62 protein-coding genes, 4 tRNA genes and 1 pseudogene (1 of these 67 cut by a window edge) are annotated in these 56,380 nt (G+C 54.5%); 10 read left to right on the top strand and 57 right to left on the bottom strand.

The window, feature by feature from the left end; genetic code table 11:
- The 5 genes in view from PMI32_RS10975 to PMI32_RS10995 are tightly spaced (at most 8 nt apart) and all read right to left on the bottom strand, a layout consistent with a single transcriptional unit that may run on beyond the window.
- A protein-coding gene (locus PMI32_RS10975; RefSeq protein WP_008030933.1) for an acetyltransferase crosses the window boundary here: on the bottom strand, positions 1-358 show its 5' portion. The gene continues 320 nt to the left of window position 1, outside the view; the window shows 358 of its 678 coding nt (coding positions 1-358); it begins with the start codon at positions 356-358; its stop codon lies off the left edge, out of view.
- On the bottom strand, positions 355-1,440 hold the full coding sequence (gene neuB, locus PMI32_RS10980; RefSeq protein ID WP_008030932.1) for an N-acetylneuraminate synthase: 1,086 nt from the start codon (positions 1,438-1,440) through the stop codon (positions 355-357). The genes PMI32_RS10975 and neuB overlap by 4 nt, the downstream gene beginning before the upstream one ends.
- A 3-nt stretch (positions 1,441-1,443) precedes the next feature.
- Entirely contained in the window at positions 1,444-2,598 is a 1,155-nt protein-coding gene (gene neuC / locus PMI32_RS10985) for a UDP-N-acetylglucosamine 2-epimerase (RefSeq protein WP_008030930.1), read from the bottom strand.
- Positions 2,595-3,746, bottom strand: coding sequence for a LegC family aminotransferase (locus PMI32_RS10990; RefSeq protein ID WP_008030929.1), 1,152 nt, complete (start codon positions 3,744-3,746; stop codon positions 2,595-2,597). Before PMI32_RS10990 ends, neuC begins: the two co-directional genes overlap by 4 nt.
- Before the next feature lie 8 nt (positions 3,747-3,754).
- Positions 3,755-4,735, bottom strand: a complete 981-nt coding sequence (locus PMI32_RS10995) for an NAD-dependent 4,6-dehydratase LegB (RefSeq protein WP_008030926.1) — start codon at positions 4,733-4,735, stop codon at positions 3,755-3,757.
- Positions 4,736-5,451: 716 nt separating this feature from the next.
- Here PMI32_RS10995 and PMI32_RS11000 point away from each other — a divergent pair.
- The 8 genes and pseudogenes from PMI32_RS11000 (at position 5,452) to PMI32_RS29395 (ending at position 14,367) form a co-directional block, all read left to right on the top strand.
- Positions 5,452-6,561, top strand: coding sequence for a nucleotidyltransferase family protein (locus tag PMI32_RS11000; protein WP_008030924.1), 1,110 nt, complete (start codon positions 5,452-5,454; stop codon positions 6,559-6,561).
- Entirely contained in the window at positions 6,515-7,003 is a 489-nt protein-coding gene (locus PMI32_RS11005; RefSeq protein WP_008030922.1) for a hypothetical protein, read from the top strand. Before PMI32_RS11000 ends, PMI32_RS11005 begins: the two co-directional genes overlap by 47 nt.
- Before the next feature lie 230 nt (positions 7,004-7,233).
- Entirely contained in the window at positions 7,234-8,787 is a 1,554-nt protein-coding gene (locus PMI32_RS11010) for a CDP-glycerol glycerophosphotransferase family protein (protein WP_008030920.1), read from the top strand.
- 5 nt (positions 8,788-8,792) lie between these two features.
- On the top strand, positions 8,793-9,644 hold the full coding sequence (locus PMI32_RS11015; protein ID WP_008030918.1) for an ABC transporter permease: 852 nt from the start codon (positions 8,793-8,795) through the stop codon (positions 9,642-9,644).
- Entirely contained in the window at positions 9,641-11,041 is a 1,401-nt protein-coding gene (locus PMI32_RS11020; RefSeq protein ID WP_008030915.1) for an ABC transporter ATP-binding protein, read from the top strand. The genes PMI32_RS11015 and PMI32_RS11020 overlap by 4 nt, the downstream gene beginning before the upstream one ends.
- A 3-nt stretch (positions 11,042-11,044) precedes the next feature.
- Positions 11,045-12,247 (top strand): hypothetical protein, encoded by a 1,203-nt coding sequence (locus tag PMI32_RS0128950; RefSeq protein WP_157214371.1) that lies wholly within the window; start codon positions 11,045-11,047, stop codon positions 12,245-12,247.
- Positions 12,248-12,364: 117 nt separating this feature from the next.
- Positions 12,365-12,558 (top strand): annotated as a pseudogene (locus PMI32_RS30680) (IS3 family transposase); the annotation flags it as partial.
- Between the two features lie 153 nt (positions 12,559-12,711).
- Positions 12,712-14,367, top strand: coding sequence for a calcium-binding protein (locus PMI32_RS29395; protein WP_157214370.1), 1,656 nt, complete (start codon positions 12,712-12,714; stop codon positions 14,365-14,367).
- Positions 14,368-14,421: 54 nt separating this feature from the next.
- Here the strand turns inward: PMI32_RS29395 and PMI32_RS11025 are convergent, their stop codons facing one another.
- From PMI32_RS11025 to PMI32_RS11035, 3 genes are all read right to left on the bottom strand, one after another.
- Positions 14,422-15,408, bottom strand: coding sequence for a glycosyltransferase family 2 protein (locus PMI32_RS11025; protein ID WP_008030909.1), 987 nt, complete (start codon positions 15,406-15,408; stop codon positions 14,422-14,424).
- A 381-nt stretch (positions 15,409-15,789) separates the two neighbouring features.
- Positions 15,790-16,329, bottom strand: a complete 540-nt coding sequence (locus tag PMI32_RS11030; RefSeq protein ID WP_008030908.1) for a single-stranded DNA-binding protein — start codon at positions 16,327-16,329, stop codon at positions 15,790-15,792.
- A 9-nt stretch (positions 16,330-16,338) separates the two neighbouring features.
- Positions 16,339-17,736: an MFS transporter gene (locus PMI32_RS11035; protein WP_008030907.1), complete on the bottom strand. Its 1,398-nt coding sequence runs from the start codon at positions 17,734-17,736 to the stop codon at positions 16,339-16,341.
- Positions 17,737-17,927: 191 nt separating this feature from the next.
- Between PMI32_RS11035 and uvrA the strand changes: the two genes are divergently transcribed.
- Positions 17,928-20,762 carry an excinuclease ABC subunit UvrA gene (uvrA, locus tag PMI32_RS11040; RefSeq protein ID WP_008030906.1) on the top strand — a complete coding sequence of 945 codons (2,835 nt, stop codon included), beginning with the start codon at positions 17,928-17,930 and terminating at the stop codon, positions 20,760-20,762.
- 136 nt (positions 20,763-20,898) lie between these two features.
- On the opposite strand, the gene bfr is transcribed toward uvrA, so the two are convergent.
- The 43 genes from bfr to PMI32_RS11245 all read right to left on the bottom strand — a co-directional run bounded on the left by bfr (position 20,899) and on the right by PMI32_RS11245 (position 53,529).
- On the bottom strand, positions 20,899-21,363 hold the full coding sequence (bfr, locus tag PMI32_RS11045) for a bacterioferritin (RefSeq protein WP_008030905.1): 465 nt from the start codon (positions 21,361-21,363) through the stop codon (positions 20,899-20,901).
- A gap of 149 nt (positions 21,364-21,512) precedes the next feature.
- Entirely contained in the window at positions 21,513-22,967 is a 1,455-nt protein-coding gene (locus tag PMI32_RS11050; protein WP_008030904.1) for a catalase, read from the bottom strand.
- Between the two features lie 189 nt (positions 22,968-23,156).
- Positions 23,157-23,543: a 50S ribosomal protein L17 gene (gene rplQ, locus PMI32_RS11055; RefSeq protein ID WP_007943777.1), complete on the bottom strand. Its 387-nt coding sequence runs from the start codon at positions 23,541-23,543 to the stop codon at positions 23,157-23,159.
- Positions 23,544-23,585: 42 nt separating this feature from the next.
- Positions 23,586-24,587, bottom strand: a complete 1,002-nt coding sequence (locus tag PMI32_RS11060) for a DNA-directed RNA polymerase subunit alpha (RefSeq protein ID WP_003186012.1) — start codon at positions 24,585-24,587, stop codon at positions 23,586-23,588.
- A 22-nt stretch (positions 24,588-24,609) separates the two neighbouring features.
- Positions 24,610-25,230: a 30S ribosomal protein S4 gene (gene rpsD, locus PMI32_RS11065; protein ID WP_003210056.1), complete on the bottom strand. Its 621-nt coding sequence runs from the start codon at positions 25,228-25,230 to the stop codon at positions 24,610-24,612.
- A gap of 18 nt (positions 25,231-25,248) precedes the next feature.
- Positions 25,249-25,638 (bottom strand): 30S ribosomal protein S11, encoded by a 390-nt coding sequence (rpsK, locus tag PMI32_RS11070; protein ID WP_002555466.1) that lies wholly within the window; start codon positions 25,636-25,638, stop codon positions 25,249-25,251.
- Between the two features lie 30 nt (positions 25,639-25,668).
- Positions 25,669-26,025 (bottom strand): 30S ribosomal protein S13, encoded by a 357-nt coding sequence (gene rpsM / locus PMI32_RS0128940; RefSeq protein WP_003186020.1) that lies wholly within the window; start codon positions 26,023-26,025, stop codon positions 25,669-25,671.
- Between the two features lie 130 nt (positions 26,026-26,155).
- Entirely contained in the window at positions 26,156-26,272 is a 117-nt protein-coding gene (rpmJ, locus tag PMI32_RS0128935; RefSeq protein WP_002555468.1) for a 50S ribosomal protein L36, read from the bottom strand.
- Between the two features lie 27 nt (positions 26,273-26,299).
- Positions 26,300-27,628 (bottom strand): preprotein translocase subunit SecY, encoded by a 1,329-nt coding sequence (gene secY, locus PMI32_RS11075; protein ID WP_003228718.1) that lies wholly within the window; start codon positions 27,626-27,628, stop codon positions 26,300-26,302.
- Positions 27,629-28,066 (bottom strand): 50S ribosomal protein L15, encoded by a 438-nt coding sequence (rplO, locus tag PMI32_RS11080; protein WP_007896782.1) that lies wholly within the window; start codon positions 28,064-28,066, stop codon positions 27,629-27,631.
- A gap of 3 nt (positions 28,067-28,069) precedes the next feature.
- Positions 28,070-28,246, bottom strand: coding sequence for a 50S ribosomal protein L30 (gene rpmD, locus PMI32_RS11085; RefSeq protein ID WP_003186033.1), 177 nt, complete (start codon positions 28,244-28,246; stop codon positions 28,070-28,072).
- Positions 28,247-28,248: 2 nt separating this feature from the next.
- Positions 28,249-28,749, bottom strand: coding sequence for a 30S ribosomal protein S5 (gene rpsE, locus PMI32_RS11090; RefSeq protein ID WP_007943782.1), 501 nt, complete (start codon positions 28,747-28,749; stop codon positions 28,249-28,251).
- 3 nt (positions 28,750-28,752) lie between these two features.
- Positions 28,753-29,103 (bottom strand): 50S ribosomal protein L18, encoded by a 351-nt coding sequence (rplR, locus tag PMI32_RS11095; RefSeq protein WP_003186037.1) that lies wholly within the window; start codon positions 29,101-29,103, stop codon positions 28,753-28,755.
- 10 nt (positions 29,104-29,113) lie between these two features.
- Positions 29,114-29,647: a 50S ribosomal protein L6 gene (gene rplF / locus PMI32_RS11100; RefSeq protein WP_003176412.1), complete on the bottom strand. Its 534-nt coding sequence runs from the start codon at positions 29,645-29,647 to the stop codon at positions 29,114-29,116.
- A 12-nt stretch (positions 29,648-29,659) separates the two neighbouring features.
- On the bottom strand, positions 29,660-30,052 hold the full coding sequence (gene rpsH, locus PMI32_RS11105; RefSeq protein WP_003186040.1) for a 30S ribosomal protein S8: 393 nt from the start codon (positions 30,050-30,052) through the stop codon (positions 29,660-29,662).
- A gap of 210 nt (positions 30,053-30,262) precedes the next feature.
- Positions 30,263-30,568 carry a 30S ribosomal protein S14 gene (gene rpsN / locus PMI32_RS11110; RefSeq protein WP_003176414.1) on the bottom strand — a complete coding sequence of 102 codons (306 nt, stop codon included), beginning with the start codon at positions 30,566-30,568 and terminating at the stop codon, positions 30,263-30,265.
- A 13-nt stretch (positions 30,569-30,581) separates the two neighbouring features.
- Positions 30,582-31,121: a 50S ribosomal protein L5 gene (gene rplE / locus PMI32_RS11115; protein WP_003176415.1), complete on the bottom strand. Its 540-nt coding sequence runs from the start codon at positions 31,119-31,121 to the stop codon at positions 30,582-30,584.
- A gap of 22 nt (positions 31,122-31,143) precedes the next feature.
- Entirely contained in the window at positions 31,144-31,458 is a 315-nt protein-coding gene (rplX, locus tag PMI32_RS11120; protein ID WP_003176416.1) for a 50S ribosomal protein L24, read from the bottom strand.
- 11 nt (positions 31,459-31,469) lie between these two features.
- Positions 31,470-31,838 (bottom strand): 50S ribosomal protein L14, encoded by a 369-nt coding sequence (gene rplN, locus PMI32_RS11125; RefSeq protein ID WP_002555479.1) that lies wholly within the window; start codon positions 31,836-31,838, stop codon positions 31,470-31,472.
- A gap of 23 nt (positions 31,839-31,861) precedes the next feature.
- On the bottom strand, positions 31,862-32,128 hold the full coding sequence (gene rpsQ, locus PMI32_RS11130) for a 30S ribosomal protein S17 (RefSeq protein WP_003176419.1): 267 nt from the start codon (positions 32,126-32,128) through the stop codon (positions 31,862-31,864).
- Between the two features lie 2 nt (positions 32,129-32,130).
- The gene (gene rpmC / locus PMI32_RS11135) at positions 32,131-32,322 is read right to left on the bottom strand and encodes a 50S ribosomal protein L29 (protein WP_008030901.1); all 192 of its coding nucleotides are present in this window, start codon (positions 32,320-32,322) and stop codon (positions 32,131-32,133) included.
- On the bottom strand, positions 32,322-32,735 hold the full coding sequence (rplP, locus tag PMI32_RS11140; RefSeq protein ID WP_008030899.1) for a 50S ribosomal protein L16: 414 nt from the start codon (positions 32,733-32,735) through the stop codon (positions 32,322-32,324). Before rplP ends, rpmC begins: the two co-directional genes overlap by 1 nt.
- A 12-nt stretch (positions 32,736-32,747) precedes the next feature.
- The gene (gene rpsC / locus PMI32_RS11145; RefSeq protein WP_003176422.1) at positions 32,748-33,434 is read right to left on the bottom strand and encodes a 30S ribosomal protein S3; all 687 of its coding nucleotides are present in this window, start codon (positions 33,432-33,434) and stop codon (positions 32,748-32,750) included.
- A 13-nt stretch (positions 33,435-33,447) separates the two neighbouring features.
- A complete protein-coding gene (rplV, locus tag PMI32_RS11150; protein ID WP_003103908.1) occupies positions 33,448-33,780 on the bottom strand; it encodes a 50S ribosomal protein L22 in 333 nt (110 codons plus the stop codon).
- Positions 33,781-33,791: 11 nt separating this feature from the next.
- Positions 33,792-34,067: a 30S ribosomal protein S19 gene (gene rpsS / locus PMI32_RS11155; RefSeq protein WP_002555486.1), complete on the bottom strand. Its 276-nt coding sequence runs from the start codon at positions 34,065-34,067 to the stop codon at positions 33,792-33,794.
- A gap of 16 nt (positions 34,068-34,083) precedes the next feature.
- Positions 34,084-34,908 (bottom strand): 50S ribosomal protein L2, encoded by an 825-nt coding sequence (gene rplB / locus PMI32_RS11160; protein WP_008030897.1) that lies wholly within the window; start codon positions 34,906-34,908, stop codon positions 34,084-34,086.
- Positions 34,909-34,922: 14 nt separating this feature from the next.
- Entirely contained in the window at positions 34,923-35,222 is a 300-nt protein-coding gene (gene rplW / locus PMI32_RS11165) for a 50S ribosomal protein L23 (protein ID WP_002555488.1), read from the bottom strand.
- Positions 35,219-35,821, bottom strand: coding sequence for a 50S ribosomal protein L4 (rplD, locus tag PMI32_RS11170; RefSeq protein ID WP_003228735.1), 603 nt, complete (start codon positions 35,819-35,821; stop codon positions 35,219-35,221). The genes rplW and rplD overlap by 4 nt, the downstream gene beginning before the upstream one ends.
- A gap of 12 nt (positions 35,822-35,833) precedes the next feature.
- Entirely contained in the window at positions 35,834-36,469 is a 636-nt protein-coding gene (rplC, locus tag PMI32_RS11175) for a 50S ribosomal protein L3 (RefSeq protein WP_003186059.1), read from the bottom strand.
- Between the two features lie 80 nt (positions 36,470-36,549).
- Positions 36,550-36,861, bottom strand: coding sequence for a 30S ribosomal protein S10 (gene rpsJ, locus PMI32_RS11180; protein ID WP_003186070.1), 312 nt, complete (start codon positions 36,859-36,861; stop codon positions 36,550-36,552).
- 156 nt (positions 36,862-37,017) lie between these two features.
- Positions 37,018-38,211, bottom strand: coding sequence for an elongation factor Tu (tuf, locus tag PMI32_RS11185; protein ID WP_008030895.1), 1,194 nt, complete (start codon positions 38,209-38,211; stop codon positions 37,018-37,020).
- A 30-nt stretch (positions 38,212-38,241) separates the two neighbouring features.
- Positions 38,242-40,347, bottom strand: a complete 2,106-nt coding sequence (gene fusA, locus PMI32_RS11190) for an elongation factor G (protein ID WP_008030893.1) — start codon at positions 40,345-40,347, stop codon at positions 38,242-38,244.
- Between the two features lie 30 nt (positions 40,348-40,377).
- Positions 40,378-40,848, bottom strand: a complete 471-nt coding sequence (rpsG, locus tag PMI32_RS11195) for a 30S ribosomal protein S7 (protein ID WP_002555493.1) — start codon at positions 40,846-40,848, stop codon at positions 40,378-40,380.
- A 119-nt stretch (positions 40,849-40,967) separates the two neighbouring features.
- Positions 40,968-41,339 carry a 30S ribosomal protein S12 gene (gene rpsL, locus PMI32_RS11200; RefSeq protein ID WP_002555494.1) on the bottom strand — a complete coding sequence of 124 codons (372 nt, stop codon included), beginning with the start codon at positions 41,337-41,339 and terminating at the stop codon, positions 40,968-40,970.
- Between the two features lie 215 nt (positions 41,340-41,554).
- Positions 41,555-45,754, bottom strand: coding sequence for a DNA-directed RNA polymerase subunit beta' (gene rpoC / locus PMI32_RS11205; RefSeq protein ID WP_008030891.1), 4,200 nt, complete (start codon positions 45,752-45,754; stop codon positions 41,555-41,557).
- Between the two features lie 64 nt (positions 45,755-45,818).
- Positions 45,819-49,892, bottom strand: a complete 4,074-nt coding sequence (rpoB, locus tag PMI32_RS11210; protein ID WP_008030889.1) for a DNA-directed RNA polymerase subunit beta — start codon at positions 49,890-49,892, stop codon at positions 45,819-45,821.
- A gap of 220 nt (positions 49,893-50,112) precedes the next feature.
- Complete coding sequence (gene rplL, locus PMI32_RS11215; RefSeq protein ID WP_008030886.1) at positions 50,113-50,478, bottom strand: 50S ribosomal protein L7/L12; 366 nt, start codon at positions 50,476-50,478, stop codon at positions 50,113-50,115.
- Positions 50,479-50,553: 75 nt separating this feature from the next.
- Positions 50,554-51,054, bottom strand: coding sequence for a 50S ribosomal protein L10 (gene rplJ / locus PMI32_RS11220; RefSeq protein ID WP_008030884.1), 501 nt, complete (start codon positions 51,052-51,054; stop codon positions 50,554-50,556).
- A gap of 198 nt (positions 51,055-51,252) precedes the next feature.
- Positions 51,253-51,948, bottom strand: coding sequence for a 50S ribosomal protein L1 (rplA, locus tag PMI32_RS11225; RefSeq protein WP_008030883.1), 696 nt, complete (start codon positions 51,946-51,948; stop codon positions 51,253-51,255).
- Positions 51,948-52,379 (bottom strand): 50S ribosomal protein L11, encoded by a 432-nt coding sequence (gene rplK, locus PMI32_RS11230; RefSeq protein ID WP_008030880.1) that lies wholly within the window; start codon positions 52,377-52,379, stop codon positions 51,948-51,950. The genes rplA and rplK overlap by 1 nt, the downstream gene beginning before the upstream one ends.
- Positions 52,380-52,496: 117 nt before the next feature.
- Entirely contained in the window at positions 52,497-53,030 is a 534-nt protein-coding gene (gene nusG / locus PMI32_RS11235; RefSeq protein ID WP_007896622.1) for a transcription termination/antitermination protein NusG, read from the bottom strand.
- A 9-nt stretch (positions 53,031-53,039) separates the two neighbouring features.
- On the bottom strand, positions 53,040-53,408 hold the full coding sequence (gene secE / locus PMI32_RS11240; protein WP_007896620.1) for a preprotein translocase subunit SecE: 369 nt from the start codon (positions 53,406-53,408) through the stop codon (positions 53,040-53,042).
- Positions 53,409-53,453: 45 nt separating this feature from the next.
- A tRNA-Trp gene (locus PMI32_RS11245) sits at positions 53,454-53,529 on the bottom strand.
- Between the two features lie 23 nt (positions 53,530-53,552).
- On the opposite strand from PMI32_RS11245, the gene PMI32_RS30310 reads away from it, so the two are divergent.
- The gene (locus tag PMI32_RS30310; RefSeq protein ID WP_157214369.1) at positions 53,553-53,726 is read left to right on the top strand and encodes a hypothetical protein; all 174 of its coding nucleotides are present in this window, start codon (positions 53,553-53,555) and stop codon (positions 53,724-53,726) included.
- Here PMI32_RS30310 and PMI32_RS11250 read toward each other — a convergent pair.
- The 6 genes from PMI32_RS11250 to birA form a co-directional block, all read right to left on the bottom strand.
- A tRNA-Thr gene (locus PMI32_RS11250) sits at positions 53,705-53,780 on the bottom strand. The genes PMI32_RS30310 and PMI32_RS11250 overlap by 22 nt on opposite strands.
- A gap of 26 nt (positions 53,781-53,806) precedes the next feature.
- Positions 53,807-53,880 (bottom strand) — tRNA-Gly (locus PMI32_RS11255).
- Positions 53,881-53,904: 24 nt separating this feature from the next.
- Positions 53,905-53,989: transfer RNA gene (locus tag PMI32_RS11260), tRNA-Tyr, on the bottom strand.
- Positions 53,990-54,131: 142 nt separating this feature from the next.
- A complete protein-coding gene (locus PMI32_RS11265) occupies positions 54,132-54,572 on the bottom strand; it encodes a hypothetical protein (protein WP_008030877.1) in 441 nt (146 codons plus the stop codon).
- A gap of 7 nt (positions 54,573-54,579) precedes the next feature.
- A complete protein-coding gene (locus PMI32_RS11270; protein ID WP_008030876.1) occupies positions 54,580-55,329 on the bottom strand; it encodes a pantothenate kinase in 750 nt (249 codons plus the stop codon).
- Complete coding sequence (gene birA, locus PMI32_RS11275; protein WP_008030874.1) at positions 55,319-56,278, bottom strand: bifunctional biotin--[acetyl-CoA-carboxylase] ligase/biotin operon repressor BirA; 960 nt, start codon at positions 56,276-56,278, stop codon at positions 55,319-55,321. Before birA ends, PMI32_RS11270 begins: the two co-directional genes overlap by 11 nt.
- Positions 56,279-56,380: the final 102 nt, after the last annotated feature.

Below are 56,380 nucleotides of genomic sequence, written 5' to 3'. Positions count from 1 at the left end.
CGGCCTCCAGCAGCACACTGGAGTCAACCCATGCAGCCGAGTGCAGAAGCGGCGGGAATAGGAACCCTTTGGCTGTCAGCTCCAGAAATACCTGTTTCCTGCGATTACTACCGACAACCTGCCCCAGGCCATTGACCAATGCCACCTGAGCCGGGTCCAACCCATCAAGCACTTCGTCCCCACCCAGCACCCTGACCCCGCGCCATGACTGGACGGAACTCTGCGCCAATCCAGGATCGCAAACCCCTTTCACATCTGCATCAATAGACTGAAGGAGGGAGAGCAACACCTTTGCATGCCCTCCTGCCCCAAGAATGACGAACGGACGTGAGCAGAAGCTGCGACCTGACAACGTCATTCTATGATCTCACCGGCTCGATAGCCGCGAGAAGCTATCACTCCAACTCGCTGCCACAAAGCTGTAGCGGGCAAGCCACCACCACACCGAGCTGTTGTAAGGTCTGCCCGGGAAATGCGCTCGCCTGCGGCGATTTCACGTGCCGCGACAACCTGCTGGCGGGCAGCCTTACGGGTATCCCACTCACTCGGTTGCGGCGATTTACCTGGTTTGCCGAGGGCCTTTTCAAGCGCCCGGATCTGCAAGACCATTTCCGCCAGCTCAGCAGGCTCCAACGATGCTTTGTGATCCGGCCCCGGCATCGAGCGATCCAGCGTGAAGTGTTTCTCAATCACCGTAGCACCACGGGCAACCGCTGCGACAGGCACCAACAACCCTTCGGTGTGGTCTGAATACCCCACATCAAGTCCGAATGCCTGTTGCAAGGTGTCCATCGCCCGAAGATTAACTTCCGCCATAGGCGTAGGGTATTGTGAAGTGCAGTGCAGTAGCGTGACGTGGCCTGTCAATCGGCTCCTGGCCTCTTCATCACTCCAACACCGCCAGACCTGATCCATGTCCGCTGGCTCGCGTTCATTGGACAACGCGTGCGCGACTATCGCTAGACCCTGCTCGACTTCACTCAGTGTTGCCATGCCCGTCGAAAGGATGAGCGGCTTCCCGGTCCTGGCGAATTGCCAAAGCAATGGCCCGTTGGTCAACTCACCGGACGGAACCTTAAAGAATGGGATATCCAGCGAACACAGAAAATCCAGGCTGTCGCTATCAAAAGCAGTGCTGATGAACTCAATGCCACGGGCTTTGGCATGGCTTTGCAAATCAGCATGCCAGGCACGAGGCAGCTCAAGCTTCTGCAACATCGCCAACTGGCTTTCAGCCGCGTCGGTGGTTTCTTGCTGATACAAGGCCTTGGGGGCACTTGCGGAAGCCAACTTTCGGGCGTCGAAAGTCTGGAACTTCACCGCATCCGCCCCTGCGCTCGCCGCCAGGTCAACCAGTTCGAACGCGAGCTCACGCTCACCGTTATGGTTCACACCTGCTTCAGCAATAACGTACACAGCATCTTTATTGGGTAGTTTCATACGTCAACTCAAATCATGAAATGACTTGTGACTCGACACATCACAGGTTTCAAGAACGGCCACGACAGCCTCGGCGACATCGCCCTGCCCATAAGGGTTGGTTGTGTCCCTGCAAGACTGTGCGAATGGCGCACTGAGTGCCAACGCAAGTGCCGCCGCGATGGACTCTTTATCGGGTTGGCAGTGCAATACAGAATCGGCGCACAACCGGCCGGCCTGACGCATCCCTATATTGATGGTCGGCACGCCAAAAGACGGCACTTCGATGATCCCGCTAGAGGAGTTGCCGACAACAGCGGCAGAACGTGCGACAACACTGAGGTAGCGTCGAAAACCCAATGAAGGGATTGCCAACACCCGATCAGCGTGGCGGGCTGCAAAATCCTCCAGCAACGGAATGATCGCGCGACCTCCGTTATCGGCGTTGGGGTAAGTCAGGATCACGCGATACTCCGCGAACTCCTCCAAAGCCAGCAATAAGGCACTAAAGCTCTCTACCGGGTCCTCTTCCAGCGCCGTGACCGGGTGATAAGTCACCAGCAAGAGCGGTGAATCCACAGCAAACTGGAGGCTATCGCGCAGTTCTTGCGCCGACATGAGTGGCGTGCGCTTGATGTGGTCAAGCCCCACGGCCCCTACGTTGAAAACCCGTTCAGGACTTTCGCCCATCTGAATGACACGTTGTCGATAGGGCTCGGCCGCCACGAAATGCAGATAGGCCATTTTAGTGATGGCATGGCGAATCGCGTCGTCGTACGCGCCCTCAGTCAATTCGCCGCCATGTAAATGAACGACGGGAATACGCATGACCAACGCAGCCTGAACAATACTCAGCGCCTCGAATCGATCGCCCAGCACGACCAGCATCTCTGGACGCAACCGGTCCAAAGCATCGGCAAACCCCAGCGTTCCCAAGCCCATCGACTTGGCCACACCGACATCGGTATCAGAAGACAGAAGCATCTCGACCTTGGAGTCGATTACAAAACCATCGCGCTCGATTTGCCGCCAGGTCTCTCCAAACTCAGGAGAAAGGTGCATGCAACTGACGATGGTTTGCAGCTCCAGAGTCTCGCTGGCCTGAATGCCTTTCATCAACCAATAGAGCAAGCCATATTCTGCCCGGGTACCGGTAAATACGGCGATGCGACGTGTCATGAGCGCTCCGCCGGCGGCACGCTGCTTGGCAAGTTGACGATACGCGCCTCCAACCATTGCGCGTTGCTGAGGTCACCCTTCAAGCAATGCTCATAAGCCGGCAAGTGGTTCATCAATTTCCAGATTGGCCGAGTCATGACGCCGCTATCGTTGGTTGCTTTCAAGAGCGCGTCACGTTGCGCGAGATCATGGCAAACAACTGCGTTCAACCAGTAATTGGAGCTGCCATGCGCGGGCTCGGTAAAGAACTGCAAGTCGGTTTGCGCCAATTCATGCTTGTAATTCATTGCCAATTTTCGCTTGGCCGCCAGGAATGTATCCAACTGTTCTAGCTGTGCACATCCCAGCGCCGCATTAAGGTTCGGCAAGCGGTAGTTGTAACCGACCTCATCATGTACATATTCATAGGGATGAGGCTGCTTGGCAGTGGTCGTCAGATGCTTGGCCTTGGCCCCCAGCAACTCGTTGGTGAGCAGCATGCCGCCCCCCCCGGTGGTAATGACCTTGTTGCCATTGAAACTGAGTGTGCCAACCAGGCCGAATGTACCGGTATGACGCCCTTTGTAAGTACTGCCCAGCGACTCGGCAGCGTCCTCCACCAGCGCCAGCCCCCAACGCGCACAGACTTCCATGAGCGCGTCGAGCGCTACAGGATGGCCAAATGTATGCATGGGCAAACAGGCTCTGAGCACACGATCATCGCTACGCAGGCGGCACACGCCGTCTGCGTCGATGAACGCTTCGGACTCGAGCCAGGCATCCAGAGCGGAAGGCGAAAGCCCCAGCGTCTCGCGATCGACATCAACGAAAACCGGTTGAGCGCCGCAATAGGCAATGGCATTGCATGTCGCGACAAATGTCAGGGACTGAGTGATGACCAAATCACCCGGTTTCACACCTGCCAACAACAGTGCGATGTGTAATGCAGCAGTGCCATTTACCGTGGCAACCGCTCGCGCACTGCCGGTGTACGCCTGCATGTCCTGCTCGAAACGGTCTACAAAGGCGCCGACACTGGAGACGAAGGTCGACTCAATCGTTTCGGCTACATACGTTTTCTCGTTACCGGAGAACACTGGGGCATGCAACGGAATAAATTCATTTGTTCCGTATTGATCGCGTACAAACCTGACTAGAGCGTCAAACATTTCGAGCCTCAAACGTTATAAATATTGGCTTTATATTTGGCGAGATTTTGAGGCTGGGAGAACCATTCAACAGTCTTTTCCAGGCCCTGACGAATCGAATAATCAGGCTCGAATCCGGTTAGCCCGTGGATTTTCGAATTATCACACCACAACCGGAAAACCTCGGACTTCTCGGGACGCAGACGCTGGTCATCCGTCAGGAACTCGACATCGCTATTCATCAACTCGCGAATAAGATTGAGGGTGTCACCTACCGAAATTTCGAAGTTCGAACCAATGTTCACCGTCTCGCCGATCGCTTGCTCACAACGAGCCAGCTCGAGAAAACCACGGCAGGTATCCGCGACATAGTTGAAGTCTCGAGTAGGCGTTACATCGCCCAACTTGATTTGCTTCTGGCCAGCGGCGATCTGGCTGATGATGGTCGGGATAACCGCCCGGGCAGACTGGCGAGGACCGTAGGTATTAAATGGCCGGGCAATCGTCAACGGCAGATCGAATGCATTGAAAAAGCTCATTGCCATTGCATCGGCACCAATTTTCGAAGCGCTATACGGCGATTGCGCTTGAAGAGGGTGCTTTTCGTCGATAGGCACATACTGGGCAGTACCATATACCTCACTGGTCGACGTATGGATGACGCGTTTAACGCCATTCTCCAACGCCGCCTGGCAGATGTTCAACGTACCTTTGACGTTGGTATCTACGTAGCTGTCTGGCGCAACGTACGAATAAGGAATGGCAATCAGTGCCGCCAGGTGAAAAACGATGTCGACATCTTTGGTGATGTGCTTGCAATAGTGCGGGTCACGCACATCACCATTGAGCACCTCGATTTGAGAAAGACAATCGACGTCCTCGAGCCACCCCCAATAATTGAAGGAGTTGTACTGAGACAGCGCCTTGACCTTGTAGCCTTCACGCACGAGCAGTTCGGTCAAATGCGAGCCAATGAACCCATCCGCGCCGGTTACTAAAACTGTAGACATCGTTCAACCCTTAACGTACCTGCCCCGAAGCACCAGAGCTCAAGACACAAAAAACCAATAAGCAAGAGCCCAACACACGGATCTTGCTTCAAAAAAATTGCGGCCCGCGCCGAAAGACACACGTCCGTGACTGCGCCGAGCTGCCAAGAGCTCGCCTGGTTGGCGACGCGCCAGGCAAGGGCACCAGTCGGCATATCTTGCAGGGCGCCGCCCTACTTGCGCCATCAGCATGCCCCACACGAAACAAGGGAAAACGATGACACAACGTCGCACGCCATGCAGTGAAACCAGGAATTTTGTAAAAAATTAAATCAGGAGGGAGATGCACGCCTTGATTTACGCCAAAGGTGCTTCGTCAGAATCAATCGCAAAACGCCTGAGCAGCGCCTGACAAGAAATCGATGAGAATGCATCCCTGCACTAGTACAAGCCGTACAACTAACCACATCACCAGAAAAAAACAATTGTTTTCAATTAATCGGCGGATCATACCAGCTCACACGGCACCGAAAAACACCTTGGCGACACTCTCTTCTCGCAAAAATTGAACATGCATAGATACCTTTTTCCCCTTTACAAGATCCACCCCCCCTGCCCCCCCTTATTGACTTGCGAGACCTCTAGTGTAGGCTTGCCGCGCTCTGGCTCAATAGCCGGAGTTTCGCAACAACTCGGCGCGCTATAGATTCCGAGCAATATAAACAGAGTAGGCAGGGATGCTGTACTTCCTCCAGCCAGATATGGAATCGAAAAAAGTGAAGGATTGGAGAGATACTGTAGTCTCGCCGGACACCCCGCTCCGTAAGGCGATTGTTCGCATCGATACTTGCGGAATGCAAATGGCGCTGGTGCTGGATGACAACGAAAAGCTTGTCGGTCTACTCAGCGACGGAGATGTTCGCCGAGCGATTCTCAGGGACGTCCACCTGGAAACGCCTGTTGCCGAAGTCATGAACAAGGCACCAGAGACTGCCCACGCTACATCCTCCAGCAACGAACAATTGAACCTGATGCGTCGAAAGGTTCTACACCACCTGCCACTGGTCGATGACCAGCAGCGTGTCGTGGGCCTTGCCACTCTTGATGCCCTGACTGGAATACTTGAGCGCCCCAACTGGGTGGTCCTGATGGCTGGCGGCTTGGGACAGCGACTACGCCCCCTAACAGAAAACTGCCCAAAACCGATGCTGATGATTGCCGGAAAGCCCATATTGGAGTGCATTCTGGAGAGTTTCATCGAGCAAGGGTTTCGCAACTTTTTTCTCTCCGTCAACTATCTCGCTGAAGTGGTACGCAACCACTTTGGGGACGGCAGCAAATGGGGGGTGCGAATTCGCTATCTGGAAGAAAACAAACGGCTCGGTACAGCAGGCGCCTTGTCGCTACTGTCCAAACGTCCAGAACATCCCATTCTAGTCATGAATGGTGATCTCTTGACCCACGCACGTTTCGACAATTTGCTGCAGTTTCATGAAGATCACAACGCCGAAGCGACGATGACGGTACGCGAGTACGACTTTCAAGTGCCCTACGGGGTGGTGAAGGTCGATGGCCCAGCTATTGTCGGCATCGATGAAAAACCGATACACAGCTTTTATGTCAACGCGGGAATTTACGTTATTTCACCATCAGTGCTCGATCAAATTCCCGCCGGCACTTTTTACGACATGCCCACGATGTTCGAGGATTTGATCGCGTCGAACAGAGCCACTGCGGCATTTCCTCTACGTGAGTACTGGCTCGACATTGGTCGCATTGAAGAGTTCGAACGAGCACAACATGAATGGGCTGCGCAAAAAAACCACATCGGCAGCCAGCAAAACTAACGCCAAACAGCAAAGTGAATATCTCATGAAAAAAATGCTTCTGCTCCTTACTGTTTTGACCATCACTGTGGGCAGCATTGCTGGCTGCGATCAAAGATCTGACAAGCAAGCGGAAGCTCTTGGCAGGCCCGCCAAAGCTGCCGTTGTAGAAACCATTGAAAATCAGGCCCTCCAACTTGCACTGTCCTCCCCCGAAGGCGCTGCACAGCTGGCCGCAAAGTCCCCGGAATCTGTCGCCATTGCTGCGATGGAAGCATCTGAAAAGGCGCTAACTGAACTTAACTCCTCGCCAGAGTCGGCAATGCTAAGGCTTGACGCCTACGTACAACTTGCAGCCGCCGCCTCTGCAGCAGCCCCGAAGTCGCAAGTCGCCAAAGATGCAGCCCAAAAGGCTAAAAGCGCTAAATTACGAGCCAAAGCGGCAATCAAGGATGCTAAGTAAGTAAAAACCGAGCCGAAAGCGTTGCTGATGAGCTGGTGATAACAATGTGTTCAGTCGACCTGAACGGCACAGCCGATCGTGCACAGGGCCGAACGAAAAATTGCACACCAAAAGGCTCACGAGCCACGCTTTCTTGGGACACGTTTTCTGCTCAAACTTTACGCGACACAACTATTTCATAAGCTTAGCGACGGAGATGTCAGAACGATGCACGCAACAAGAGGTGAGGAATGAAATTGGACTCTCCACTCCCCGGCAAAAAGGTGCTTTTTGTCGTAAACGAGGCCGGGGAGTTCGTCGAGCTTCGCCGTGTTGCTCTAGCCGCCAAATTGGCAGGTTACGACGTCAACTTCCTTTTCACACACGCAAGCTATATCAACCTCAAGCCGGACCGTGCGTTTTGCCGCCTGAATGGCTTTACTGCTTACTACCCAGGGCGCTCGCTGAAGCGATCTCCACTGACGATAAAGTACGAAAAAATCGCGCAGGGGCTTGAAAACGGTTACATCCCTCACTCGCTGGTGCAAAAAACAACCCCCAAAGGCGGCGCACTCACATGGGCCGGTCTGATCCTCACGACGGCGCTCAGCCCTTTTTTCAAGCTGCATGATACCGCCACTGATGCCTTGCAAAAGAGCAGGAAAAAGGCCAACGGCAACAATTTCAAACCCTTCAACTACGCGCGCCTGCTCTATAAATTACTCAAGCCTTCAGTGGTGGTTTTCGGCCAGGAATTCCCGGGATCGGTGAATACCCTGCTGACGAAAATCTGCAACAAAGACAACGTACCTACACTGATCATTCCGTTCGCAGTGGGCACAGCCAAGGAAATGGTCGAAAGCCTTTCCGACAAGCCCATGTACGAAGCGGACAGAAACATTCTTAACAAACTTGCCGCTTTTCTGTTTCCGCACTGGGTCAACTACTACGCCTCGAAGAAACTCCTTCGCCTGCCCGGCCAGCGAATATTTTTCCTCGAAGCCTTCGGCTTTGCACCGGAACACCCGTGGATCCCAAACAACAGCAGCGTCACCTGCATCGGCGTCGAAAGCCCTGAAATGGAGCGTTACTATCGCCGCATGCGTTTCCCGGAGCAGCAGTTGCGTTTGACGGGGGCCGCATACGACGACGTCATGCATGCAGCAAGAGAGTCCAAAACCGCTCGAGAGCGCGTTTTCCGGCGTCTGCGCCTGGATCCTGCGAAGCCTTTGCTCGTCTGCGCCTGGCCCACCGACCAATATGGATCACGCAGCATCCCGATGGAGTTCAGCGACTACAAAGCACTTTGCAAGGCTTGGGCTAAAGCGCTTGCAAGCGTCAGTCGCAGCACAGATTTCAACGTGATAATTCGCCCACACCCAGTAACCGACCCCGAGTTTTTAAGTGAAATCCTTCGGCCTTATCGCCTGCATCACCGGGTTACCGACATCGACACACTAGAACTCGTCCCCGCGTGCGACCTGTTTGTCGCGTGCGTGTCCTCCACGCTGCGCTGGGCAACGGCCTGTGGCATTCCAGCCATTAACTATGACTGCTATGACTACGGTTATACCGACTTCGAAAACGCCAAAGGTCTCGTTACCACTAACCGCTACAGTGTCTTCCAATCGACCCTGGAGCAACTGACTGACGACAAGGAAGCCTACGCCCGAGCCCGAGCCAATCAAACTGAATGCGCTCATGAATGGGGACTGCATGATGGTAAATCGATGGAGAGAATAATCGACCTGCTCGACGAACTGACCAGCGCTCAGCCTCTCTCCACGCCCTCAGCCAGAACCTGACACTCATGAGTATCGAAGAAAAAATCCGTCCCCCCCTCAAAGAAACGGTCGTCAACAATTCACGCCGTTTCGACCTCTTCGGTCTGCTCAGAACCCTATGGGATTTTCGATTGCTGTTGTGGGTATTCTGCAAACGCGACCTGAAGGGACGTTACACACAAACGATATTCGGATTGGGCTGGGTCGTTCTGACGCCACTCATTACCGTTGGTGTATTCGTTATTGTGTTCGGCATCATGGTCAAAGTACCGACCGACGGGCTTCCAACCATCATGTTTTATCTGGTGGCGGTCATACCCTGGTACGCCTTCATGAACGTCCTCAATCCTTCGGTTCAGATGATCGAAGGTAATGCAGGCCTGATCACCAAAGTCTACTTTCCTCGCCTGCTCATTGGCGGCGCCTACGCCGTAGGCGCGGCAGTTGACTTTCTGATCGCGTACACGCTGCTGATAACCCCATTCGCCATTATCTATGACGTATGGACGCTTCAACTGCTCTTCATCATGCCGTTGCTGCTGGCCTGCACGCTGATGACAGGCTTGGGCATAGGCCTGATGCTTGCGCCTTTAAATGCCAAGTATCGAGACGTAAAGCACTTGGTCCCGTTAGCATTGCAGCTTTTTTATTACTCGACGCCCGCCATTTACCCGGTTTCAGCCGTCCCGCCTTGGGCCAAACCCTGGTACGCCGTCAACCCGCTCTCTCTGGTGATTAACGGTTACCGTGATGCCATGCACGGGCACTGGCCAGCACAAAGCAGCCTGCTCACGCTCATTGCCATTGCAGTGACTTGCTTCTCGGTTGGTGTGTTTATATTCCAGCATTTCGATAAAAACGTGGTAGACACCCTATGACATGGGCCATTCGTTGCGAGAACATTTCCAAACTGTACCGTATTGGCAAGTCCAATGTTACGGCCGCCGAAATGATCAACATGCGTATCCGGTGGATGCTCGGTCGAGTCATTAACCCACTGCAGAAGTCGAACACTCCGAAACCGGTGGAGACTACTCACGAATCACACACCATTCTTGACGCACTACAGACCCAAGATGCGCCCGCCAACCATTTCTGGTCTCTGAAAGACGTGGACCTGGAGATAAAACAAGGCGACCGAGTCGGAATTATCGGTCCGAACGGCTGCGGCAAGAGTACGCTACTGAAAATTCTGTCGAGAATCACTTCACCCTCGCATGGTGGCTTCCGTTTCCGCGGACGATTGATCAGTCTGCTGGAGATTGGTACAGGATTTCACGGCGACCTCAGCGGCCGTGAAAACATCTACCTGAACGGCTCGATCATGGGCATGAAACCTCAAGAAATCAGCCGTCGCATTGAGGAAATCATCGAGTTCTCGGAACTCGGGGAGCTGATCGACACTCCGGTGAAACGCTACTCATCAGGCATGTATGTGCGCCTCGCATTCTCCGTGGCAGCACACCTTGAATCCGAGATTCTCATCGTCGATGAAGTTTTGGCTGTTGGCGATGCGGCGTTCCAGAGACGCTGCACCGAAAAAATGCTTCAAGTAGCAGACCAGGGCCGGACACTGCTGTTCGTCAGCCACGACATGGATGCCGTCAACCGCATTTGCAACAGAGCCGTGCACATGGCTCACGGTCGTATTATCAACGACAGCAAAATCGAACTGCCGAAAAACATCGACGACAAAACACTTCCCACGCAAACGGTTTCAGACATTACTCGCTCCTATATCCGTTCTGGCATTCAACTGACACCGGCAGTCACTTGGGCAGAGCACAGCGCACCGATGTTTGACGACTGCGTAAGGCTGGACTCGATCATGATTCTTGATCAAGCCGGAAACCCGAGTTCCGAATTTGACGTGAAGGAAGAGTTCGTCATTGAAGTCAAGTTCACGGTACTTGAGGAGAAATGGCCGATCAATGTGCACCTTCACCTGAAAGATCTTGCGGGCCATTATGTACTGGTGAGCATGGACAACCTGTACACCGGCACTGATGTTCGGGCAGTGGGACAACATGTTGAACGTTGCACTGTGAAGTCACCGCTGCTAAATGTAGGCGACTATCGTATTGACGTTGAGCTCTGGCCAGGCGCTGAAATCGATCATAGGATCATCAGGCAGGCCGTTCTCAGCTTCACGGTTGCCGATGACAGCGAACCGACCGGGGTTCGTGGAAACTGGCCCAACGCATGGCCAAATTGCATGGTTCGGCCTCAACTATCCTGGGATGTCGACATGCCTGTTGACCGTCAGGCGCGATAATCAGTGGCTCTAGACAATACGAACGCCCTCTCCCTTGCCCCCCAAGGGAAGGTGGTGATTTTGATCTCGTTCCCGCATCAACTGCTGCACGCCCTCTGCGCGCTTCGCTATGATAGAGAATCTCGGGGCATTTCCAGCAAAAGCCCAGCCACCCTCGTACTGTGGTCCTATCAACCGAACGACCATTTGCCGAACTCACACGTTCGGCAATTTTTCGATGCTGCACTCAAAAGCTTCCCGTTCATCACAGCGGTGCTGCCATCATTGAAGGAACGTAAAGGCCCGTTATCACCGTATCGCAAATTGATGAAGCGCTCAGAGTGGCTCAGGGAGTATTTGAAAATCACTCCCGGAGAATGCGCCACATTCTATTACGCACACGATGCCAGCTCAGAACATACTGCGCAGGCATTTATGCAGGCTTTGCTAGCCAAACGGAACATCTGTTATGGCGATTCGCCTGGCTTTCTCTATCCACCTACAAGGCCCCGCGCTAACCCCTTTGACCTTAGCCTTGGCGGTCTGAAAAACTCTTTTTGGTTCAACCGAGTCAGCATTGCCGGCAAATGGATTGCGGCAGAGACAGCGTTGACCGCTGTCAATTTTGATGATCTGGATTCGTCCCTTCCCTGCCCAACACGTACAACCATACCTATCGATATTCTCGAGCAGACGCTTGCCACTCTGAAAACATTTTTCGCACCCATGCTCCAACTTGAGCAGGACATTAGCGCAAGGTCAAAAACAGAACCTGCCTGGGTACTCATCCTCAGCAATTTCACGAGTAGCAAGCTTACCTGTGAAGAGGATGAGCTCCAGCTGTATGTCCAGATCTGCAAGGAGCACGTGACGCCGGGTCGTGCAGTTTTTATTAAAAAACATGCCGGAACCCCGGCCACGTTCGTTGCACGGCTGTTACAGCGCCTCGATCACTATCACGCCGAAAAACTCCCTGAACACCTGGATCGCCTACCTATTGAGTTTCTCGGTCAAGTACTCAATTCTTGCAGTATCATCTCCGTTTCATCGGCATCGGCACTGCTGAGCCTACTGCCAACCCCCAACCTCATTCACGCGCTCACTGCCGAACACATCGAAGAATTCTTTAAGCCGGACTATAAAAAATACATGAGCTTGGCCAACGAAAGAATATTGAAACAATCAAAATACCCCCCACCAAGCCCACCCCGGTGTCAGGCTAGATAAAAAGTGTAGTGGCCTAATGAAACCAACCCCCAATTTAGGCGAGAATGCTCGCTCAACCGAGGTGTCGACATCACCTAAATCGGGACCCGGGGGAAATGGCGCTCTCTGGCTGTAGCTCTGGATCATGTGCTCCGTAGCTTGAAAACTGAATGGATACCGACCGTGGGTGATAGAACTGCTCAAGAAACCCAGCGCGATATCCGTCTTTTCTTGATGTATCGGTACAACTGGATCCGCCCCATCAATTCACCGGTGGGTTGTCGCCAGCTCGGACCGAAGAAAAATTCAACGTCGTGCCCGGGATTGGTTGACCGCTACACAATCCGGAAACGGAGTTGCCAATACTGAAAATAGCCGCACAAAAACACAGTTGACGCGACAACCATCTTGCATAATTCCGCACTTAGGCCCACTTAATAATGCTCCCTCTCAATGTGAAACGCCTTCCCCCCTCGCTAATTGCCATGTTTATAATTTTCGCCTTTCCATCGTCGATTATTTTTCTTCATGATGAAAAACCCAATAACGACATCATTATTGACAAGCTCCCCTACACCATCAACGAGCCAGGAAACTACAAGCTTGAAAAATCGCTACATAGCGACCGCAACGGTATTGAAATCAATGCCAGCAATGTCACCATTAATCTCAATCACAATACGATCACTGGATCAACAGGCGGGGGCAATACCGGATTCGGCATTTTTTCCTTCGGCCAAAGCAACATAACCGTAAAAAACGGACTTATTCGCGGTTTCCAGTACGGCATTTACCTTTCTGGACTTTCTGACTTTGCAGAATCCTCTTCAGCGCTGGTAGGTCGAAATCACTTAGTTGACGGCATGAACATCCGCTTTAGCACCTTCCGAGGGATTCGGGTTGAGGGTGAAAACTCCGTCATCAGTAACAATATGATCTCGGACATTGGGGGCGATACCACAATTGACAATGCTTACTCCATGGGCATCGAGGCGTTTGGCAAGCAAGTTCTCGTCAAAAACAACAGCATCATGGAAGTAAGAGGCATGGGGATTCAAGATATTGGTGAGGGTGTAGGGATCTCACTCTCCCGATATGGCGAAGGCAGCATTGTAGATGGTAACCATGTGGCCAACCGAGAGTTTGAAATCAGCAGTAGCTCTCCTGCCTGGAAAACCAGATCAAGATCAACTTACGGAATATGGGTAGGCGGCGACGGTATTCACGATGTCGTCGTCAGACACAATACAATCAATAACTTCAAACAGGGAATAACGTTCAAGCGTTCTGAATCAGGCAGTCTCTTTGGGAATAGAGTCACCAACGCGTTTATCCCCTATTACCTCCCTGACAATCAAAGCAGAACAAGAGTGGCCGATCTCGGGCAGAACACCTCGGATGAACAGACCCTCGATTTGAAGCCTGGCCGAGCAACGCCTGGCCAGGTCGAAACTGTGGAGCCACCTTACCTCACCTACCTTTCACCACTGCATCGCCTTGCCTACCCCGCTTTTCTTCCGCGACCAAACCCAACCAATGGCGACGATATCATTATTGGAATTGGCGAACGGAACATGGTCGATTACTGGTCCCCGATTGACCCAAGTAAACCCGACAGCCCTGTATTCATTGACTTGGCCGCCGGTCGAGCGACGGGCAGCGGAAACGACCGCCTGATTGCCATTCAGGGCGCCCAAGGCAGCCCCTACGACGACACAATCCTGGGCAATGACAACGACAACTTGCTGGCCGGCGGAGTTGGCAACGATCGTATTGAAGGCAGAGCAGGAAATGACTATATCTATGGCGATGACGGGGACGACGAGCTTTTTGGCGGTTCAGGTGATGATGTTCTTGATGGAGGTGCTGGCAACGATATTCTGTGGGGCGGCCTGGGCGCTGACACCTTCATTTTCTGGAAAGGCAGCGGCGGCGAAAAAACCATTATCGGAGACTTTTCGGGCAGTACCGGCGAGCAAGACAAAATTGACCTTGCTGGCGTTTTAGGTACATTTGAAGAAGTACTGAGCGCATCGAAAGCAGTGGGCGACGACTTGCTGATCACGCTGAACTCTGACGACTCAATCTTGCTGCTCAATGTAACGAAAGAAACGCTCACTCCTGCTGATTTTATCTTCTGACATCAAACCGGCATAACTATCGGACGCTTACCAACAGGCACGCGTCCCATTGCACTACACGCGCCGCGCAATCACCGCGACAATCAGACCGATATTCCCCATCAACGTCTGGCGATATACCCCTGAATGTTTAAGGCCCAAAACCCTTCCAAAAAACCCATTATTTCTAGCCTCAGAAAAGCGCTCAAGTGTCTTTCTGTTTTCCGCAGTAAATTGATGACTAATCATCTGCAAAGAAATCATATTATTATCGATCCAACTGCGAAAACGCCCGCGCAACAACTCTCTTACACGCTTACTATGATTGAGGAAGCCACGATTAGTACCAATACAATTCAAACTGTGCTGTCGATAGAGAACAGTTGGTTTCAAATCATAATGAATTCGACCATTACAACCACTGACAATCATATAGGCCCACCAGTCATGAGAAACAGCAGGCACGGCATCACCGGCTTCGCGAATCAAATTCATCAGTGCCTGATTGAAGACCATGGTATTTCCACCTGCAATATTCTGAACCAGTGCGTTCTGAAATGTCGCCGGCTTTGAAAATGAGGGAGAGAAGCCAATACTCGCCCCACATTCATCAATCAGCTCAGTACGCGAACAATATAACGCCGGCACAGAAGCGTCACCGTTTGCAAGCCAATCCACGGCTATCTTGAGCTTATCTTCATTCCAAACATCATCCTGATCACACCAGGCATAATAGTCGGCTTCCACATCGGCACGACAACTGACGGCCAGAAAGTTTCGAGCAAACCCCTTTAGCGGCCCCTCAGCCAACTCAATACGCTCACGCCCCCAACACTCAATATGAGCGGCAATAATGGCCCGCGTTGAGTCATTCGAACCATCGTCAGAAACAAAAACTTTAAAATTTTGATGGGTTTGACGAGAAATGGAAGCCATTTGCTCATTGAGGAAGCGCTCGCCATTTCGTGTACATAGTAGTACGGCGACAGAAGCAGTGGCAGCCAAACCAAAACAATCCGTAGACACGCGATTAAAATCTAAACTTTTTGAAATCCCGTTCACACTAACACTTCCTCACCACTCTAAGCTCTAAATATCAATGTCGATAGCAATAGAAATTAATGCTCCACAAAAATGGAATACTTCCGCACTACACACTTACAACACAATAGTCAAACCAGATCTAGATACAAAACACTACTAGTATCCATCAGAAAAGGCAGGCCGCTGCGTAGGCATTTTCCACATCAACTAAAGAGTTGTCTATCTTGTGCACAGAGAAAAACCCATTTTTCCTACACAGAAAATTGCCCCTACCAGTTGTCCTCCTAGACCGTTTTCTGTGCGTAATCGTTAATTTTTTCGAGCCAAAGAAAAAGCCCCAAGAGCAGAACTCTCGGGGCTTTCAGGGGAAAACCATACACTTTTAGTCTGAGCAATATCCTAGAACGGGATATCGTCATCAAAGCTGTCGAAATCCGGAGCCGGCTGAGGAGCGGCCTGCTGTGGAGCCGGACGCGACTGTTGCGGTGCCGACTGTTGCGGTGCCGACTGTTGCGGACGCGGCGCCTGCTGCTGGCGTGGAGCCGGAGCGGACTGCTGATAGTTGTTGCCCCCGCCTTGTTGGTCGCCCTGCTGTGGACGGCCGCCCAGCAGTTGCATGGTGCCTTGCATGTCGACCACGATTTCAGTGGTGTAACGCTTGATACCGTCTTTTTCCCACTCGCGGGTCTGCAGCTTGCCTTCGATGTAGACCTGCGAACCTTTACGCAGGTATTCGCCAGCGATTTCCGCCACTTTGCCGAACATCGAAACACGGTGCCATTCGGTCTTCTCGACCTTCTGCCCGGTCTGCTTGTCGGTCCACTGTTCGCTGGTCGCCAGACTCAGGTTGGTCACGGCGTTACCGTTAGGCAAGTAGCGAACTTCGGGATCCTGGCCGCAAGTGCCGACCAATATGACTTTGTTAACCCCACGGGCCATAACGTTCTCCTAGGCTACGCACGCTGCCTCGGGCGGGTTGTTCACCAGGCGCTCGAGGGTAGTGCGATCCAATAGTTCTGTGTCCAATTTGATGTAAATCGCTGCTTCATCAGCAACGATTACCGCATCTGTTACCCCTACGACGGCCTTCAGGCGCTCAACCAGACCCGCTTCGCGGATCGCCTCGGGCGACAACGGCAAGCGCAGGCTCGTGACATAAGGTGGTTCGCGCATGGTAACAGCAAAGGCCAGCCAGAGGGCAGCCAGGCCGGCGCATCCGAGGAAGACAACCGACAGACCGCCATGCTGGAACATCCAGCCGCCGAGGATCCCGCCCAGTGCCGATCCGAGGAACTGACTGGTGGAATAAACCCCCATCGCCGTGCCCTTGCCGCCCGCCGGTGAAACCTTGCTGATCAGCGATGGCAACGAAGCTTCCAGCAAGTTGAACGCGGTAAAGAACACCACCGTTCCGATCACCAGGGCCCGCAAGCTATCGCCGAACTGCCAGAAGAATAGCTCAGTGAGCATCAGCGTCAGCACTGCGCCCAATAAAACTCGTTTCATTTTGCGTTTCTTCTCGCCGTAGATAATGAACGGGATCATGGCGAAGAAGGAAATCAGCAGCGCGGTCAGGTAGACCCACCAGTGCTGCTCTTTGGGCAGCCCGGCTTTTTCGACCAGGGCCAGCGGCAATGCAACGAAGCTCGACATCAACATCGCGTGCAACACAAAAATACCCAGGTCCAGGCGCAGCAGGTCCGGGTGCTTGAGCGTCGGCATCAGTGCCTGGCGCGCGACGCCGGATTCACGGTGCTGCAACGGCCCGGTGGAACGCGGTACCATGAACATCACGATCACGATACCCACCAGCGCCATGCCACCGGTGGCGAGGAACAACCCGGACAGCCCGAAAGCGCGAGTCAGCAAAGGCCCTACCACCATGGCGACCGCGAACGACAGACCAATCGTCATGCCGATCATGGCCATGGCTTTGGTCCGATGCTGTTCGCGGGTCAGGTCTGACAGCAACGCCATCACAGCTGCGGAAATCGCCCCGGCGCCTTGCAGGATGCGTCCGGCGATAACGCCCCAGATCGAGTCGGCGTTAGCCGCCAGCACACTGCCGAGGGCGAACACGATCAGCCCCAGGTAAATCACCGGGCGGCGTCCGATGCGGTCGGAAATGAAGCCGAACGGAATCTGAAATATCGCCTGGGTCAGGCCGTAAGCGCCAATCGCCAGCCCGATGAGGGCCGGGGTCGCTCCTGCCAGATCCATCCCATAGGTCGCCAGTACCGGCAACACCATGAACATGCCAAGCATACGGAACGCGAACACGAGGGCCAGACCGCTTGCTGCGCGGGTCTCACTGCCACTCATGCGTTCGCTGTGGGGATCGTGCATGGAAAAACCTCATGTGAACCGGCCGCGATTCTACCAGTCCCATCGATTGACAGGGTATATCGCGACGCTTTGACGCGTTCCGCTGACAGACTCTTCATGTACGACAGTAAACCACTCGTTTGATAGTGTGCATCCATCCAGTATTTGGCCGTATACTCCTACGTTTTCGACGCCCGCCGAGCGAGGCCACTTTGGACAAGATCCTGATTCGTGGGGCCCGAACCCACAACCTGAAGAACATCGACCTGACCCTGCCACGGGACAAACTGATCGTCATCACCGGCTTGTCCGGATCCGGCAAATCGTCCCTGGCGTTCGACACGCTGTACGCCGAAGGCCAGCGCCGCTATGTCGAGTCGCTGTCGGCCTATGCCCGGCAGTTTTTGTCGATGATGGAAAAGCCTGACGTCGACACCATTGAAGGTTTGTCGCCAGCCATTTCCATTGAGCAGAAGTCGACCTCGCACAACCCGCGTTCGACGGTCGGCACAATCACCGAAATCTACGACTATCTGCGCCTGCTCTACGCTCGCGTCGGTATTCCGCGCTGCCCGGATCACGACATTCCGCTGGAAGCGCAGACCGTCAGCCAGATGGTCGACCTGGTCCTCGCCCAACCGGAGGGCAGCAAACTGATGCTGCTGGCGCCGGTGATCCGCGAGCGCAAAGGCGAACACCTTTCGGTCTTCGAAGAGTTGCGCGCCCAGGGCTTTGTCCGGGCCCGGGTCAACGGCAGGATCTGCGAACTGGACGAACTGCCGAAGCTGGACAAGCAGAAGAAGCATTCGATTGACGTCATCGTCGACCGCTTCAAGGTCCGCGCCGATCTGCAACAGCGCCTGGCCGAATCCTTCGAGACCGCGCTGAAACTGGCGGACGGCATTGCCCTGGTCGCACCGATGGACGACGAACCCGGCGAAGAGATGATCTTCTCCGCGCGCTTCGCCTGCCCGATCTGCGGTCACGCGATCAGCGAGCTGGAACCCAAGCTGTTCTCCTTCAACAACCCGGCCGGCGCCTGCCCGACGTGCGATGGTCTGGGCGTGAAGCAATTCTTCGACATCAAGCGACTGGTCAATGGCGAACTGACCCTGGCCGAAGGTGCGATTCGCGGCTGGGACAGGCGAAACGTCTATTACTTCCAGATGCTCGGATCGCTGGCGGCGCACTACAAGTTCAGCCTCGAAGTGCCGTTCAACGAACTGCCGGCCGAGCAGCAGAAATTCATCCTGCACGGCAGTGGCTCCCAGAACGTCGATTTCAAATACCTGAATGACCGTGGCGACATCGTCAAACGTTCGCACCCGTTCGAAGGCATCGTGCCAAACCTGGAACGTCGCTACCGCGAAACCGAGTCGGCATCGGTGCGTGAAGAGCTGGCCAAGTTCCTCAGTACCCAGCATTGCCCGGATTGCCGTGGCACCCGCCTGCGTCGCGAGGCGCGGCATGTCTGGGTCGGCGAGAAGACGCTGCCGGCGGTAACCAATCTGCCGATTGGCGATGCATGCGAATACTTCGGCGTGCTTAAGCTGACCGGGCGTCGCGGTGAAATTGCCGACAAGATCCTCAAGGAAATCCGCGAGCGCCTGCAGTTCCTGGTCAACGTCGGCCTCGACTATCTGTCGCTGGATCGCAGTGCCGACACGTTGTCCGGTGGCGAGGCGCAGCGGATTCGCCTGGCCAGTCAGATTGGTGCCGGCCTGGTGGGCGTTCTATACATCCTCGATGAACCGTCGATTGGTCTGCACCAGCGCGACAACGACCGTTTGCTCGGCACGCTCAAGCACCTGCGCGACATCGGCAACACGGTGATCGTGGTCGAACACGATGAAGATGCCATTCGCCTGGCTGACTATGTCGTGGATATCGGCCCGGGTGCCGGCGTGCACGGTGGGCATATCGTCGCCGAAGGTACGCCAGCGGAAGTTATGGCTCACCCTGACTCGCTGACCGGCAAGTATTTGTCGGGTCGGGTGAAGATTGCCGTCCCTGCCAAACGCACACCGCGTAACAAGAAATTGTCGCTGTCCCTCAAAGGCGCTCGCGGCAACAACTTGCGCAACGTCGATCTGGAGATTCCGATTGGCCTGCTGACCTGCGTTACCGGCGTGTCCGGTTCGGGCAAGTCGACGCTGATCAACAACACGCTGTTTCCTTTGAGCGCGACGGCACTCAACGGTGCGACGACGCTTGAGGCTGCGGCTCACGACAGCATCAAAGGGCTGGAACACCTGGACAAGGTCGTCGACATCGACCAGAGCCCGATCGGCCGCACGCCACGCTCCAACCCGGCGACGTACACCGGGCTGTTCACGCCGATTCGCGAACTGTTCGCCGGCGTGCCGGAATCCCGTTCCCGCGGTTACGGGCCGGGACGTTTCTCCTTCAACGTGAAGGGCGGACGCTGCGAAGCCTGCCAGGGCGATGGCCTGATCAAGGTTGAAATGCACTTCCTGCCGGACATCTATGTTCCGTGCGACGTCTGCAAGAGCAAGCGCTACAACCGCGAAACGCTGGAGATCAAGTACAAGGGCAAGAGCATCCACGAAACCCTCGAGATGACCATCGAGGAAGCTAGAGTGTTCTTCGACGCGGTGCCGGCGCTGGCACGCAAGCTTCAGACGTTGATGGATGTCGGCCTGTCGTACATCAAGCTGGGGCAATCGGCGACCACCCTGTCTGGTGGTGAAGCGCAGCGAGTGAAATTGTCCCGCGAGCTGTCCAAGCGCGATACCGGCAAGACGCTGTACATCCTCGATGAGCCAACCACCGGTTTGCACTTCGCGGATATTCAGCAACTGCTCGACGTGCTGCATCGACTGCGCGACCACGGCAACACCGTGGTGGTGATCGAGCACAATCTGGACGTGATCAAGACCGCTGACTGGTTGGTGGATCTGGGGCCGGAAGGTGGTTCCAAAGGCGGGCAGATTATCGCCGTCGGTACGCCGGAAGAAGTCTCCGAGATGAAGCAGTCTCACACCGGTTTCTATCTCAAACCGCTGCTGGCTCGCGACAAGGCCTGAATCAGGCCCACGAAAAAGCCCCTGTCACTTTGTCGGTGACAGGGGCTTTTTTGTTGACACTGCAGGAGCACAGCTTGCTGGCGATGGCGATATCAAGGACGCCTTCGCCAGCAAGCTGTGCTCCTACGGTTCAATGTCAGGTGTGAGATTGCAGGTAGTTCTCAAGACCGATCAACTTGATCAGACCCAACTGCTTCTCGAGCCAGTAGGTGTGGTCTTCTTCGGTATCGTTCAGTTGAATGCGCAGCATCTCGCGGCTGACATAGTCTTTGTGCTGCTCGCAGAGTTCGATGCCCTTGCAGAGTGCGGCGCGGACTTTGTATTCCAGTCGCAGGTCGGCAGCGAGCATGTCAGGAACCGTGGTGCCGACATCAAGATCGTCCGGACGCATGCGTGGCGTGCCTTCGAGCATCAGAATTCGGCGCATCAGCGCATCGGCGTGCCCCGCTTCCTCTTCCATCTCGTGGTTGATTCGTTCGTAGAGCTTGGTGAATCCCCAGTCCTCATACATCCGCGAGTGAACGAAATATTGATCACGCGCGGCCAGTTCGCCGGTCAGCAACGTGTTGAGGTAATCGATTACGTCTGGGTGGCCTTGCATCGCCCTACATCTCCCTGCTTGAAAGTCTGTAGTTTGAACCACAGCGACTGTTTGGTCACTTGGTTTGCGCGATAAAAGCGAAGATATTCTGAGAAAAGTAGTTTAAATAGCGCAAAAACCGCCCTAATGAGGGCGGTTCTGCTTCTCGTTTAGACTTCGTTAATCTGTACGTTGAGCGCCTTTGCGATTGCGTCTCCATAAGCCGGGTCGGCCTTGAAGAAATGCTGCAATTGGCGATCCACTACATCAGCGGAGACCCCTGCCATCGCGCCCGCAATATTGTTGGTCAGCAGGTTTTTCTGCTCATCACTCATCAAACGGAACAACGCACCTGCGTGGCTGTAGTAGTCCGTGTCTTCGCGATGATCGTAACGATCAGCCGCACCGTTCAATGCCAAAGCAGGCTCAGCATAACGAGGCGCCTGTTTTGGCGACTCTACGTAACTGTTCGGCTCGTAGTTCGGCGCTGCACCGCCATTGCTGCCAAACGCCATGGAGCCATCACGCTGGTAGCTGTTGACCGGGCTGCGCGGCGTATTCACCGGCAGTTGCTGATGGTTGGTACCAACACGGTAGCGGTGCGCATCGGCGTAAGCGAACACTCGCCCTTGCAGCATGCGGTCTGGCGACAGGCCGACACCTGGCACCATATTGCTCGGACCGAACGCCGCTTGTTCAACTTCCGCGAAGTAGTTCTGCGGATTACGGTCGAGTTCGAGCTCACCCACTTCGATCAGTGGGAACTCTTTCTGCGACCAGGTCTTGGTCACATCAAAAGGGTTCTCGTAATGCGCCGCAGCCTGGGCCTCGGTCATGATCTGAATGCACACACGCCATTTTGGGAAGTCGCCGCGCTCAATCGCGTCGAACAAGTCGCGCTGTGCGTAATCCGGATCAGTGCCCGCCAGGCGAGCAGCTTCTGCCGGTGCCAGGTTCTTGATCCCTTGCTGGGTCTTGTAATGCCACTTCACCCAGTGACGCTCGCCGCTGGCACTGATCAGGCTGTAAGTGTGGCTGCCGAAGCCGTGCATGTGACGGTAGCCATCAGGGATGCCACGGTCCGAAAACAGGATGGTGACCTGGTGCAGCGCCTCAGGCGAGTGCGACCAGAAGTCCCACATCATCTGCGCACTTTTCAGGTTGCTTTGCGGCAGGCGTTTTTGGGTGTGGATAAAGTCCGGAAACTTGAGCGGATCGCGAATGAAGAACACTGGAGTGTTGTTGCCAACGATGTCCCAGTTACCTTCTTCGGTATAGAACTTCAGGGCAAAGCCACGTGGGTCGCGTTCCGTGTCAGCCGAGCCGCGCTCACCGCCCACGGTGGAAAACCGCAGAAACGTTGGGGTCTGCTTGCCGACGGATTCGAACAGCTTGGCGCTGGTGTATTCAGTGATGTCGCGCGTCACGGTGAACGTACCGTAAGCACCCGAGCCCTTGGCGTGTACGCGACGCTCAGGAATGTTTTCACGGTTGAAGTGGGCAAGCTTCTCGATCAGGTGGAAGTCGTCGAGTAGCAATGGGCCACGAGGGCCGGCGGAGCGGGAATTCTGGTTGTCGGCGACAGGAGCGCCACTGGCGGTGGTAAGTATTTTATTTTGGCTCATGCGATCTCTTCCTCTGTCAGTCTTGAACTGCCGGCTAATCGGCTGAGAGGGAGTATTGATCACCAACGTTACACCTACAAATTCATTAACTTGTAAGTGTCGATAGAAAATTACTAACGAAGAGCCTACTTTTCAGACGCCCACAAAAAACCGGGCACTAGGCCCGGTTCTTCGTTTCAGACTGACGTCTTACTCAGCGGATACAGCTTCACCGCCGGTAGCACGATCAACCAACTCGACGTACGCCATAGGCGCGTTGTCGCCAGTGCGGAAGCCGCACTTGAGGATGCGCAGGTAGCCACCCTCACGGGTAGCGTAACGCTTGCCCAGGTCGTTGAAGAGCTTACCAACGATAGCTTTCGAACGAGTACGGTCGAAAGCCAGACGGCGGTTAGCCAGGCTGTCTGTCTTGGCCAAAGTGATCAGCGGCTCAGCAACGCGACGCAGTTCTTTAGCTTTCGGCAGTGTAGTTTTGATCAGCTCGTGCTCGAACAGCGACACTGCCATGTTTTGAAACATGGCCTTGCGGTGCGAGCTAGTGCGGCTCAGGTGACGACCACTTTTACGATGACGCATGGTTCATTCCTTACCAAACACGACGTTCGGTGATTACGACGATCAGGCAGTCGCCTTGTCGTCCTTCTTAAGACTTGCAGGCGGCCAGTTGTCGAGGCGCATGCCGAGGGACAGACCGCGGGAGGCCAGAACGTCCTTGATTTCAGTCAAGGATTTCTTGCCAAGGTTCGGAGTCTTCAACAGCTCTACTTCGGTACGCTGAATCAGGTCACCGATGTAGTAGATGTTTTCCGCCTTAAGGCAGTTAGCCGAACGTACAGTCAGTTCCAGATCGTCAACCGGGCGAAGCAGGATCGGATCGATCTCGTCTTCCTGCTCGACAACCACTGGCTCACTGTCACCTTTGAGGTCGACGAACGCAGCCAACTGCTGTTGCAGAATGGTTGCAGCGCGACGGATAGCCTCTTCAGGATCCAGAGTACCGTTGGTTTCCAGATCAATAACCAGCTTGTCCAGGTTAGTACGCTGCTCGACACGGGCGTTTTCCACCACGTATGCGATACGGCGAACCGGGCTGAACGAAGAGTCAAGCTGCAAGCGACCGATGCTGCGGCTTTCGTCTTCATCGCTCTGACGCGAGTCTGCCGGTTCATAACCACGACCACGAGCTACGGTGAGCTTCATGTTCAGGGCGCCGTTAGACGCCAGGTTAGCGATTACGTGATCGGGGTTAACGATCTCGACATCATGATCCAGCTGAATATCGGCAGCGGTAACCACCCCCGAACCCTTCTTCGACAAGGTCAGCGTAACTTCGTCACGACCGTGCAGCTTGATAGCCAGACCTTTAAGGTTCAACAGGATTTCAATTACGTCTTCCTGTACGCCTTCGATTGCGCTGTACTCATGGAGTACACCGTCAATCTCGGCCTCGACTACTGCACAGCCGGGCATTGAGGACAACAGGATGCGGCGCAGCGCGTTGCCCAGGGTGTGGCCGAAACCACGCTCGAGAGGCTCGAGAGTGATCTTGGCGCGGGTTGGACTGACAACCTGCACATCAATATGGCGGGGTGTCAGGAACTCATTTACCGAAATCTGCATGGATGCACCTATTTTCTAGCCCTTACTTGGAGTAGAGCTCGACAATCAGGCTTTCGTTGATGTCGGCGGACAGATCACTGCGAGCTGGAACGTTCTTGAAAACGCCCGACTTCTTCTCAGTGTCTACTTCTACCCATTCTACGCGGCCACGTTGGGCACACAGATCGAGAGCTTGGACAATGCGAAGTTGGTTCTTTGCTTTCTCGCGAATCGCGACCACGTCACCAGCACGAACCTGGTAAGACGGTACGTTTACGGTCTGACCGTTAACGCTGACGGATTTGTGCGATACCAGCTGACGGGATTCGGCACGAGTAGAGCCAAAACCCATACGGTATACAACGTTGTCCAGACGGCATTCGAGCAGTTGCAGCAGGTTTTCACCGGTTGCACCTTTCTTGCCAGCAGCTTCTTTGTAGTAGCCGCTGAATTGACGCTCGAGAACGCCGTAGATACGACGGACCTTCTGCTTTTCACGCAGTTGGGTGCCGTAATCGGACTGGCGACCGCGGCGTTGGCCGTGGATACCAGGTGCTGCTTCAATGTTGCACTTCGATTCGATCGCGCGCACGCCGCTCTTCAGAAAGAGATCGGTGCCTTCGCGACGAGCGAGTTTGCATTTTGGACCAATGTAACGAGCCATTCTTTACAATCTCCTGGATTACACGCGGCGCTTCTTCGGCGGACGGCACCCGTTGTGCGGGATTGGCGTCACGTCGGTGATGCTGGCGATCTTGTAGCCACAGCCGTTCAAAGCGCGGACTGCAGATTCACGACCTGGGCCTGGACCTTTGACGTTAACGTCGAGGTTTTTCAGACCGTATTCCAGCGCAGCTTGACCAGCACGTTCAGCAGCTACTTGAGCAGCAAACGGGGTGGACTTGCGGGAACCGCGGAAACCCGAACCACCGGAGGTAGCCCAGGAAAGAGCGTTGCCTTGACGGTCGGTGATGGTCACGATTGTGTTGTTAAAAGAAGCATGGATGTGGGCGATGCCATCAACCACTGTCTTTTTAACTTTTTTACGAGGACGAGCAGCAGGTTTAGCCATGATTAATTTCCTGTCGATTCGCTGGGGCGATTACTTGCGGATCGGCTTACGCGGACCTTTACGGGTACGCGCGTTAGTCTTGGTACGCTGACCGCGTACTGGAAGACCACGACGATGACGCAGACCGCGATAGCAACCGAGGTCCATCAAACGCTTGATTTTCATGTTGATTTCGCGACGCAGGTCACCTTCAGTGGTGAACTTCGCCACTTCGCCACGCAGCTGTTCAATCTGCTCGTCGCTCAGATCCTTGATCTTTGCGGCTGGGTTTACCCCAGTCACTGCACAGATCTTCTGTGCAGTAGTGCGACCAACACCATAGATGTAGGTCAGCGAGATAACAGTATGCTTGTTATCTGGAATGTTAACGCCTGCAATACGGGCCATTCAGTGGGACTCCAATTGACAGCTACCTACGCCCCGGAAGCCAAGAAATAGGGCGCGAGATAATATCGCTGTAATAACAAATAATCAACCCGGTAGCGCACTAGCTACCGGGCTTGAAGCACAATCACACTCAGCCTTGGCGCTGTTTGTGACGCGGTTCCGCGCTGCAAATTACTCGAACAACACCTTCGCGGCGAATAATCTTGCAGTTACGGCACAGCTTTTTCACCGATGCACGAACTTTCATCACCAACTCCTCGAACCTTATGGGTACTCAGCGCAACATGCCGCTGCCGTAACCCTTCAGGTTGGCTTTCTTCATCAGGGATTCGTACTGGTGCGAAACGAGGTGCGATTGTACTTGGGACATGAAGTCCATCACAACCACGACGACGATCAGCAACGAGGTCCCGCCAAGGTAGAACGGTACGTTTGCCGCAACCACCAGGAACTGGGGAAGCAGACACACGGCCGTCATGTAAAGAGCACCGAACATGGTCAAGCGAGTCAGAACGCCATCAATGTAGCGCGCAGACTGCTCACCTGGACGGATGCCCGGAATAAAGGCACCGGACTTCTTCAGGTTTTCCGCTACGTCTTTCGGATTGAACATCAACGCCGTATAGAAGAAGCAGAAGAAAATAATCCCTGCACTAAACAGCAGAATATTCAACGGCTGACCAGGAGCGATCGACTGCGAGATGTCCTGCAACCAGCCCATACCTTCAGACTGGCCGAACCAGGCACCCAACGAAGCCGGGAACAGCAAAATGCTGCTCGCGAAAATGGCCGGAATAACACCGGCCATGTTCACCTTCAGCGGCAAGTGGCTAGTCTGCGCAGCGAAGACCTTACGGCCCTGCTGACGCTTGGCGTAGTGAACAGCAATACGACGCTGACCACGCTCAATGAACACCACGAAACCGATAATCGCTACTGCCAGCAAACCGATGGCAACCAGGGCGAAGATGTTGATATCACCCTGACGTGCAGACTCGAAAGACTGCCCGATCGCTCTCGGAAGACCGGCGACGATACCCGAAAAAATCAACATCGAGATACCGTTGCCAACACCACGCTCAGTAATCTGCTCACCCAGCCACATCATGAACATCGCACCAGCCACAAACGTGGATACCGCGACGAAATGGAAGCCAAAGTCACCAGTGAACGCAACGCCCTGCCCTGCCAGACCAATGGACATGCCAATTGCCTGAACAAGAGCGAGGACGACAGTGCCGTAGCGGGTGTACTGGCTGATCTTGCGACGGCCAGCTTCACCTTCCTTCTTCAACTGCTCCAGCTGCGGACTGACGGCGGTCATCAGCTGCATGATGATCGATGCCGAAATGTACGGCATGATCCCCAATGCAAAGATGCTCATCCGCTCCAGCGCGCCGCCGGAAAACATGTTGAACAAGCTAAGAATGGTCCCCTCATTCTGTCGAAACAGGTCCGCGAGTCGGTCCGGGTTGATACCTGGAACCGGGATGTGTGCGCCTATTCGGTAGACGATAATCGCCAGGAACAGAAAACGCAGACGAGCCCAGAGTTCAGACATACCGCCTTTGCCGAGCGCAGAGAGAGCACCTTGCTTAGCCATTTATTCCTCGAACTTGCCGCCAGCTGCTTCGATAGCCGCACGCGCACCTTTGGTGGCGCCGATTCCCTTTCCGATGGTAACAGCGCGAGTCACTTCACCGGACAGCATGATTTTCACACGCTGTACGTTGACGTTGATCACGTTGGCATCTTTCAAGGACTGCACGGTGACGATGTCGCCTTCCACTTTAGCCAGCTCGGACAAACGCACTTCTGCGCGATCCATGGCTTTCAGGGAAACGAAACCGAACTTCGGCAGGCGACGATGCAGCGGCTGTTGACCGCCTTCAAAGCCTGGAGCAATGGTGCCACCGGAGCGGGAGGACTGACCTTTGTGGCCACGGCCACCGGTCTTACCCAAACCACTACCGATACCACGGCCCGGACGATGCTTTTCGCGACGGGAACCCGGCGCTGGACTCAGATCATTGAGTTTCATCGATTAACCCTCGACACGCAGCATGTAGTAAGCCTTGTTGATCATCCCGCGATTCTCGGGAGTATCAAGTACTTCTACAGTGTGACCGATGCGACGCAGACCCAGACCCTTAACGCACAGTTTGTGGTTAGGGATGCGGCCGGTCATGCTTTTGATCAGCGTAACTTTAACGGTAGCCATGATCAGAAGATCTCCTTGACGCTTTTGCCACGCTTGGCGGCAATGGATTCAGGAGACTGCATAGCTTTCAAACCTTTAAAAGTGGCGTGAACCACGTTTACCGGGTTAGTCGAGCCGTAGCACTTGGCCAGAACGTTCTGAACGCCAGCAACTTCGAGGACAGCACGCATAGCGCCGCCAGCGATGATACCGGTACCTTCAGAAGCAGGCTGCATGTACACCTTCGAAGCGCCGTGACCGGACTTCATTGCGTACTGCAGAGTGGTGCCGTTCAGGTCAACTTGGATCATGTTGCGGCGAGCAGCTTCCATTGCCTTCTGGATCGCAGCAGGCACTTCACGTGACTTGCCACGGCCGAAGCCAACACGCCCTTTACCATCACCAACCACGGTCAACGCAGTGAAAGTGAAGATACGGCCGCCTTTAACGGTTTTGGCTACGCGGTTAACTTGAACCAGCTTCTCGATGTAGCCTTCGTCGCGCTTTTGGTCGTTATTTGACATAACTTAGAACTCCAGCCCAGCTTCACGAGCAGCATCAGCCAGCGCCTTGACGCGGCCGTGGTACTTGAAGCCAGAGCGGTCGAAAGCCACCTGCGAGACGCCAGCGGCTTTAGCACGCGTAGCGACCAGCTGGCCAACCTTAGTGGCCGCGTCGATGTTGCCAGTGGCGCCATCACGCAGTTCTTTATCCAAAGTCGAGGCAGATGCCAGGACTTTGTTGCCGTCGGCCGAAATGACCTGGGCGTAGATGTGCTGCGACGAGCGGAACACGCAGAGACGCACGACTTCGAGTTCGTGCATTTTCAGGCGTGCTTTGCGAGCGCGACGCAGTCGAGTAACTTTTTTGTCGGTCATTTGCTATGCCCTACTTCTTCTTGGCTTCTTTACGACGGACGACTTCGTCCGCGTAGCGCACACCTTTGCCTTTGTACGGCTCTGGTGGACGGAAGTCGCGGATCTCGGCGGCCACTTGACCTACCAGCTGCTTATCGATGCCCTTGATCAGGATATCGGTCTGGCTAGGAGTCTCAGCGGTGATGCCTTCCGGCAGTTCATAATCCACTGGGTGCGAGAAGCCAAGAGCCAGGTTCAGCACTGTGCCTTTTGCTTGCGCTTTGTAACCAACACCGACCAGCTGGAGCTTACGCTCGAAGCCTTGGCTTACGCCTTGGACCATGTTGTTTACCAACGCACGAGTGGTACCAGCCATTGCGCGAGTTTGTTGATCGCCATTGCGAGCAGCGAAACGCAGCTCACCAGCTTCTTCAACGATCTCAACGGACGAATGGATGTTCAGTTCGAGAGTGCCCTTGGCACCCTTCACCGAAAGCTGTTGGCCTGCGAATTTGACTTCGACGCCGGCTGGCAGCTTAACGGGGTTCTTAGCGACGCGTGACATGCTTATCCCCCCTTAGAACACAGTGCAAAGAACTTCGCCGCCGACACCGGCAGCGCGCGCAGCACGATCCGTCATCACACCTTTGTTGGTGGAGACGATAGACACACCGAGACCGCCACGAACTTTTGGCAGATCATCGACGGACTTGTACTGACGCAGGCCTGGACGGCTAACGCGCTTCACTTCCTCGATGACCGGACGGCCTTCGAAGTACTTCAGCTCGATGGACAGCAGTGGCTTGATTTCGCTGCTGATCTGATAACCCGCAATGTAACCTTCGTCCTTCAGGACTTTGGCAACAGCTACCTTCAAAGTAGAAGACGGCATGCTTACGACGGACTTTTCAGCCATCTGGGCATTACGGATTCGAGTTAGCATGTCCGCTAACGGGTCCTGCATACTCATGGGCTAGACGCTCCTAATACACAAAAAATTAGCCTTGCGGCTACTACGTGTCGCCGAGGACATCCGTGCAAAAAAAGCACGGGCTCAGGCGAGCCGGGTATTCTAGACACACCCCACAAATGAATCAAGCCCCAAAAGGGGCTTGATTCAAGTTCAAGGTCACCGGCGGTCAGGATCTTGCGAACCTGGACGCCGAGACTTTGATAGTGCTTACCAGCTGGCTTTAACCAGACCAGGTACGTCACCACGCATTGCAGCCTCACGCAGTTTGTTACGGCCGAGGCCGAACTTGCGGTAAACGCCGTGTGGACGACCGGTCAGGCGGCAGCGGTTACGCATGCGCGAAGCGCTTGCGTCACGTGGCTGCTTTTGCAGAGCTACTGTAGCTTCCCAACGCGCTTCTGGACTTGCGTTCAGATCAACGATGATTGCTTTCAGTGCTGCACGCTTTTTGGCGTACTTGGCAACCGTGAGCTGACGCTTCAGCTCGCGGTTTTTCATGCTCATCTTGGCCATTTTCCTACTCCAATCAGTTGCGGAACGGGAATTTGAAAGCACGCAACAGGGCGCGACCTTCATCATCGTTCTTGGCAGTGGTGGTCAGGGTAATGTCCAGACCGCGGAGAGCATCGATCTTGTCGTAGTCGATTTCCGGGAAGATGATCTGCTCTTTAACGCCCATGCTGTAGTTACCACGACCATCGAAGGACTTGGCATTCAGGCCGCGGAAGTCGCGAACCCGAGGCAGGGAGATCGACAGCAGACGATCCAGGAACTCGTACATACGCTCACGGCGCAGGGTCACTTTGACGCCGATCGGCCAACCTTCACGGACTTTAAAGCCAGCGATGGATTTCCGAGCGTAAGTCACAACGACTTTCTGGCCGGTGATCTTTTCCAGGTCAGCAACAGCGTGCTCGATGACTTTTTTGTCACCGACTGCTTCGCCCAGACCCATGTTCAGGGTGATTTTGGTAACGCGTGGAACTTCCATCACGTTCGAAAGCTTAAGTTCTTCCTTAAGCTTCGGTGCGATTTCTTTCCAGTAAATCTCTTTTAGTCGTGCCATGGTCTCATCTACCTAGCAGTGTTCAAGCATCAACCGCTTTTTGGGTCGACTTGAAGACACGAATTTTCTTGCCGTCTTCTACTTTGAAACCAACGCGATCAGCCTTGTTGGTTTCGCCGTTGAAAATGGCTACGTTAGAAGCGTCCAGTGGAGCTTCTTTCTCGACGATACCGCCTTGTACGCCCGACATCGGGTTAGGCTTGGTATGACGCTTGACCAGGTTCAGACCACCGATAACCAGACGGTTATTAGCGAGAACCTTAAGCACCTTACCGCGCTTACCTTTGTCTTTGCCGGCGATCACGATGATCTCGTCGTCACGACGAATCTTTTGCATGTCGGATCTCCTTACAGCACTTCTGGGGCGAGCGAGACGATCTTCATGAACTTCTCAGTACGAAGTTCACGGGTCACTGGCCCAAAGATACGGGTGCCGATCGGCTCTTGCTTGTTGTTCAGAAGAACAGCAGCGTTGCCATCAAAGCGGATAATGGAGCCATCAGCACGACGTACGCCGTGACGAGTGCGGACTACAACAGCAGTCATCACTTGGCCTTTTTTCACTTTACCGCGAGGAATTGCTTCCTTCACGGTAACTTTGATGATGTCACCGATACCAGCGTAACGACGATGGGAGCCACCCAGCACCTTGATACACATAACACGGCGAGCGCCAGAGTTATCGGCCACATCGAGCATGGATTGAGTCTGAATCATATAATTTCTCCGACCCCTAGTCCTTAGACTTCCACAGCGCGTTCGAGAACATCAACCAGCGCCCAAGACTTGGTCTTGGCCAAAGGACGAGTTTCACGAATAGTGACTTTGTCGCCGATGTGGCACTGATTGGTTTCGTCGTGCGCGTGCAGCTTAGTCGAACGCTTAACGTATTTACCGTAGATCGGGTGCTTAACGCGACGCTCGATCAGAACGGTGATGGTCTTGTCCATTTTGTCGCTGACAACACGGCCAGTCAGCGTACGGACGGTTTTTTCGGCTTCAGCCATGATTACTTACCTGCCTGCTGTTTGAGCACAGTCTTCACGCGAGCGATGTCACGCTTAACTTGCCGGAGCAGGTGAGACTGCCCCAACTGGCCAGTTGCTTTCTGCATGCGCAGATTGAACTGGTCGCGCAGCAGGCCGAGCAGTTGCTCGTTAAGCTGCGGCGCGTCTTTTTCACGAAGTTCGTTCGCTTTCATCACATCACCGTCCGTTTAACAAAGGCGGTGGCGAGCGGCAGCTTTGCAGCAGCCAGGGCAAAAGCCTCACGCGCCAGCTCTTCAGAAACACCCTCGATTTCATACAGGACTTTGCCTGGCTGAATCTGGGCAACCCAGTACTCCACACTACCCTTACCTTTACCCATCCGAACTTCGAGTGGCTTTTTGGAAATAGGCTTGTCCGGGAATACACGGATCCAGATCTTGCCGCCACGTTTAACGTGACGGGTCAGAGCACGACGCGCTGACTCGATCTGACGAGCGGTGAGACGACCACGAGCTACAGACTTCAGCGCGAACTCGCCGAAGCTGACTTTGCTACCGCGCAATGCCAGGCCACGGTTGTGACCAGTCATTTGCTTGCGGAACTTCGTACGCTTTGGTTGCAACATTTGGCGTACCCCTTACTTAGCAGCTTTTTTACGAGGCGCTGGTGCTTGTGGTTTCAGTTCTTCTTGGCGACCACCAATTACTTCGCCTTTGAAGATCCAAACCTTTACACCGATCACACCGTAAGTGGTGTGAGCTTCGTAGTTGGCATAGTCGATGTCGGCACGCAGGGTGTGCAGTGGCACACGACCTTCACGATACCATTCAGTACGTGCGATTTCAGCACCGCCGAGACGACCGCTCACTTGGATTTTGATGCCTTTGGCACCAATGCGCATGGCGTTCTGTACAGCGCGCTTCATAGCGCGACGGAACATTACGCGACGCTCCAGCTGCTGAGCTACGCTCTGCGCAACCAACATACCGTCGAGTTCCGGCTTGCGGATTTCTTCGATATTGATGTGCACAGGCACACCCATTTGTTTGGTCAGGTCCTGACGCAGTTTCTCAACATCTTCACCTTTCTTCCCGATAACGATACCTGGGCGAGCGGTGTGGATGGTGATACGTGCAGTTTGGGCCGGACGATGGATATCGATACGGCTTACGGACGCGCTTTTTAGTTTGTCTTGGAGATACTCACGCACCTTCAGATCAGCGAACAAATAGTCCGCATAAGTCCGACCGTCTGCGTACCAGACGGAGGTGTGCTCCTTGACGATTCCCAGGCGAATGCCAATGGGATGTACTTTCTGACCCATCTCTTCGACTCCGTTACTTGTCAGCAACCTTGACAGTGATATGGCAAGACCGCTTGACGATGCGATCAGCACGGCCTTTGGCACGTGGCATGATGCGCTTCAGCGAACGCCCTTCGTTGACGAAAACGGTGCTGACTTTAAGGTCATCAACGTCTGCGCCTTCGTTATGCTCGGCGTTGGCTACGGCCGACTCCAGCACTTTCTTCATGATCTCGGCGGCTTTCTTACTGCTGAAAGCCAACAAGTTGAGCGCTTCGCCCACCTTCTTCCCGCGGATCTGGTCGGCGACCAAGCGGGCTTTCTGGGCGGAGATTCGAGCGCCCGACAACTTAGCGGCTACTTCCATTTCCTAACCCCTTAACGCTTGGCTTTCTTGTCAGCCACGTGCCCACGATAAGTGCGGGTACCGGCGAACTCGCCCAGTTTGTGGCCGACCATGTCTTCGTTCACGAGAACTGGAACATGTTGACGACCGTTGTGTACTGCGATGGTCAGACCGACCATTTGTGGCAGGATCATCGAACGGCGCGACCAGGTTTTAACTGGTTTGCGATCGTTCTTTTCCGCCGCCACTTCGATCTTCTTCAGTAGGTGAAGATCGATAAAAGGACCTTTTTTCAGAGAACGTGGCACTGTCGTATCCCTCTATTTACTTGCGACGACGGACGATCATTTTGTCGGTACGCTTATTACCACGAGTCTTCGCGCCCTTAGTCGGGAAGCCCCATGGCGATACCGGATGACGACCACCAGAGGTACGACCTTCACCACCACCATGTGGGTGGTCAACCGGGTTCATGGCAACACCACGAACGGTTGGGCGAACGCCACGCCAGCGTTTGGCACCAGCTTTACCCAGCGAACGCAGGCTGTGCTCGGAGTTCGAGACTTCGCCCAGGGTCGCACGGCATTCAGCCAGCACTTTACGCATCTCACCAGAACGCAGACGCAGGGTCACATAGACACCTTCACGAGCGATCAGCTGAGCCGAAGCACCAGCAGAACGAGCGATTTGCGCGCCTTTACCTGGCTTCAATTCGATGCCGTGTACGGTACTACCAACTGGAATGCTGCGCAGTTGCAACTGGTTGCCCGGCTTGATCGGAGCCAAAGCACCCGAAATCAGCTGATCACCAGCGTTCACGCCTTTAGGGGCGATGATGTAACGGCGTTCGCCGTCTGCGTACAACATAAGAGCAATGTGAGCAGTACGGTTTGGATCGTATTCGATACGCTCGACAGTGGCTGGAATGCCATCTTTGTCGTTGCGACGGAAATCGACCAGACGATAATGCTGCTTATGGCCACCACCGATGTGACGAGTGGTAATACGACCATTGTTGTTACGACCACCAGACTTCGATTTCTTCTCGAGCAGCGGTGCGTGAGGAGCGCCTTTATGCAGCTCCTGGTTGACCACCTTGACCACATGACGGCGGCCAGGGGAAGTCGGTTTGCATTTAACGATTGCCATGATGCACCCCTTCCTTACTCAGCACTGCTGCTGAAATCGAGATCTTGGCCTGGCTGAAGGGAGATAACTGCCTTCTTCCAGTCATTACGCTTGCCCAGACCGCGAGCAGTACGCTTGCTCTTACCCAGAACATTCAGGGTAGTAACACGCTCTACTTTCACGCTGAACAGGCTTTCGACGGCCTTCTTGATTTCCAGCTTGGTTGCATCAGTAGCAACCTTGAAAACGAACTGACCTTTCTTGTCTGCCAGAACCGTAGCCTTCTCGGAAACGTGCGGGCCAAGCAGAACTTTAAATACGCGTTCCTGGTTCATCCCAGCAGCTCCTCGAATTTCTTCACGGCCGACACGGTGATCAACACCTTGTCGTATGCGATCAGACTAACTGGATCGGAACCTTGCACATCACGTACATCTACGTGCGGCAGGTTGCGAGCAGCCAGGTACAGGTTCTGATCAACAGCGTCCGACACGATCAGAACGTCGGTCAGGCTCATGTTGTTCAGCTTGCCCAGCAGGTCTTTGGTTTTCGGAGTTTCAACTGCGAAATCCTGAACCACGACCAGACGATCAGTACGCACCAGCTCAGCAAGGATGGAACGCATTGCTGCGCGGTACATCTTCTTGTTCAGCTTCTGGGAGTGATCCTGAGGACGAGCTGCGAAAGTGGTACCGCCGCCACGCCAGATTGGGCTACGGATAGTACCGGCACGAGCACGGCCAGTACCTTTCTGACGCCATGGGCGCTTACCGCCACCACGAACGTCGGAACGGGTCTTTTGCTGCTTGCTACCTTGACGGCCGCCGGCCATGTAGGCCACGACTGCTTGGTGAACCAGCGTCTCGTTGAATTCGCCGCCAAATGTCAGTTCGGAAACTTCGATCGCTTGAGCGTCATTTACATTTAATTGCATGTCAGCTTCCCCTTAACCGCGAGCCTTGGCTGCTGGACGTACAACCAAGTTGCCGCCAGTAGCGCCAGGAACAGCGCCCTTGACCAACAACAGATTGCGTTCAGCGTCCACGCGCACTACTTCGAGGGACTGCACGGTCACGCGCTCAGCGCCCATATGACCGGACATTTTTTTGCCCTTGAATACACGACCAGGAGTCTGGCACTGGCCGATAGAGCCTGGAACGCGGTGGGACACGGAGTTACCGTGGGTATTATCTTGCCCGCGGAAGTTCCAACGCTTGATCGTACCCTGGAAGCCTTTACCTTTGGACTGACCGGTTACATCAACCAGTTGACCAGCGGCGAAGATTTCAGCGTTGATCAGATCGCCGGCCTGGTACTCGCCTTCTTCAAGACGGAATTCCATTACGGTACGACCAGCGGCAACGTTCGCTTTAGCGAAGTGGCCAGCCTGAGCAGCTGTAACACGCGAAGCACGACGCTCGCCTACAGTGACTTGCACTGCACGATAGCCATCGGTCTCTTCAGTTTTGAACTGGGTGACGCGATTCGGCTCGATCTCAATGACCGTGACCGGAATGGAGACACCTTCTTCGGTGAAAATACGGGTCATACCGCATTTACGACCGACTACACCAATAGTCATGTTGTAAACCTCATGAGTGTACGGGGCTTTCACCCGCTATGGCCGCCCATTTCAGAGCGTTACACGACTAAGACCGAGTCTTAGCCGAGGCTGATCTGCACTTCCACACCGGCCGCAAGATCAAGCTTCATAAGAGCATCAACGGTTTTATCCGTTGGCTGGACGATGTCCAGAACGCGCTTATGAGTACGGATCTCGTACTGGTCACGCGCGTCTTTGTTGACGTGCGGGGAGACCAGAACGGTGAACCGCTCTTTACGGGTAGGCAGTGGAATTGGACCACGCACTTGAGCACCAGTACGTTTCGCGGTTTCCACGATTTCCTGGGTGGATTGGTCGATCAGGCGATGGTCAAAAGCCTTCAACCTGATACGGATTTGCTGATTTTGCATTGGATTTCAGACTCCGGCTGCTATTCCCACCGGGCGCAATACGCCCGTTAAAAGGAGGCGCAATTCTATAGACGCCCCAGATAGGTGTCAACCCAATAAAAAAGCCCCCGCTAAGCGGGGGCTTTTTCAACTCATCAAAGCTTACTCAAAAAGAGCTTACTCGATGATTTTGGCTACGACGCCAGCGCCGACGGTACGACCGCCTTCACGGATAGCGAAACGCAGACCGTCTTCCATTGCGATGGTTTTGATCAGGGTAACAGTCATCTGAATGTTGTCACCTGGCATTACCATTTCAACGCCTTCTGGCAGCTCGCAGTTACCAGTCACGTCAGTAGTACGGAAGTAGAACTGTGGACGGTAGCCTTTGAAGAACGGAGTATGACGACCGCCTTCTTCCTTGCTCAGAACGTAAACTTCTGCGGTGAACTTGGTGTGCGGCTTAACCGAACCCGGCTTAACCAGAACCTGGCCACGCTCAACGTCGTCACGCTTGGTACCACGCAGCAGAACGCCGCAGTTCTCGCCAGCACGACCTTCGTCGAGCAGCTTGCGGAACATTTCAACACCGGTGCAGGTGGTGACGGTGGTGTCACGCAGACCAACGATTTCCAGTGGATCTTGAACGCGAACGATACCGCGCTCGATACGACCAGTCACAACAGTACCACGACCCGAGATCGAGAATACGTCTTCGATTGGCATCAGGAACGGCTTGTCGGTCAGACGAACTGGCTCTGGGATGTAGCTGTCCAGAGTTTCAACCAGTTTACGAACGGCAGTGGTGCCCATTTCGTTTTCGTCGTTGCCTTCCAGAGCCATACGAGCAGAACCGATGATGATCGGAGTGTCGTCACCTGGGAAGTCGTAAGTGCTGAGCAGGTCGCGAACTTCCATCTCAACCAGTTCCAGCAGCTCTGCGTCGTCTACCAGGTCAGCCTTGTTCAGGAAAACCACGATGTACGGAACGCCTACCTGACGGGACAGCAGGATGTGCTCACGGGTTTGTGGCATCGGACCATCAGCGGCCGAGCAAACCAGGATAGCGCCGTCCATCTGAGCAGCACCGGTGATCATGTTCTTCACATAGTCAGCGTGACCTGGGCAGTCAACGTGAGCGTAGTGACGGATCAGCGAGTTGTATTCAACGTGCGCGGTGTTGATGGTGATACCACGAGCTTTCTCTTCTGGTGCGCTGTCGATCTTGTCGAAGTCAACACGAGCCGAACCGAAAACTTCGGAGCAGACGCGAGTCAGAGCAGCAGTCAGAGTGGTTTTACCGTGGTCAACGTGACCGATGGTGCCAACGTTGACGTGCGGAAGGGAACGATCAAATTTTTCTTTAGCCACGACAATTAACTCCTAGCCTAAAGGACTGAATCAGCCTTGTTTTTTGGTTACAGTTTCGACGATGTGCGACGGAGCTGTATTGTATTTTTTGAATTCCATAGAGTAGCTTGCGCGACCTTGGGACATGGAACGAACGTCGGTCGCATAACCGAACATCTCGCCCAACGGAACCTCGGCACGAATTACTTTACCGGAAACCGTATCTTCCATACCCAGGATCATGCCGCGACGACGGTTAAGGTCGCCCATCACGTCACCCATATAGTCTTCAGGTGTAACAACCTCTACAGCCATGATCGGCTCAAGCAACTCACCACCGCCCTTCTGGGCCAGTTGCTTGGTCGCCATGGAAGCAGCCACCTTAAACGCCATCTCGTTCGAGTCGACGTCATGGTAGGAACCATCAAACACGGTAGCCTTCAGGCCGATCAGCGGATAGCCGGCAACAACGCCGTTCTTCATCTGCTCTTCGATACCCTTCTGGATAGCCGGGATGTATTCCTTAGGAACCACACCACCCACTACTTCGTTCAGGAATTGCAGACCTTCCTGACCTTCGTCAGCAGGAGCAAAGCGAATCCAGCAATGACCGAACTGGCCACGACCGCCGGACTGACGAACGAACTTGCCTTCAATTTCGCAGCTCTTCGTGATGCGCTCACGGTACGAAACTTGAGGCTTACCGATGTTGGCTTCGACGTTGAACTCACGGCGCATCCGGTCAACCAGGATGTCCAGGTGCAACTCGCCCATGCCGGAGATGATCGTTTGACCAGTCTCTTCATCAGTCTTGACGCGGAAAGACGGGTCTTCCTGAGCAAGTTTGCCCAGAGCGATACCCATTTTTTCCTGGTCGTCCTTGGTCTTAGGCTCTACGGCAACCGAAATAACCGGCTCCGGGAAGTCCATGCGAACCAGGATGATTGGCTTATCAGCGTTGCACAAAGTCTCACCAGTGGTGACGTCCTTCATGCCGATCAAGGCCGCGATGTCACCAGCGCGAACTTCCTTGATCTCTTCGCGGGCGTTTGCGTGCATTTGCACCATACGACCCACACGCTCTTTCTTGCCTTTAACCGAGTTGATCACGCCGTCGCCGGAGGCCAACACGCCCGAGTAAACTCGAACAAAGGTCAAGGTACCCACGAATGGGTCGGTAGCGATCTTGAACGCCAGAGCCGAGAACGGCTCGCTGTCGTCTGCGTGACGCTCCATTTCCTTGGTCTCGTCATCCGGGTCAGTACCCTTGATGGCAGGAATGTCGGTAGGAGCAGGCAGGTAGTCGATAACGGCGTCGAGAACCAGGGGAACACCCTTGTTCTTGAAGGAAGAACCGCAAACAGCCAGAACGATCTCGCCAGCAATAGTACGCTGACGCAGAGCGGCCTTGATTTCCGCGTTGGTGAGTTCTTCACCTTCGAGGTACTTGTTCATCAGCTCTTCGCTGGCTTCGGCCGCAGCTTCAATCATGTTGCTGCGCCACTCGTCAGCCAATTCCTGCAATTCAGCAGGGATAGGCTCGCGACGTGGAGTCATGCCTTTGTCAGCGTCATTCCAGTAAACAGCTTCCATGGACATCAGATCGATCTGACCCTGGAAGTTGTCTTCGGAACCGATAGCCAACTGAATTGGCACCGGAGTGTGACCCAGACGCTGCTTGATCTGACCGATCACGCGCAGGAAGTTTGCACCAGCACGGTCCATCTTGTTTACGTAAACAAGACGTGGAACGCCGTACTTGTTGGCCTGACGCCATACGGTTTCCGACTGAGGCTCAACACCCGAGGTACCGCAGAACACAACGACCGCGCCGTCGAGAACACGCAGGGAACGTTCAACTTCAATAGTGAAGTCAACGTGGCCCGGGGTGTCGATGACGTTGAAGCGATACTGATCTTTGTGCTGCTTCTCGGAACCCTGCCAGAAGGCGGTAATAGCAGCAGAAGTAATGGTAATACCACGCTCCTGCTCCTGCACCATCCAGTCTGTGGTCGCGGCGCCGTCATGCACCTCGCCCATTTTGTGACTTTTGCCAGTGTAAAAAAGGACGCGCTCGGTGGTGGTGGTTTTACCAGCATCCACGTGAGCAACGATACCAATGTTACGGTAGCGATTAATCGGTGTAGTACGAGCCATAAAGCCCTCGCAAAATTAGTGACGCTAAAATTAGAAGCGGTAGTGCGAGAAAGCCTTGTTGGCTTCAGCCATACGGTGCACGTCTTCACGCTTCTTAACTGCAGCACCTTTGCCTTCAGCAGCGTCCAACAGTTCACCAGCCAAACGCAGAGCCATAGACTTCTCGCCGCGCTTACGGGCGAAGTCTACCAACCAGCGCATTGCCAGAGCGTTACGACGGGACGGACGAACTTCGACCGGAACCTGGTAAGTAGCACCGCCTACACGGCGCGACTTTACTTCGACCAGCGGAGCGATGGCGTCGAGAGCTTTCTCGAAGATTTCCAGGGGGTCGCTGTTCTTGCGTTCTTTAACCTTCTCCAGCGCGCCATAAACGATACGCTCGGCAACGGCTTTTTTACCGCTTTCCATCACGTGGTTCATGAACTTGGCCAGGATTTGGCTTCCGTATTTTGGATCGTCAAGCACTTCGCGCTTGGCTGCTACGCGTCTTCTTGGCATGGATAAGCCCTCAAACGGTCTTCAGGTTCGCTCGGAATCGGTGCCCTTTCGGGACGCCTCCGACCTTACTCTTATCGACTCAGAAAAATAGATGATTCAGTTTTTACAAAAAGCCACTACTACTTAGGCTTCTTGGTACCGTACTTCGAACGACCTTGGTTACGACCTTTAACGCCGGAAGTATCCAAAGAGCCGCGAACGGTGTGGTAACGAACACCTGGCAAGTCTTTTACACGACCGCCGCGGATCAGTACCACGCTGTGCTCTTGCAGGTTGTGGCCTTCACCGCCGATGTACGAGGAAACCTCGAAACCGTTGGTCAGACGCACACGGCATACTTTACGCAGTGCCGAGTTAGGTTTTTTCGGCGTGGTGGTATACACACGGGTGCATACGCCACGACGTTGCGGGCAGTTCTGCAGCGCAGGCACGTCGGATTTCTCGACGATACGCTTACGCGGCTGACGTACCAGCTGGTTGATAGTTGCCATCTACTAGCTCCACTGTTGTCTTGCGACGCTATTGTCTTGCAAGAAAAGCAAAATGGCAGGAACGAATTCCCGCCAAATTTAGGGGTACAAGAGTCTAAAGAGGATCTTGCCCCCAGTCAAGACAAGGCCCCGACCTTCCCGTTTATCCAACCTCGACAAAATGTCTTGATTCGATGAACGGAACGATCAGGGCCTTGGCTCATTTATCGCAGAACTCAGTTACCGCTCGAGTTCAGCGCTTCGGTCAGTGCAGCTTCCACTTCACTGGCGCTTACGCGCAACGGTTTGTCAGCATCACGACGGCGTTTACGCTCGCTGTGATAAGCCAGACCGGTACCAGCCGGGATCAGACGACCCACGACCACGTTTTCTTTCAGGCCGCGCAGGTAATCGCGCTTGCCGGTTACCGCCGCTTCGGTCAGTACGCGAGTGGTTTCCTGGAAGGAAGCCGCCGAGATGAACGATTCGGTGGACAACGACGCCTTGGTGATACCCAGCAGCACGCGAGTGAACTTGGAAACGAATTTCTCGTCGTTCGCCAGGCGCTCGTTCTCTACCAATACGTGAGTCAATTCCATCTGGTCGCCCTTGATGAAACTGGAATCGCCGGATTCAGCGATTTCAACTTTACGCAACATCTGACGCAGGATGGTCTCGATGTGCTTGTCGTTGATCTTCACGCCTTGCAGACGGTAAACGTCCTGGATCTCGTTCACGATGTACTTGGCCAGCGCACTTACACCCAGCAGACGCAGGATGTCGTGTGGATCGCTCGGGCCGTCGGAGATAACTTCGCCGCGGTTTACCTGTTCGCCTTCGAAGACGTTCAGGTGACGCCACTTCGGAATCAGCTCTTCGTACGGATCGCTACCGTCGTTCGGAGTGATGACCAGACGGCGCTTGCCTTTGGTCTCTTTACCGAACGCGATGGTGCCGCTGACTTCAGCCAGAATCGAGGCTTCTTTCGGACGACGGGCTTCGAACAAGTCGGCAACACGCGGCAGACCACCGGTGATGTCACGGGTCTTCGAAGTCTCTTGCGGAATACGAGCGATAACATCACCGATCGCGATTTTCGCACCGTCCGCAACACCGACCAGGGCGTTGGCTGGCAGGAAGTACTGAGCGATAACGTCAGTGCCTGGCAGCAACAGATCCTTGCCGTTGTCATCAACCATCTTCACAGCAGGACGGATATCTTTACCGGCAGCTGGACGGTCTTTGGCGTCGAGAACTTCAATGTTGGTCATACCGGTCAATTCGTCAGTCTGACGCTTGATCGTGATGCCTTCTTCCATGCCCACGTAGGTCACGGTACCTTTCATTTCGGTAACGATTGGGTGAGTGTGCGGATCCCACTTGGCCACGATTGCGCCAGCGTCGACCTTGTCACCTTCTTTAACCGAAATCACAGCACCGTACGGCAGCTTGTAACGCTCGCGCTCACGACCGAAGTCATCAGCGATTGCCAGCTCACCGGAACGGGACACAGCAACCAGGCAACCATCCACTCGCTCAACGTGCTTCAGGTTGTGCAGACGGACGGTACCGCCATTCTTCACCTGAACGCTGTCAGCTGCGGAGGTCCGGCTTGCCGCACCACCGATGTGGAACGTACGCATGGTCAGCTGGGTACCCGGCTCACCGATGGACTGGGCAGCGATAACGCCGACCGCTTCACCGATGTTCACCTGGTGACCACGAGCCAAGTCACGGCCGTAGCACTTGGCGCAAATGCCGTAGCGGGTTTCGCAGCTGATCGGCGAACGCACGATCACTTCGTCGATGCTGTTCAGCTCGATGAACTCGACCCACTTCTCGTCTACCAGAGTGCCGGCAGGAACGATAACTTCCTCGGTACCTGGCTTGAATACGTCACGGGCAATGACACGACCCAATACGCGCTCACCCAACGGCTCAACAACGTCACCGCCTTCAATGTGCGGAGTCATTACCAGGCCATGTTCGGTGCCGCAATCGATCTCGGTCACAACCAGATCCTGCGCCACGTCTACCAGACGACGAGTCAGGTAACCGGAGTTCGCAGTTTTCAACGCGGTATCCGCCAAACCTTTACGAGCACCGTGAGTCGAGATGAAGTACTGAAGTACGCTCAAACCTTCACGGAAGTTCGCAGTAATCGGCGTTTCGATGATGGAACCGTCCGGCTTGGCCATCAGGCCACGCATACCGGCGAGCTGACGGATCTGAGCAGCAGAACCCCGTGCGCCCGAGTCGGCCATCATGTACATCGAGTTGAAGGACTCTTGGTCGACTTCGACGCCATGACGGTCGATGACTTTCTCTTTCGAGAGGTTGGCCATCATCGCCTTGGAAACTTCGTCGTTCGCCTTGGACCAAAGGTCGATCACTTTGTTGTACTTCTCGCCCTGGGTTACCAGGCCGGAGGCGTACTGACTTTCGATCTCTTTCACTTCGTCGGTAGCAGCACCGATGATGCGGGCTTTTTCATCCGGGATAACGAAGTCGTTAACACCGATGGAAACGCCGGAAATAGTCGAATAGGCAAAACCGGTGTACATCAACTGGTCAGCGAAGATTACGGTCTCTTTCAAACCAACCACGCGGTAGCACTGGTTGATCAGCTTGGAGATCGCCTTTTTCTTCATCGGCAGGTTGACGACGTCGTACGACAGACCTTTTGGTACAACCTGGAACAACAGCGCACGGCCGACAGTGGTGTCGACGATACGAGTGTTGGTCACGCTGCCGCCATCACGGTCATTGACGGTTTCGTTGATCCGCACTTTGACTTTTGCGTGCAGCGCGGCTTCGCCGGCACGGAACACACGGTCAACTTCCTGCAGATCCGCGAACACACGACCTTCGCCCTTGGCGTTGATCGCTTCACGAGTCATGTAGTACAGACCCAATACAACGTCCTGCGACGGAACGATGATTGGCTCACCGTTGGCTGGCGACAGAATGTTGTTGGTCGACATCATCAACGCACGCGCTTCCAACTGGGCTTCCAGTGTCAGCGGTACGTGCACGGCCATTTGGTCGCCGTCGAAGTCGGCGTTGTACGCAGCACAGACCAGAGGGTGCAGCTGGATAGCCTTACCTTCGATCAGTACTGGTTCAAACGCCTGGATACCCAGACGGTGAAGGGTCGGCGCACGGTTGAGAAGCACTGGGTGTTCGCGGATAACTTCAGCGAGAACGTCCCAAACTTCCGGCAACTCGCGCTCAACCATCTTCTTCGCAGCTTTGATGGTGGTAGCGAGACCACGCATTTCCAGCTTGCCGAAAATGAACGGCTTGAACAGCTCGAGAGCCATTTTCTTCGGCAGACCGCACTGGTGCAGACGCAGGGTCGGACCTACGGTAATTACCGAACGACCCGAGTAGTCAACACGCTTACCGAGCAAGTTCTGACGGAAACGACCTTGCTTACCCTTGATCATGTCAGCCAAGGATTTCAGAGGACGCTTGTTGGAACCGGTGATAGCGCGACCACGACGACCGTTGTCGAGCAGTGCATCGACGGCTTCCTGCAACATACGCTTTTCGTTGCGCACGATGATGTCCGGAGCGGACAGATCGAGCAGACGCTTCAAGCGGTTGTTACGGTTGATCACTCGACGATACAGATCGTTGAGGTCGGAAGTCGCGAAGCGACCGCCATCCAGCGGGACCAGTGGACGCAGATCTGGCGGCAGAACCGGCAGAACGGTCAGCACCATCCATTCTGGAAGGTTGCCGGAACCCTGGAAGGCTTCCATCAACTTCAGACGCTTGGACAGCTTCTTGATTTTGGTTTCGGAGTTGGTTTGCGGAATTTCTTCACGCAGACGGCCAATCTCGTGTTCCAGGTCGATAGCGTGCAGCAGTTCGCGGACAGCTTCGGCACCCATGCGGGCATCGAAATCGTCGCCGAACTCTTCCAGCGCTTCGAAGTACTGCTCATCGTTCAGCAGCTGACCTTTTTCAAGGGTGGTCATGCCTGGATCGATAACGACATAGCTCTCGAAATAGAGAACGCGTTCGATATCACGCAGGGTCATGTCCATCAGCAAGCCGATACGCGACGGCAGCGATTTCAGGAACCAGATGTGGGCAACTGGCGAGGCCAGTTCGATGTGCGCCATGCGCTCACGACGAACTTTAGCCAGCGCGACTTCAACGCCGCACTTCTCGCAGATCACACCACGGTGCTTCAAGCGCTTGTACTTACCGCACAGGCACTCGTAATCCTTTACCGGGCCAAAGATCTTGGCGCAGAACAGGCCGTCACGCTCAGGTTTGAACGTACGGTAGTTGATGGTTTCCGGCTTTTTAACTTCACCGAACGACCACGAACGGATCATCTCAGGCGATGCCAATCCAATACGGATGGCGTCGAACTCTTCGACTTGACCCTGGTTTTTCAGCAAATTCAGTAGGTCTTTCAAGGCCTTTCCTCCTGGCGGAGCAGAGAGCGGGCAATCCTGCCCCGCTCTCGATTCGCGTCACGTGTTATTCGGTTTCCAGATCGATATCGATGCCGAGGGAACGAATTTCCTTGATCAACACGTTGAAGGACTCGGGCATGCCCGGCTCCATACGGTGATCGCCATCCACGATGTTTTTGTACATCTTGGTACGGCCGTTCACATCGTCCGACTTCACTGTGAGCATTTCTTGCAGAGTGTAAGCGGCACCGTATGCTTCCAGTGCCCAGACCTCCATCTCCCCGAAACGCTGACCACCGAACTGTGCCTTACCACCCAGCGGCTGCTGGGTAACCAGGCTGTACGAACCGGTAGAACGAGCGTGCATCTTGTCGTCTACCAAGTGGTTCAGCTTCAGCATGTACATGTAGCCAACAGTAACCGGGCGCTCGAACTTGTTGCCGGTACGGCCGTCGGTCAGCTGCATCTGGCCGCTTTCTGGCAGGTCTGCCAGTTTCAGCATGGCCTTGATTTCGCTTTCCTTGGCGCCGTCGAACACTGGAGTGGCCATTGGAACGCCGCCACGCAGGTTCTTCGCCAGATCCAGGATTTCCTGATCGGAGAAGCTATCCAGATCTTCGTTGCGACCGCCGATCTCGTTGTAGATCTCGTGCAGGAACTTGCGAAGCTCGGCGACTTTGCGCTGCTCTTCGATCATCCGGTTGATCTTCTCGCCCAGACCTTTAGCCGCGAGGCCCAGGTGGGTTTCAAGGATCTGACCAACGTTCATACGCGAAGGTACGCCCAACGGGTTGAGGACGACGTCGACCGGGGTGCCATTGGCATCGTGCGGCATGTCTTCAACCGGCATGATCACGGAGACCACACCTTTGTTACCGTGACGACCGGCCATCTTGTCGCCCGGCTGGATGCGGCGACGGATTGCCAGGTAAACCTTGACGATTTTCAGCACACCTGGAGCCAGGTCATCGCCCTGCTGCAGTTTGCGCTTCTTGTCTTCGAACTTGTCGTCCAGCAGACGGCGGCGATCAACGATGTAGGCCTGAGCCTTCTCGAGCTGCTCGTTCAGAGCATCTTCAGCCATGCGCAGTTTGAACCACTGACCATGCTCAAGACCGTCGAGAACTTCGTCGGTGATGTCCTGACCTTTCTTCAGACCGGCGCCGCCTTCGGCTTTATGGCCGACCAGAGCGGAACGCAGACGTTCGAAAGTGGCGCCTTCAACGATACGGAACTCTTCGTTCAGGTCCTTGCGGATCTCGTCGAGCTGAGTCTTCTCGATCGACAGTGCACGAGCATCACGCTCAACGCCGTCGCGGGTGAAGACCTGTACGTCGATGACAGTACCCTTGGTACCGGTAGGTACACGCAGGGAGGTGTCTTTAACGTCGCTGGCTTTTTCACCGAAGATGGCACGCAGCAGCTTCTCTTCCGGAGTCAGTTGAGTCTCGCCTTTCGGAGTGACCTTACCGACCAGAATGTCGCCTGCGCCAACTTCAGCACCTACGTAAACGATACCGGCTTCGTCCAGTTTGTTCAGTGCAGCTTCACCCACGTTAGGGATGTCTGCAGTGATTTCCTCAGGCCCAAGCTTGGTGTCACGTGCCACACAGGTCAGTTCCTGAATGTGGATCGTGGTGAAGCGATCTTCCTGAACAACACGCTCGGACAGGCAGATGGAGTCTTCGAAGTTGAAGCCGTTCCATGCCATGAACGCGATGCGCATGTTCTGACCCAGAGCCAGCTCACCCATGTCGGTGGACGGGCCGTCGGCCATGATGTCGCTGCGCTGGACCCGATCACCTTTACGCACCAGCGGACGCTGGTTGATGCAGGTGTTCTGGTTAGAGCGGGTGTATTTGGTCAGGTTGTAGATGTCGACACCAGCTTCGCCGGTTTCAACTTCGTCATCAGCAACACGAACCACGATACGGCTGGCGTCCACGGAATCGATAACACCGCCACGACGAGCCACGACGCAAACGCCGGAGTCACGAGCTACGTTACGCTCCATGCCGGTACCGACCAGCGGCTTGTCAGCACGCAGAGTTGGTACAGCTTGACGCTGCATGTTCGAACCCATCAACGCACGGTTGGCGTCGTCGTGCTCGAGGAACGGGATCAGCGACGCTGCAACCGAAACTACCTGCTTCGGCGATACGTCCATCAAGGTGACGTCTTCCGGCGCCTTGACGGTGAACTCGTTCAAGTGACGAACAGCTACCAGCTCGTCGATCAGGACTTTCTTGTCGTTCATCGTGGCCGAAGCCTGAGCGATCACATGATCAGCTTCTTCGATGGCGGACAGGAAAACGATCTCGTCGGTGACCAGAGCGTCTTTCACCACACGGTACGGGCTCTCAAGGAAGCCGTACTGGTTGGTGCGCGCATAGGCGGCCAGGGAGTTGATCAGACCGATGTTCGGACCTTCCGGCGTTTCGATCGGGCATACACGACCGTAGTGAGTCGGGTGTACGTCACGAACTTCAAAGCCGGCACGCTCACGAGTCAAACCGCCAGGGCCGAGTGCAGACACACGACGCTTGTGGGTGATCTCGGACAGCGGGTTGTTCTGGTCCATGAACTGGGACAGCTGGCTGGAACCGAAGAACTCTTTCACCGCCGCAGCCACTGGCTTGGCGTTGATCAGGTCTTGCGGCATCAGGCCTTCGCTTTCAGCCATCGACAGACGCTCTTTGACCGCACGCTCAACACGTACCAGGCCAACGCGGAACTGGTTCTCGGCCATTTCGCCTACGCAGCGAACACGACGGTTACCCAGGTGGTCGATGTCATCGACGATGCCTTTACCGTTACGGATGTCGACCAGAGTCTTCAGAACCGCGACGATGTCTTCTTTGCACAACACGCCCGAACCTTCGATCTCGGTACGACCGATACGACGGTTGAACTTCATCCGGCCGACCGCAGACAGGTCATAGCGCTCAGGGCTGAAGAACAGGTTGTTGAACAGAGTCTCGGCAGCGTCTTTGGTTGGCGGCTCGCCTGGACGCATCATGCGATAGATCTCGACCAGCGCTTCCAATTGGTTGCTGGTGGAGTCGATCTTCAAGGTGTCGGAGACGAACGGACCGCAGTCGATATCGTTGGTGTACAGAGTTTCGATGCGGACAACCTGAGCCTTGGCGATTTTCGCCAGGATCTCGGTGTTCAGCTCGGTGTTGCACTCTGCCAGGATTTCGCCGGTTGCCGGATGCACGATGACCTTGGCGGTAGTGCGACCCAGGACGTAGTCCAGAGGCACTTGCAGCTCTTTGATCCCGGCTTTTTCCAGCTGGTTGATGTGGCGAGCGGTGATACGACGACCCTGCTCGACAATAACCTTGCCTTTGTCATCCAGGATATCCAGGACAGCAATTTCACCACGCAGGCGCTGAGGCACCAGTTCCAGGCTGAGGTTTTCACCTTGCACGTGGAAGACGTTGGTGGTGTAGAACGCGTCGAGCACTTCTTCAGTGGTATAGCCGAGCGCGCGCAGCAGTACCGATGCAGGCAGCTTGCGACGACGGTCGATACGCACGAACACGCAGTCTTTCGGATCGAACTCGAAGTCCAACCACGAACCGCGGTAAGGAATGATGCGCGCGGAGTACAGCAGTTTGCCGGAGCTGTGCGTCTTGCCACGGTCGTGGTCGAAGAACACGCCCGGGGAACGGTGCAGCTGGGAAACGATTACACGCTCGGTACCGTTGATTACGAAGGTACCGTTCTCAGTCATCAGGGGGATTTCACCCATGTAGACTTCTTGCTCTTTGATGTCCTTGATCGCTTTGTTCGACGATTCTTTGTCGAAAATGATCAGGCGCACTTTTACCCGCAAAGGTACGGCGTAAGTTACACCGCGCAATACGCATTCTTTGACATCAAATGCCGGTTCGCCCAGGCGATAACCGACGTACTCCAGCGCAGCATTGCCGGAGTAGCTGATGATCGGGAAAACGGATTTGAAGGCCGCATGCAGGCCCACGTCGCGGAACTGATCTTTAGTCGCTCCCGCTTGCAAGAATTCACGATACGAATCCAGCTGGATGGCCAGGAGGTACGGCACATCCATGACGTCCGGCAACTTGCTAAAGTCCTTGCGGATACGTTTTTTCTCAGTATATGAGTAAGCCATCAGCGTTCCCCAGCTTGGTCACCTGCTTGTTTGGCCCCTCCCGACGGGAGCAGCCAGAAAATCGTGCAAACCCCATGGTTTGCGCCACCGCATCGGGTGGTTACAACTCGTTATCAGCACCGACCCAGTCGGCTGCCAATAACGGAAAAAGGCCGGTGGCAAGAGCCACCAGCCATCAGCCTTTCGCTTAACGCTCGGGCTGGAGGAGCAAAGTCGATGCTTACTTCAGCTCGACTTTAGCGCCTGCTTCTTCCAGTACTGCTTTGGCTTTGTCAGCTGCGTCTTTGGCAACAGCTTCCAGAACCATGGCAGGAGCGCCGTCAACTACAGCCTTGGCTTCTTTCAGGCCCAGACCGGTCAGTTCACGTACAGCCTTGATCACGTTAACTTTCTTCTCGCCAGCTTCGGTCAGCATGACGTTGAATTCAGTTTGCTCTTCAACAACAGCGGCAGCAGCAGCTGGACCAGCCGATGCAGCAGCAGCGGTAACGCCGAATTTTTCTTCGAAAGCTTTGATCAGCTCAACAACTTCCATTACGGACATGTTGCCAACTGCTTCAAGGATATCGTTCTGAGAGATAGACATGAATCTAATTCCTGATATTGGGGACGGCCTACGCGACCATCGAAATAAACAAAAAACGCGAGAAGGAGACGAGCCTTAGGCTGCGGCAGCTTCTTTTTGGTCGCGAACTGCCGCCAGAGTACGAGCCAACTTGCTGGTAGCGCCTTGAATCACGCTCATCAGCTGAGAAATAGCTTCGTTACGGGTCGGCAGGGTTGCCAGTACGTCGATCTGATTAGCTGCGAGGAACTTGCCCTCGAACGCAGCTGCCTTGATCTCGAACTTATCCTGACCTTTTGCGAACTCTTTGAAGATACGAGCAGCAGCGCCCGGATGTTCTTTGGAGAATGCAATCAAGGTAGGGCCGGTGAACACGTCGTTGAGAACACTGTATTCAGTGTCGGCAACGGCGCGCTTGAGCAGGGTGTTACGTACAACACGTACGTAAACGCCAGCTTCACGAGCCTCTTTACGGAGTCCGGTCATTGCGCCTACTGTTACGCCACGGGCATCAGCCACGACAGCGGACAGAGCGACTTTGGCAGCCTCGTTGACTTCAGCGACGATGGCCTTCTTGTCTTCGAGTTTAATTGCCACGGGTTTAACTCCTGCTTGTTACCGTTTCATCCGACCGGAGCCGGATGTCGTTTTGGTGTCTGATTCGGTAAGGAACCGGGAGCACCATCTGCGTAGGCTTGAGGTTTAAGACTTGCGTCGCCTACGGTCTTGGATAGCCCCCGCCAGGCAGGGACCCCAATCTTTCAATTGGCGCAATCGCTTACGCCAACCTGTGTCTTACGCGTCGAGCGAGCTTTGGTCGATGACCAGACCTGGGCCCATAGTGGTGCTCAGGGTAACGCGCTTGACGTAAATGCCTTTCGAGGAAGCTGGCTTGATACGCTTCAGATCAGCGATCAGGGCTTCAACGTTTTCCTTCAGCTTGACGGCGTCGAAGCCAATCTTGCCAACGGAAGTGTGGATGATGCCGTTTTTGTCGGTGCGATAACGAACCTGACCAGCCTTGGCGTTTTTAACCGCGGTAGCTACGTCTGGAGTTACGGTGCCGACTTTAGGGTTAGGCATCAGGCCACGTGGACCGAGGATCTGACCCAACTGACCTACAACGCGCATTGCATCCGGGGATGCGATAACTACGTCATAGTTCAGGTCGCCGCCTTTCATTTCGGCAGCCAGGTCGTCCATACCTACACGGTCAGCGCCGGCAGCCAGAGCGGCCTCAGCAGCTGGACCCTGGGTGAACACAGCAACGCGAACAGTCTTGCCAGTGCCGTGGGGCAGCACAGTAGCGCTACGAACGACCTGGTCGGATTTACGCGGGTCAACACCCAGGTTCACAGCAACGTCGAACGACTCGCTGAACTTGACAGTCGACAGCTCAGCCAGCAGAGAAGCAGCGTCTACAAAGTTGTAGGACTTGCCTGCTTCGATTTTGCCGGCGATAGCCTTTTGACGCTTAGTCAACTTAGCCATTACACACCCTCCACGTTAAGGCCCATGCTACGAGCAGAACCGGCGATGGTACGCACGGCTGCTTCCATATCAGCTGCAGTCAGATCCGCGTTTTTAACTTTCGCGATTTCTTCCAGCTGAGCACGAGTCACAGTGCCAACCTTAACGGTGTTCGGACGAGCGGAACCGCTAGTCAGACCAGCCGCCTTCTTCAGCAGAACCGAAGCAGGGGTGGATTTGGTTTCGAAAGTGAAGCTACGGTCGCTGTAGACAGTGATGATCACTGGAGTCGGCAGACCTGGCTCAATACCCTGAGTACGGGCGTTGAAAGCCTTGCAGAATTCCATGATGTTCACGCCGTGCTGACCCAGAGCAGGACCAACAGGTGGGCTTGGGTTAGCCTGAGCGGCCTTCACTTGCAGCTTGATGTAAGCGGTAATCTTCTTGGCCATGAGGCACTCCAATTACGGGTTCGAACGCCTCGAAAGGCTCCCCGGTTACTTGCGCGTTTATCCCAGTGACGACAAAACCCCACAGCCTGGGGCTGCGGGGTTGGGATGCTTGCTCAGCTAGACTTTTTCGACCTGGCTGAACTCTAGCTCTACCGGAGTAGAGCGACCGAAAATGAGCACTGCCACTTGGATCCGGCTCTTTTCGTAGTTAACTTCTTCAACCGTGCCGGTAAAGTCGGCAAACGGCCCGTCGTTGACACGCACCGACTCACCAGGCTCGAACAACGTCTTCGGCTTAGGCTTATCGCTACCATCAGCGACACGACGCAGAATCGCTTCTGCCTCTTTGTCTGTGATTGGTGCAGGCTTATCAGCGGTACCGCCGATGAAACCCATCACCCGAGGAGTATCCTTGACCAAGTGCCAAGTACCCTCGTTCATGTCCATCTGAACCAGCACATAACCTGGGAAGAACTTACGCTCGCTTTTGCGCTTCTGGCCATTACGCATTTCAACCACTTCTTCAGTGGGAACCAGAATTTCGCCAAAGCCATCTTCCATGCCAGCCAGCTTTACGCGCTCTACTAGCGAGCGCATGACATGCTTCTCGTAACCGGAGTAAGCATGCACAACGTACCAACGCTTAGCCACGGGACACCCTTAGCCGACAATCAAGGAAACAAGCCAGCCGAGCAGGGAATCAAGCCCCCACAACAGCAACGCCATAACCAACACAACAGCGACAACGATCAACGTGGTCTGCGTGGTTTCTTGGCGAGTTGGCCATACGACTTTACGAATCTCGGTGCGAGCTTCCTTAACCAGTACAAAGAAAGACTTGCCCTTGACTGTTTGCAGGCCTACGAAGGCAGCCACAGCGGCAATGACAAGCAATGCAAGTACGCGGTACAGGATCGGCGAAGCAGAGTAATACTGATTACCAACAACGCCAACAACCACCAAAGCGACTACTACTAGCCACTTGAGCAGATCGAAGCGAGAGCCTTGAGCTTCAGCTTTAGGAGTCATCTATGAAGATCCTGTGAAAAGAAAGCCAGACACACCAAGTGAATCTGGCAGGTCAGGAGGGAATCGAACCCCCAACCTACGGTTTTGGAGACCGTCGCTCTGCCAATTGAGCTACTGACCTAAAACAAAATCAGGCCGACCATTATGCCGACCCGAAAAAGACATTACAACACCTTACTCGACAGCCTCGACCTTAAGGCCAAAGCCACCCGCGCAACCAGCCAACAAAAAAAACAACAAGGCCTGATCGCAACCCTTAAAACAAAGGCAGATATTTTCATATCTGCCTTGTTATATGGAGCTCTTGAGCGGATTTGAACCGCTGACCTCACCCTTACCAAGGGTGTGCTCTACCAACTGAGCTACAAGAGCGTAACACTTTGCAGGACCTGCAAACTTGGAGCGGGTAGCGGGAATCGAACCCGCATCATCAGCTTGGAAGGCTGAGGTTCTACCACTAAACTATACCCGCGAGGCTTGCAGCTCTCGCTAAAAATGGTGGAGGGGGAAGGATTCGAACCTTCGAAGTCGTAGACGTCAGATTTACAGTCTGATCCCTTTGGCCGCTCGGGAACCCCTCCTAAGCGAGCCGGCATTCTATATCATGCCAGCCTTCTGTCAAGCATTTTCTCATTAAAAACCTGAGGTTAGCTGCGTTGACATCACTTCGTTGTGTTTGCTGTTAAAGGCGTTCACTGCGAAGCGGGCGCCATTCTATTCAAACTATTCAGCCGGTGCAACCCCCTCACACGGCATTATTTTATGTTTTAACTCATTGAATTCTCTAGAAAGGTTTTGCAGCTGAACCTCACCCAGCCAACGCCGGCTTTCAGGGGCGATCTGAACCCAATAACCCGCGAATTCAAGATGATCCTTTGGCAGGAGCTGATACTTGATTTCCATGCCATTCAAGCGCCGCTCAACTGCCTGAACCGCTTCTTGACGAACAAAACCACCCAAGTACAAACAGCTATTGTCCGGCAGAGCAGCCTTCCCCTTATCAAGGACCGGATCAGCCGCCTCGCTCAACAAGCGAATATCCTGCTGCCCTCCCCTATACAAACTGAGAGGAGTGACATCCTTCGCGCGCAGAGGAGCCTCTTGTTGGTGCCAGATGTAATAGAACACATTCAGAACAAGCAGCAGCAGAAACAACCAACGCATAAGAACCTCAGGACAAAGGACATGCCATAGCCAAACCCACAAATACCAGGTCCGGAACCACTCTAGCCTCTGGCACAATCTCAGAAACCAACCCGGCATCCCCACCGGTCAGAAACACGGAGAAATCCGCCCCCCAGTAGCTACGCGCAAGCTCCAGCTGGGTCAGAACAAAGCCTCTAAGCATCAACGAGCAGCCCCGCTCAACCGCTTCGACGGTTGTGCGACCTGGAACGAGACTCTCCATGGCGCGCTCAGCCGCCAGATCCCCATAACGAATTTTACGGGTATGGGTGCGCAATTGATTTCGCATCAATGGCATTCCCGGACAAATAAACCCCCCGAGATGCTCTCCATCACCAGCGACGAAATCTGCAGTGACAGCAGTACCAAAATCAAGCACCAGGCATGCACCCGACGCTAATTGGAACCCCCCAAGCATCGCCAGCCAGCGGTCGAGCCCCAGGCGCTCGAACTCCTCATAGCCATTGCGAACCCCCGACATTTCGCGAGCGGGCGCAGCGCAAACTACTGACACTCCAAAAGTATCGGTCAGCAGAGTAATCAATGCACCGGTCTCTTCTGCCGTTCGGACACTGACCAATCGGCAAAACTTGAGGGCGAGCCCCTTGAGCGCGCTCAAGCTCTCCAGCAATGCAAGATTGGAGTCGACGACGCCCTCGCCAACCGTCTGGCGAGCATCAGCTTCAAGCACTCGCCACTTGATAAAACTGTTTCCGCAGTCGAGCTCAAGAATCATCACGCAACCTCAAGCTGAGCTCACCACCACTAAAGACTTTTTCCACACCGCCCACCTTCAAGCGAAGAGCACCCTGACTATCAATACCCAGTACCTCGCCATCTATATGGTTAACTCCGGCGATCAACGACACCGCCCGGCCCTGCCACAGATGATTCTGCTCCCACTCTGCCTGGATAGCGGAAAATCCGCCGACTTGATGTCGACTCAAATAAACCTGGAGCATCTGCCCCAACTGCGCGACCAAGTGATTGCGATCGAATGTCCGTCCCGACTCAAGCCGCAAGGACGTCCACTGCTGATCAACCTCGTCGGTCATCTGCATGTTCACATTGATCCCGACACCCAGAACCACATGGCACACATCAGCAGGATCACCTACCAACTCAAGCAGTATCCCCGCGAGTTTTTTTTGACCAACCAGAACATCGTTGGGCCATTTCAAACCTGCATCTGATACGCCCAGCGCTCGCAAGGTTTGCAACACAGCAAGTCCAACAACAAGACTCAAGCCTTCCAACTGGCGCATGCCACCCTCAATACGCAACACCAGACTGTAATAGATATTTTCCGCGAAAGGACTCGCCCACTTACGCCCACGGCGCCCACGGCCGGACGTCTGCCGCTCGGCGAGCACAAGAAATGGCGCTACCTGACCGCGCTCTATTGCACGCAGCGCCTCGGCGTTAGTGGAGTCAATTGAATCGAAAACCAGAATGGGCCAATCACAAGAAGGCGCCTGCTCTGCTATTGCGACAGAGTCGAGCAGTGTCAACGGCGAGGCCAATTGATAACCACGCCCCCGCACCTTGTGGATGGACAAGCCAAGCTCAGCCTCGAGAAGCTGAAGCTGCTTCCACACAGCACTCCGACTGACACCTAAAGCGGTGCCCAGGGCCTGACCTGAATGGAATCGGCCATCCTTAAGAAGCTTTAACAACGTCAGCATGCAAGTCCCGCCTCACAATGAGGCCCGCATGATAGCCATGCCTTGAGCCGTTGCATAGAAACCGTACCGGGCAGATTTTCTTGCGGGCAAAACAAAACCCCA

It is taken from the genome of Pseudomonas sp. GM60 (assembly GCF_000282415.1).
Taxonomy (GTDB): domain Bacteria; phylum Pseudomonadota; class Gammaproteobacteria; order Pseudomonadales; family Pseudomonadaceae; genus Aquipseudomonas; species Aquipseudomonas migulae.
Note: the sequence above shows the minus strand (reverse complement) of the source record. Positions and strands in the feature narration are given on the sequence as shown.

What these genes read in the sequence shown, in the direction of transcription:
- neuB (WP_008030932.1), bottom strand. Translation starts at nt 1,440, where the DNA reads ATGAAACTACCCAATAAAGATGCTGTGTACGTTATTGCTGAAGCAGGT.
- neuC (WP_008030930.1), bottom strand. Translation starts at nt 2,598, where the DNA reads ATGACACGTCGCATCGCCGTATTTACCGGTACCCGGGCAGAATATGGC.
- PMI32_RS10990 (WP_008030929.1), bottom strand. Translation starts at nt 3,746, where the DNA reads ATGTTTGACGCTCTAGTCAGGTTTGTACGCGATCAATACGGAACAAAT.
- PMI32_RS10995 (WP_008030926.1), bottom strand. Translation starts at nt 4,735, where the DNA reads ATGTCTACAGTTTTAGTAACCGGCGCGGATGGGTTCATTGGCTCGCAT.
- PMI32_RS11000 (WP_008030924.1), top strand. Translation starts at nt 5,452, where the DNA reads ATGCTGTACTTCCTCCAGCCAGATATGGAATCGAAAAAAGTGAAGGAT.
- PMI32_RS11005 (WP_008030922.1), top strand. Translation starts at nt 6,515, where the DNA reads ATGAATGGGCTGCGCAAAAAAACCACATCGGCAGCCAGCAAAACTAAC.
- PMI32_RS11010 (WP_008030920.1), top strand. Translation starts at nt 7,234, where the DNA reads ATGAAATTGGACTCTCCACTCCCCGGCAAAAAGGTGCTTTTTGTCGTA.
- PMI32_RS11015 (WP_008030918.1), top strand. Translation starts at nt 8,793, where the DNA reads ATGAGTATCGAAGAAAAAATCCGTCCCCCCCTCAAAGAAACGGTCGTC.
- PMI32_RS11020 (WP_008030915.1), top strand. Translation starts at nt 9,641, where the DNA reads ATGACATGGGCCATTCGTTGCGAGAACATTTCCAAACTGTACCGTATT.
- PMI32_RS29395 (WP_157214370.1), top strand. Translation starts at nt 12,712, where the DNA reads ATGTTTATAATTTTCGCCTTTCCATCGTCGATTATTTTTCTTCATGAT.
- PMI32_RS11030 (WP_008030908.1), bottom strand. Translation starts at nt 16,329, where the DNA reads ATGGCCCGTGGGGTTAACAAAGTCATATTGGTCGGCACTTGCGGCCAG.
- PMI32_RS11035 (WP_008030907.1), bottom strand. Translation starts at nt 17,736, where the DNA reads ATGCACGATCCCCACAGCGAACGCATGAGTGGCAGTGAGACCCGCGCA.
- bfr (WP_008030905.1), bottom strand. Translation starts at nt 21,363, where the DNA reads ATGCAAGGCCACCCAGACGTAATCGATTACCTCAACACGTTGCTGACC.
- PMI32_RS11050 (WP_008030904.1), bottom strand. Translation starts at nt 22,967, where the DNA reads ATGAGCCAAAATAAAATACTTACCACCGCCAGTGGCGCTCCTGTCGCC.
- rplQ (WP_007943777.1), bottom strand. Translation starts at nt 23,543, where the DNA reads ATGCGTCATCGTAAAAGTGGTCGTCACCTGAGCCGCACTAGCTCGCAC.
- PMI32_RS11060 (WP_003186012.1), bottom strand. Translation starts at nt 24,587, where the DNA reads ATGCAGATTTCGGTAAATGAGTTCCTGACACCCCGCCATATTGATGTG.
- rpsD (WP_003210056.1), bottom strand. Translation starts at nt 25,230, where the DNA reads ATGGCTCGTTACATTGGTCCAAAATGCAAACTCGCTCGTCGCGAAGGC.
- rpsK (WP_002555466.1), bottom strand. Translation starts at nt 25,638, where the DNA reads ATGGCTAAACCTGCTGCTCGTCCTCGTAAAAAAGTTAAAAAGACAGTG.
- rpsM (WP_003186020.1), bottom strand. Translation starts at nt 26,025, where the DNA reads ATGGCCCGTATTGCAGGCGTTAACATTCCAGATAACAAGCATACTGTT.
- rpmJ (WP_002555468.1), bottom strand. Translation starts at nt 26,272, where the DNA reads ATGAAAGTTCGTGCATCGGTGAAAAAGCTGTGCCGTAACTGCAAGATT.
- secY (WP_003228718.1), bottom strand. Translation starts at nt 27,628, where the DNA reads ATGGCTAAGCAAGGTGCTCTCTCTGCGCTCGGCAAAGGCGGTATGTCT.
- rplO (WP_007896782.1), bottom strand. Translation starts at nt 28,066, where the DNA reads ATGAAACTCAATGATCTGAGTCCAGCGCCGGGTTCCCGTCGCGAAAAG.
- rpmD (WP_003186033.1), bottom strand. Translation starts at nt 28,246, where the DNA reads ATGGCTACCGTTAAAGTTACGCTGATCAAAAGCATGACCGGCCGCATC.
- rpsE (WP_007943782.1), bottom strand. Translation starts at nt 28,749, where the DNA reads ATGTCAAATAACGACCAAAAGCGCGACGAAGGCTACATCGAGAAGCTG.
- rplR (WP_003186037.1), bottom strand. Translation starts at nt 29,103, where the DNA reads ATGACCGACAAAAAAGTTACTCGACTGCGTCGCGCTCGCAAAGCACGC.
- rplF (WP_003176412.1), bottom strand. Translation starts at nt 29,647, where the DNA reads ATGTCACGCGTCGCTAAGAACCCCGTTAAGCTGCCAGCCGGCGTCGAA.
- rpsH (WP_003186040.1), bottom strand. Translation starts at nt 30,052, where the DNA reads ATGAGTATGCAGGACCCGTTAGCGGACATGCTAACTCGAATCCGTAAT.
- rpsN (WP_003176414.1), bottom strand. Translation starts at nt 30,568, where the DNA reads ATGGCCAAGATGAGCATGAAAAACCGCGAGCTGAAGCGTCAGCTCACG.
- rplE (WP_003176415.1), bottom strand. Translation starts at nt 31,121, where the DNA reads ATGGCACGACTAAAAGAGATTTACTGGAAAGAAATCGCACCGAAGCTT.
- rplX (WP_003176416.1), bottom strand. Translation starts at nt 31,458, where the DNA reads ATGCAAAAGATTCGTCGTGACGACGAGATCATCGTGATCGCCGGCAAA.
- rplN (WP_002555479.1), bottom strand. Translation starts at nt 31,838, where the DNA reads ATGATTCAGACTCAATCCATGCTCGATGTGGCCGATAACTCTGGCGCT.
- rpsQ (WP_003176419.1), bottom strand. Translation starts at nt 32,128, where the DNA reads ATGGCTGAAGCCGAAAAAACCGTCCGTACGCTGACTGGCCGTGTTGTC.
- rpmC (WP_008030901.1), bottom strand. Translation starts at nt 32,322, where the DNA reads ATGAAAGCGAACGAACTTCGTGAAAAAGACGCGCCGCAGCTTAACGAG.
- rplP (WP_008030899.1), bottom strand. Translation starts at nt 32,735, where the DNA reads ATGTTGCAACCAAAGCGTACGAAGTTCCGCAAGCAAATGACTGGTCAC.
- rpsC (WP_003176422.1), bottom strand. Translation starts at nt 33,434, where the DNA reads ATGGGTCAGAAAGTACATCCCATTGGCATTCGCCTGGGAATCGTCAAG.
- rplV (WP_003103908.1), bottom strand. Translation starts at nt 33,780, where the DNA reads ATGGAAGTAGCCGCTAAGTTGTCGGGCGCTCGAATCTCCGCCCAGAAA.
- rplB (WP_008030897.1), bottom strand. Translation starts at nt 34,908, where the DNA reads ATGGCAATCGTTAAATGCAAACCGACTTCCCCTGGCCGCCGTCATGTG.
- rplW (WP_002555488.1), bottom strand. Translation starts at nt 35,222, where the DNA reads ATGAACCAGGAACGCGTATTTAAAGTTCTGCTTGGCCCGCACGTTTCC.
- rplD (WP_003228735.1), bottom strand. Translation starts at nt 35,821, where the DNA reads ATGCAATTAAATGTAAATGACGCTCAAGCGATCGAAGTTTCCGAACTG.
- rplC (WP_003186059.1), bottom strand. Translation starts at nt 36,469, where the DNA reads ATGACTATTGGTGTAGTCGGTCGTAAATGCGGTATGACCCGTATTTTC.
- rpsJ (WP_003186070.1), bottom strand. Translation starts at nt 36,861, where the DNA reads ATGCAAAATCAGCAAATCCGTATCAGGTTGAAGGCTTTTGACCATCGC.
- fusA (WP_008030893.1), bottom strand. Translation starts at nt 40,347, where the DNA reads ATGGCTCGTACTACACCGATTAATCGCTACCGTAACATTGGTATCGTT.
- rpsG (WP_002555493.1), bottom strand. Translation starts at nt 40,848, where the DNA reads ATGCCAAGAAGACGCGTAGCAGCCAAGCGCGAAGTGCTTGACGATCCA.
- rpsL (WP_002555494.1), bottom strand. Translation starts at nt 41,339, where the DNA reads ATGGCAACTATCAACCAGCTGGTACGTCAGCCGCGTAAGCGTATCGTC.
- rpoB (WP_008030889.1), bottom strand. Translation starts at nt 49,892, where the DNA reads ATGGCTTACTCATATACTGAGAAAAAACGTATCCGCAAGGACTTTAGC.
- rplL (WP_008030886.1), bottom strand. Translation starts at nt 50,478, where the DNA reads ATGTCTATCTCTCAGAACGATATCCTTGAAGCAGTTGGCAACATGTCC.
- rplA (WP_008030883.1), bottom strand. Translation starts at nt 51,948, where the DNA reads ATGGCTAAGTTGACTAAGCGTCAAAAGGCTATCGCCGGCAAAATCGAA.
- rplK (WP_008030880.1), bottom strand. Translation starts at nt 52,379, where the DNA reads ATGGCCAAGAAGATTACCGCTTACATCAAGCTGCAAGTGAAGGCCGCT.
- secE (WP_007896620.1), bottom strand. Translation starts at nt 53,408, where the DNA reads ATGACTCCTAAAGCTGAAGCTCAAGGCTCTCGCTTCGATCTGCTCAAG.
- PMI32_RS30310 (WP_157214369.1), top strand. Translation starts at nt 53,553, where the DNA reads ATGCCGACCCGAAAAAGACATTACAACACCTTACTCGACAGCCTCGAC.
- PMI32_RS11265 (WP_008030877.1), bottom strand. Translation starts at nt 54,572, where the DNA reads ATGCGTTGGTTGTTTCTGCTGCTGCTTGTTCTGAATGTGTTCTATTAC.
- PMI32_RS11270 (WP_008030876.1), bottom strand. Translation starts at nt 55,329, where the DNA reads ATGATTCTTGAGCTCGACTGCGGAAACAGTTTTATCAAGTGGCGAGTG.
- birA (WP_008030874.1), bottom strand. Translation starts at nt 56,278, where the DNA reads ATGCTGACGTTGTTAAAGCTTCTTAAGGATGGCCGATTCCATTCAGGT.